The organism is Variovorax sp. E3 (assembly GCF_016082275.1).
Lineage (GTDB): Bacteria > Pseudomonadota > Gammaproteobacteria > Burkholderiales > Burkholderiaceae_C > Variovorax.
Genome location: NZ_MOWM01000002.1, coordinates 1 through 55,164 on the forward strand (window position 1 = coordinate 1; position 55,164 = coordinate 55,164).

Annotated in this window: 53 protein-coding genes and 5 pseudogenes (1 of these 58 only partly in view); 28 read left to right on the top strand and 30 right to left on the bottom strand. The window is 68.5% G+C overall.

All coding sequences use genetic code 11. The features are described from left to right. Positions 1-1,333 (bottom strand): annotated as a pseudogene (locus BMG07_RS00740) (rhodanese-like domain-containing protein); the annotation flags it as partial. 89 nt (positions 1,334-1,422) lie between these two features. After that, on the bottom strand, positions 1,423-2,013 hold the full coding sequence (locus BMG07_RS00745; protein ID WP_198082747.1) for a cysteine dioxygenase family protein: 591 nt from the start codon (positions 2,011-2,013) through the stop codon (positions 1,423-1,425). 106 nt (positions 2,014-2,119) lie between these two features. Here BMG07_RS00745 and BMG07_RS00750 point away from each other — a divergent pair, with 106 nt between their 5' ends. Continuing rightward, positions 2,120-3,034 (top strand): LysR substrate-binding domain-containing protein, encoded by a 915-nt coding sequence (locus BMG07_RS00750; protein ID WP_198082748.1) that lies wholly within the window; start codon positions 2,120-2,122, stop codon positions 3,032-3,034. On the opposite strand, the gene BMG07_RS00755 is transcribed toward BMG07_RS00750, so the two are convergent. From BMG07_RS00755 to BMG07_RS00795, 9 genes and pseudogenes are all read right to left on the bottom strand, one after another. After that, positions 2,989-4,611 (bottom strand): GGDEF domain-containing protein, encoded by a 1,623-nt coding sequence (locus BMG07_RS00755; RefSeq protein WP_307866817.1) that lies wholly within the window; start codon positions 4,609-4,611, stop codon positions 2,989-2,991. The genes BMG07_RS00750 and BMG07_RS00755 overlap by 46 nt on opposite strands. Positions 4,612-4,765: 154 nt before the next feature. Continuing rightward, complete coding sequence (lplT, locus tag BMG07_RS00760) at positions 4,766-5,971, bottom strand: lysophospholipid transporter LplT (RefSeq protein WP_307866818.1); 1,206 nt, start codon at positions 5,969-5,971, stop codon at positions 4,766-4,768. After that, positions 5,968-6,792, bottom strand: a complete 825-nt coding sequence (locus BMG07_RS00765; protein WP_198082846.1) for a GNAT family N-acetyltransferase — start codon at positions 6,790-6,792, stop codon at positions 5,968-5,970. Before BMG07_RS00765 ends, lplT begins: the two co-directional genes overlap by 4 nt. 14 nt (positions 6,793-6,806) lie before the next feature. Further along, entirely contained in the window at positions 6,807-7,913 is a 1,107-nt protein-coding gene (locus tag BMG07_RS00770) for a hypothetical protein (RefSeq protein WP_198082749.1), read from the bottom strand. Continuing rightward, positions 7,913-8,866: a class I SAM-dependent methyltransferase gene (locus BMG07_RS00775; RefSeq protein ID WP_198082750.1), complete on the bottom strand. Its 954-nt coding sequence runs from the start codon at positions 8,864-8,866 to the stop codon at positions 7,913-7,915. The genes BMG07_RS00770 and BMG07_RS00775 overlap by 1 nt, the downstream gene beginning before the upstream one ends. Continuing rightward, on the bottom strand, positions 8,860-9,753 hold the full coding sequence (locus BMG07_RS00780; RefSeq protein ID WP_198082751.1) for an iron-containing redox enzyme family protein: 894 nt from the start codon (positions 9,751-9,753) through the stop codon (positions 8,860-8,862). The genes BMG07_RS00775 and BMG07_RS00780 overlap by 7 nt, the downstream gene beginning before the upstream one ends. A 104-nt stretch (positions 9,754-9,857) precedes the next feature. After that, positions 9,858-10,688, bottom strand: coding sequence for an urease accessory protein UreD (locus BMG07_RS00785; RefSeq protein ID WP_198082752.1), 831 nt, complete (start codon positions 10,686-10,688; stop codon positions 9,858-9,860). 31 nt (positions 10,689-10,719) lie between these two features. Then, positions 10,720-11,256, bottom strand: coding sequence for a nucleoside deaminase (locus BMG07_RS00790; RefSeq protein WP_198082847.1), 537 nt, complete (start codon positions 11,254-11,256; stop codon positions 10,720-10,722). Between the two features lie 25 nt (positions 11,257-11,281). Next, positions 11,282-12,291: pseudogene (locus BMG07_RS00795) on the bottom strand (ABC transporter substrate-binding protein); the annotation flags it as partial. Between the two features lie 342 nt (positions 12,292-12,633). Between BMG07_RS00795 and BMG07_RS00800 the strand changes: the two are divergent. Further along, positions 12,634-13,716 (top strand): aromatic ring-hydroxylating dioxygenase subunit alpha, encoded by a 1,083-nt coding sequence (locus BMG07_RS00800; protein ID WP_198082753.1) that lies wholly within the window; start codon positions 12,634-12,636, stop codon positions 13,714-13,716. Between the two features lie 27 nt (positions 13,717-13,743). Here the strand turns inward: BMG07_RS00800 and BMG07_RS00805 are convergent, their stop codons facing one another. From BMG07_RS00805 to BMG07_RS00830, 6 genes and pseudogenes are all read right to left on the bottom strand, one after another. Continuing rightward, positions 13,744-15,132: an FAD-dependent oxidoreductase gene (locus tag BMG07_RS00805; protein WP_198082754.1), complete on the bottom strand. Its 1,389-nt coding sequence runs from the start codon at positions 15,130-15,132 to the stop codon at positions 13,744-13,746. A 136-nt stretch (positions 15,133-15,268) separates the two neighbouring features. Further along, a pseudogene (locus BMG07_RS44585) lies at positions 15,269-15,709 on the bottom strand (GNAT family N-acetyltransferase); the annotation flags it as partial. Next, positions 15,622-16,200: a phosphonate degradation HD-domain oxygenase gene (locus BMG07_RS00815; protein ID WP_198082755.1), complete on the bottom strand. Its 579-nt coding sequence runs from the start codon at positions 16,198-16,200 to the stop codon at positions 15,622-15,624. The gene BMG07_RS00815 and the pseudogene BMG07_RS44585, both read right to left, overlap by 88 nt. After that, the gene (gene phnY, locus BMG07_RS00820) at positions 16,194-17,642 is read right to left on the bottom strand and encodes a phosphonoacetaldehyde dehydrogenase (protein WP_198082756.1); all 1,449 of its coding nucleotides are present in this window, start codon (positions 17,640-17,642) and stop codon (positions 16,194-16,196) included. Before phnY ends, BMG07_RS00815 begins: the two co-directional genes overlap by 7 nt. Positions 17,643-17,657: 15 nt before the next feature. Then, positions 17,658-18,884, bottom strand: a complete 1,227-nt coding sequence (gene phnA / locus BMG07_RS00825; protein WP_198082757.1) for a phosphonoacetate hydrolase — start codon at positions 18,882-18,884, stop codon at positions 17,658-17,660. 1 nt (position 18,885) lies between these two features. Next, positions 18,886-19,617, bottom strand: coding sequence for a phosphonate utilization associated transcriptional regulator (locus BMG07_RS00830; protein ID WP_198082758.1), 732 nt, complete (start codon positions 19,615-19,617; stop codon positions 18,886-18,888). Positions 19,618-19,836: 219 nt separating this feature from the next. On the opposite strand from BMG07_RS00830, the gene BMG07_RS00835 reads away from it, so the two are divergent. The 4 genes from BMG07_RS00835 (at position 19,837) to BMG07_RS00850 (ending at position 25,001) form a co-directional block, all read left to right on the top strand. Continuing rightward, positions 19,837-20,826 carry a putative 2-aminoethylphosphonate ABC transporter substrate-binding protein gene (locus BMG07_RS00835; RefSeq protein WP_269758519.1) on the top strand — a complete coding sequence of 330 codons (990 nt, stop codon included), beginning with the start codon at positions 19,837-19,839 and terminating at the stop codon, positions 20,824-20,826. Positions 20,827-20,965: 139 nt separating this feature from the next. After that, positions 20,966-22,096 (top strand): putative 2-aminoethylphosphonate ABC transporter ATP-binding protein, encoded by a 1,131-nt coding sequence (locus tag BMG07_RS00840; RefSeq protein ID WP_198082760.1) that lies wholly within the window; start codon positions 20,966-20,968, stop codon positions 22,094-22,096. After that, the gene (locus BMG07_RS00845; RefSeq protein ID WP_198082761.1) at positions 22,093-23,829 is read left to right on the top strand and encodes a putative 2-aminoethylphosphonate ABC transporter permease subunit; all 1,737 of its coding nucleotides are present in this window, start codon (positions 22,093-22,095) and stop codon (positions 23,827-23,829) included. The genes BMG07_RS00840 and BMG07_RS00845 overlap by 4 nt, the downstream gene beginning before the upstream one ends. Before the next feature lie 41 nt (positions 23,830-23,870). Then, positions 23,871-25,001, top strand: coding sequence for a 2-aminoethylphosphonate--pyruvate transaminase (locus BMG07_RS00850; protein WP_198082762.1), 1,131 nt, complete (start codon positions 23,871-23,873; stop codon positions 24,999-25,001). 57 nt (positions 25,002-25,058) lie between these two features. On the opposite strand, the gene alr is transcribed toward BMG07_RS00850, so the two are convergent. Further along, the gene (gene alr / locus BMG07_RS00855; RefSeq protein WP_198082763.1) at positions 25,059-26,138 is read right to left on the bottom strand and encodes an alanine racemase; all 1,080 of its coding nucleotides are present in this window, start codon (positions 26,136-26,138) and stop codon (positions 25,059-25,061) included. After that, positions 26,135-27,439: a D-amino acid dehydrogenase gene (locus BMG07_RS00860; RefSeq protein WP_198082764.1), complete on the bottom strand. Its 1,305-nt coding sequence runs from the start codon at positions 27,437-27,439 to the stop codon at positions 26,135-26,137. Before BMG07_RS00860 ends, alr begins: the two co-directional genes overlap by 4 nt. Positions 27,440-27,567: 128 nt before the next feature. On the opposite strand from BMG07_RS00860, the gene BMG07_RS00865 reads away from it, so the two are divergent. Both BMG07_RS00865 and BMG07_RS00870 read left to right on the top strand, forming a co-directional pair. Beyond that, complete coding sequence (locus BMG07_RS00865) at positions 27,568-28,035, top strand: winged helix-turn-helix transcriptional regulator (protein WP_198082765.1); 468 nt, start codon at positions 27,568-27,570, stop codon at positions 28,033-28,035. Positions 28,036-28,269: 234 nt separating this feature from the next. Further along, positions 28,270-28,671 carry an OsmC family protein gene (locus BMG07_RS00870; protein ID WP_198082766.1) on the top strand — a complete coding sequence of 134 codons (402 nt, stop codon included), beginning with the start codon at positions 28,270-28,272 and terminating at the stop codon, positions 28,669-28,671. Positions 28,672-28,695: 24 nt separating this feature from the next. Here BMG07_RS00870 and BMG07_RS00875 read toward each other — a convergent pair whose 3' ends face one another. Genes BMG07_RS00875 through BMG07_RS00885 form a run of 3 tightly spaced genes read right to left on the bottom strand, consistent with a single transcriptional unit; the run spans position 28,696 to position 30,265 of the window. Next, positions 28,696-28,941, bottom strand: a complete 246-nt coding sequence (locus BMG07_RS00875) for a serine hydrolase (RefSeq protein WP_198082767.1) — start codon at positions 28,939-28,941, stop codon at positions 28,696-28,698. Beyond that, positions 28,860-29,879 (bottom strand): serine hydrolase, encoded by a 1,020-nt coding sequence (locus tag BMG07_RS00880; RefSeq protein WP_198082768.1) that lies wholly within the window; start codon positions 29,877-29,879, stop codon positions 28,860-28,862. Before BMG07_RS00880 ends, BMG07_RS00875 begins: the two co-directional genes overlap by 82 nt. Before the next feature lie 32 nt (positions 29,880-29,911). Continuing rightward, entirely contained in the window at positions 29,912-30,265 is a 354-nt protein-coding gene (locus tag BMG07_RS00885) for a helix-turn-helix domain-containing protein (RefSeq protein WP_198082769.1), read from the bottom strand. Between the two features lie 128 nt (positions 30,266-30,393). Between BMG07_RS00885 and BMG07_RS00890 the strand changes: the two are divergent. Next, positions 30,394-31,281, top strand: a pseudogene (locus tag BMG07_RS00890) (NAD(P)-dependent oxidoreductase); the annotation flags it as partial. Positions 31,282-31,298: 17 nt separating this feature from the next. Here the strand turns inward: BMG07_RS00890 and BMG07_RS00895 are convergent. Next, positions 31,299-32,438: an alpha/beta fold hydrolase gene (locus tag BMG07_RS00895; protein ID WP_198082771.1), complete on the bottom strand. Its 1,140-nt coding sequence runs from the start codon at positions 32,436-32,438 to the stop codon at positions 31,299-31,301. A 157-nt stretch (positions 32,439-32,595) separates the two neighbouring features. Between BMG07_RS00895 and BMG07_RS00900 the strand changes: the two genes are divergently transcribed. From BMG07_RS00900 to lpxO, 3 genes and pseudogenes are all read left to right on the top strand, one after another. Beyond that, on the top strand, positions 32,596-33,279 hold the full coding sequence (locus BMG07_RS00900; RefSeq protein ID WP_198082772.1) for a response regulator: 684 nt from the start codon (positions 32,596-32,598) through the stop codon (positions 33,277-33,279). After that, positions 33,276-34,703 carry a HAMP domain-containing sensor histidine kinase gene (locus BMG07_RS00905; RefSeq protein WP_198082773.1) on the top strand — a complete coding sequence of 476 codons (1,428 nt, stop codon included), beginning with the start codon at positions 33,276-33,278 and terminating at the stop codon, positions 34,701-34,703. Before BMG07_RS00900 ends, BMG07_RS00905 begins: the two co-directional genes overlap by 4 nt. Positions 34,704-34,815: 112 nt before the next feature. Beyond that, positions 34,816-35,711, top strand: a pseudogene (gene lpxO, locus BMG07_RS00910) (lipid A hydroxylase LpxO). 1 nt (position 35,712) lies between these two features. Here lpxO and BMG07_RS00915 read toward each other — a convergent pair. Further along, positions 35,713-36,600: a LysR family transcriptional regulator gene (locus BMG07_RS00915; protein ID WP_198082774.1), complete on the bottom strand. Its 888-nt coding sequence runs from the start codon at positions 36,598-36,600 to the stop codon at positions 35,713-35,715. A 122-nt stretch (positions 36,601-36,722) separates the two neighbouring features. On the opposite strand from BMG07_RS00915, the gene BMG07_RS00920 reads away from it, so the two are divergent. Genes BMG07_RS00920 through BMG07_RS00925 form a run of 3 tightly spaced genes read left to right on the top strand, consistent with a single transcriptional unit; the run spans position 36,723 to position 38,766 of the window. Further along, positions 36,723-37,547: a tripartite tricarboxylate transporter substrate-binding protein gene (locus BMG07_RS00920; RefSeq protein ID WP_374221212.1), complete on the top strand. Its 825-nt coding sequence runs from the start codon at positions 36,723-36,725 to the stop codon at positions 37,545-37,547. Beyond that, positions 37,535-37,714 carry a hypothetical protein gene (locus tag BMG07_RS44590; protein ID WP_374221213.1) on the top strand — a complete coding sequence of 60 codons (180 nt, stop codon included), beginning with the start codon at positions 37,535-37,537 and terminating at the stop codon, positions 37,712-37,714. The genes BMG07_RS00920 and BMG07_RS44590 overlap by 13 nt, the downstream gene beginning before the upstream one ends. Continuing rightward, a complete protein-coding gene (locus tag BMG07_RS00925; RefSeq protein ID WP_198082775.1) occupies positions 37,711-38,766 on the top strand; it encodes a low specificity L-threonine aldolase in 1,056 nt (351 codons plus the stop codon). The genes BMG07_RS44590 and BMG07_RS00925 overlap by 4 nt, the downstream gene beginning before the upstream one ends. A gap of 3 nt (positions 38,767-38,769) precedes the next feature. Here BMG07_RS00925 and BMG07_RS00930 read toward each other — a convergent pair whose 3' ends face one another. Beyond that, entirely contained in the window at positions 38,770-39,465 is a 696-nt protein-coding gene (locus tag BMG07_RS00930) for a phosphatase PAP2 family protein (RefSeq protein WP_307866819.1), read from the bottom strand. A gap of 154 nt (positions 39,466-39,619) precedes the next feature. Here BMG07_RS00930 and BMG07_RS00935 point away from each other — a divergent pair, with 154 nt between their 5' ends. Both BMG07_RS00935 and BMG07_RS00940 read left to right on the top strand, forming a co-directional pair. Continuing rightward, entirely contained in the window at positions 39,620-40,306 is a 687-nt protein-coding gene (locus BMG07_RS00935) for a response regulator transcription factor (protein WP_198082776.1), read from the top strand. Beyond that, positions 40,303-41,652, top strand: a complete 1,350-nt coding sequence (locus BMG07_RS00940; protein WP_269758502.1) for a HAMP domain-containing sensor histidine kinase — start codon at positions 40,303-40,305, stop codon at positions 41,650-41,652. The genes BMG07_RS00935 and BMG07_RS00940 overlap by 4 nt, the downstream gene beginning before the upstream one ends. Here BMG07_RS00940 and BMG07_RS00945 read toward each other — a convergent pair. Continuing rightward, positions 41,588-42,778: an acyltransferase gene (locus BMG07_RS00945; protein ID WP_269758503.1), complete on the bottom strand. Its 1,191-nt coding sequence runs from the start codon at positions 42,776-42,778 to the stop codon at positions 41,588-41,590. The two genes, BMG07_RS00940 and BMG07_RS00945, sit on opposite strands and share 65 nt — an antisense overlap. A 75-nt stretch (positions 42,779-42,853) precedes the next feature. Here BMG07_RS00945 and BMG07_RS00950 point away from each other — a divergent pair, with 75 nt between their 5' ends. Both BMG07_RS00950 and BMG07_RS00955 read left to right on the top strand, forming a co-directional pair. Next, on the top strand, positions 42,854-43,078 hold the full coding sequence (locus BMG07_RS00950) for an oxidoreductase-like domain-containing protein (RefSeq protein ID WP_198082777.1): 225 nt from the start codon (positions 42,854-42,856) through the stop codon (positions 43,076-43,078). 22 nt (positions 43,079-43,100) lie between these two features. Further along, positions 43,101-43,493, top strand: coding sequence for a hypothetical protein (locus BMG07_RS00955; protein WP_198082778.1), 393 nt, complete (start codon positions 43,101-43,103; stop codon positions 43,491-43,493). Between the two features lie 14 nt (positions 43,494-43,507). Here the strand turns inward: BMG07_RS00955 and BMG07_RS00960 are convergent, their stop codons facing one another. Further along, entirely contained in the window at positions 43,508-44,482 is a 975-nt protein-coding gene (locus BMG07_RS00960) for an AraC family transcriptional regulator (RefSeq protein ID WP_269758504.1), read from the bottom strand. Positions 44,483-44,606: 124 nt separating this feature from the next. Between BMG07_RS00960 and BMG07_RS00965 the strand changes: the two genes are divergently transcribed. The 9 genes from BMG07_RS00965 (at position 44,607) to BMG07_RS01000 (ending at position 52,734) form a co-directional block, all read left to right on the top strand. Then, a complete protein-coding gene (locus tag BMG07_RS00965) occupies positions 44,607-45,443 on the top strand; it encodes an oxidoreductase (protein ID WP_198082779.1) in 837 nt (278 codons plus the stop codon). 320 nt (positions 45,444-45,763) lie between these two features. Further along, positions 45,764-46,858 carry a PhzF family phenazine biosynthesis protein gene (locus BMG07_RS00970; RefSeq protein WP_269758505.1) on the top strand — a complete coding sequence of 365 codons (1,095 nt, stop codon included), beginning with the start codon at positions 45,764-45,766 and terminating at the stop codon, positions 46,856-46,858. After that, positions 46,752-47,435: a transporter substrate-binding domain-containing protein gene (locus tag BMG07_RS00975; protein ID WP_269758506.1), complete on the top strand. Its 684-nt coding sequence runs from the start codon at positions 46,752-46,754 to the stop codon at positions 47,433-47,435. The genes BMG07_RS00970 and BMG07_RS00975 overlap by 107 nt, the downstream gene beginning before the upstream one ends. A 54-nt stretch (positions 47,436-47,489) precedes the next feature. Next, the gene (gene glnP, locus BMG07_RS00980) at positions 47,490-48,146 is read left to right on the top strand and encodes a glutamine ABC transporter permease GlnP (RefSeq protein WP_198082781.1); all 657 of its coding nucleotides are present in this window, start codon (positions 47,490-47,492) and stop codon (positions 48,144-48,146) included. Further along, on the top strand, positions 48,143-48,871 hold the full coding sequence (gene glnQ / locus BMG07_RS00985) for a glutamine ABC transporter ATP-binding protein GlnQ (protein WP_269758507.1): 729 nt from the start codon (positions 48,143-48,145) through the stop codon (positions 48,869-48,871). Before glnP ends, glnQ begins: the two co-directional genes overlap by 4 nt. Before the next feature lie 132 nt (positions 48,872-49,003). Continuing rightward, positions 49,004-50,185: a serine hydrolase gene (locus BMG07_RS00990; RefSeq protein WP_198082782.1), complete on the top strand. Its 1,182-nt coding sequence runs from the start codon at positions 49,004-49,006 to the stop codon at positions 50,183-50,185. Between the two features lie 67 nt (positions 50,186-50,252). Beyond that, a complete protein-coding gene (locus tag BMG07_RS41220; RefSeq protein ID WP_269758508.1) occupies positions 50,253-50,447 on the top strand; it encodes a hypothetical protein in 195 nt (64 codons plus the stop codon). Next, positions 50,417-51,937, top strand: a complete 1,521-nt coding sequence (locus BMG07_RS00995; RefSeq protein ID WP_269758509.1) for an NAD(P)/FAD-dependent oxidoreductase — start codon at positions 50,417-50,419, stop codon at positions 51,935-51,937. Before BMG07_RS41220 ends, BMG07_RS00995 begins: the two co-directional genes overlap by 31 nt. Beyond that, the gene (locus tag BMG07_RS01000) at positions 51,934-52,734 is read left to right on the top strand and encodes a carbon-nitrogen hydrolase family protein (RefSeq protein ID WP_198082783.1); all 801 of its coding nucleotides are present in this window, start codon (positions 51,934-51,936) and stop codon (positions 52,732-52,734) included. The genes BMG07_RS00995 and BMG07_RS01000 overlap by 4 nt, the downstream gene beginning before the upstream one ends. Positions 52,735-52,742: 8 nt before the next feature. On the opposite strand, the gene BMG07_RS01005 is transcribed toward BMG07_RS01000, so the two are convergent. The 3 genes from BMG07_RS01005 to gabT all read right to left on the bottom strand — a co-directional run. Next, complete coding sequence (locus BMG07_RS01005) at positions 52,743-53,711, bottom strand: AraC family transcriptional regulator (RefSeq protein ID WP_198082784.1); 969 nt, start codon at positions 53,709-53,711, stop codon at positions 52,743-52,745. Positions 53,712-53,852: 141 nt separating this feature from the next. Beyond that, a complete protein-coding gene (locus BMG07_RS01010; RefSeq protein ID WP_198082785.1) occupies positions 53,853-54,782 on the bottom strand; it encodes a glyoxylate/hydroxypyruvate reductase A in 930 nt (309 codons plus the stop codon). A 4-nt stretch (positions 54,783-54,786) separates the two neighbouring features. Beyond that, positions 54,787-55,164, bottom strand: the final stretch of a protein-coding gene (gabT, locus tag BMG07_RS01015) for a 4-aminobutyrate--2-oxoglutarate transaminase (protein ID WP_198082786.1). 903 nt of this gene lie beyond the right edge of the window; 378 of the gene's 1,281 nt are visible here — the last part of the coding sequence; the start codon falls outside the window, past its right edge — the gene reads right to left on this strand; it ends in the stop codon at positions 54,787-54,789.

The window sequence follows — 55,164 nt, forward strand, 5'->3', positions numbered from 1 at the left end:
GCGGGCGGCCCGCGAGTTCGGACGCGGCGGCCCACGCGGCGAGCGCGGCGTCGTCGGCCACCAGCACGAGCTGGCGGGTTTCGTTCTTCAGGTCGTCGGCCAGGCGTGGGCGAATCGACCAGCGCGCCTGTGGGATGTGGCTGGCGCGGAATTGCATGCTGCCGCGCAGGTCGACCAGCGTGACATCGTTCTTCTCGAGCCGTGCGGCGAGCGTCTGCGCGTCGATGGTGGCGAGCGAAGGCGCGGTCGGTGCGGCGGCGGGGGCCAGCGACAGGCCGCTTGCCAGCCCGCCTTCGAGCACGCTCGCGTCGTGCCCCATCTGGCGCAGCCAGCTTGCGACGGTGGGCGCGCGCACGCGTCGTTGTCGAACAGCACCAGCCGCGCACCGCGCACGCCGAAGTACTGGTCGCCGGCCTGCATCAGCTGGCCGCCGGGCGTGTGCTGCGCGCCGGGCAGGCTGCCGGCCGCGAACTCTTCGGGCGTGCGCACGTCGCACAGGAACAGGCTGCTGCCCGCGTCGGCGGCCCATTGCTGCACGGCCTGCGCGCTGACGGTGGGCACGTCGAAGCGCGCGGCCAGTGCCTTGGCGGCGGGGCGCAGGTCGGTGTTGCCGCTGTCGGCGGCATAGCGGCGCGTGCCGCCGTGCTCCAGCGTGTGGTCGCCCAGGTACCAGCTGCGTGCCGTTCTCCAGCGCATAGACGGGGTTGGGCAGGCCGAGGTTGATGAGCGTCTGCGCGCCGATGATGCTGCGCGTGCGGCCCGCGCAGTTGATGACGATGGGCGTGGTGGTGTCGGGCACCAACTGGCGCACGCGGAAGGCCAGTTCGCCGTTGGGGCAGCAGGTGGCGCTGGGGATGTTCATCTTGTGGAACTCGCTGACCGGGCGGCCGTCGAGCACCACCACCTTGTCGTCTCGGGCGAGCATCTCGGCCAGCTGGTCGGCGCTGACGCGGGGCGTGTGATAGACCTCCTCGGCCAGTTCGCCGAAGGTCTTCGAGGGCAGGTTGACGCCCGCGAAGAGCACGTAGCCCGCGGCCTTCCATGCGGGCGCGCCGCCCTGCAGCACGTGCACGTCGGTGTAGCCCAGCAAGGCCAGTTGCGCGGCGGCGCGTTCGGCCACGTCGGCATTGCCTTCGTCGTAGACCACCACGCGCACGGCGCGGCGCGGTACGAGGCGCGGGGCGTCGACCTCGAGCCGGCTGAAGGGCAGGGGAATGCCGTAGAACAGGTGCGCCTCGCCGTACTGGCCGTGCTCGCGCACGTCGAGCAGCGCGATTTCGGCGCCGTCGTGCAGCCAGGTCTTGAGGGTCTTCGGGTCGATGAAAGAGGTCATGGGTGCGGGTCGTTGGAACGAACGAAGTCCTGCGAGGCCGCCGGAGCGGCCCGCATGTGTTGTCGAAGCGAAGGGGAAAGAGGGGGCGCTTAGCGGCGCGTCTGCACGCCGATGCCCATGGTCTGGTAGGTGCCGGCCGCCAGGTCGTAGGCGGTGCGCTGGTTCAGCGTTTCCAGCGCGCGGCCGTACATGTGCAGGTGGCGAATGACCTGCTCGCCCTGGATCTCGACCGAGTGGATGTCCTCGGGCATCAGCGCGATGCCCGTGCCCGGCGCCACGACGACCAGCGCCGTCTGCTCGAGCTTGCCCACGCCGGGCACGCTGGCGTCGTCGGTGCGCGCGTACACGCGGTTGTGCTCGGTGCCTTCCACGGCCGCGATGCAGGCCCAGGTGGTGTGGTTGTGCGGCACGATCTTCTTGCCGGGACGCATGACGTTCAGGTACAGCGCGTAGCTCTGGTCCGCGTCTTCGGCGATGAGGTAGCGGGCCTGGTGCTCGCCGGCCTCGGGCGCCGGAAAGTCGGCCGCGCCCCAGTACTCGGTGTGGGCGGCCAGGTCTTGCAGCGCGCCGAGCACGGTGTCCAGGTTGTCCCGGGTTGCTTCAGCGCCGCCGATGGCTTTCTTCATGGCGTCGATGGACGCGGTGACGGCTTGCTGGCGTTGCTCGGACGGGGTGCTCATGCGGTTTCTCCAGTGGGGTTGCCTGTTTGATGTGCATTCACTGTAGTGACGGCGGCGTGACGCCACAATCCAAGCGCCGCACGAAATACATTAATAAAATTGATGTATGCCCACGCTCGACCTTGAACTCCTGCGCTCCTTTGCCGCTGTCGTCAGCCACCACAGCTTTGCGGCGGCCGCCGTTCACCTGGGGCGCACGCAGTCGGCCGTGACGCAGCAGATGCAGCGGCTCGAAGAGCAGATCGGCCACCCGCTGTTCGTGAAGCAGGGCCGCCAGAAGCGCCTGACCGAGCACGGCGAACGGCTGCTCACCTACGCGCACCACATGCTCGCGCTGAACGACGAGGCGCTGCGCAGCCTGCGGCAGGGCCAGCTCGAGGGCAACCTGCGCATCGGCGCGCCGCACGACGTGGCCGAGACCATGCTGCCGCTGCTGCTGGCCGAGGTGGCGCGCACGTCGCCGCTGCTGCAGCTGGACATCCACATCGGCCGCAGCCCCTACCTGATGACGTCGCTCAAGAGCGGGGAGGTCGACATGATCATCTCCAACCGCGCCGACGCGCAGTTCGAGGGCGTGGTGCTGCGCAACTCACCCACCGTGTGGCTGTGCGCCGCAGGCTACGTGCACGACCCGACCAAGCCGGTGCCGCTGATCATGGCCGACGGGCCGAGCATCTTCCGGCGCATCGGCCACGAGGCGCTCGACGCGGCGGGCGTGGCCTGGACGCCGCGCTACACCTCGTCGAGCCTGATCGGCATCAAGGCCGCGTTGCGCGCGGGGCTGGGCGTGACGGCGCGCGGCGTGGAGCAGCTGGACGCGGGCCTGCGCGTGCTGGGCGCGGGCGACGGCATGCCGCGCCTGCCCGACCTGGCCTACCACCTCTACATCCGCAGCCACGTGGTCAACCCGGTCACGCGGCAGGTGTTCGAGACGCTGAAGAAGCAATTGCGCCTGCCGCGCACCGACACGCCGGCTCAGGGACTGGCCGGCGCTGGGTCCGGCACGGGCGTCACCGCGTAGCTCCCGCGCCCGTTCTGCTTGGCGCGGTACATGGCGGTGTCGGCCGCGGCGAGCAGGTCGCGAGGCGTTTCGTCGCCGTTGCCCAGGGCAATGCCGATCGACACGCCGATGACCGCGCCGCAATGCCCCGCCTCGGGCGGCCTGTCCAGCTGCAGCGGCCTGGAGATGGCGTCGATGCAGCGCTGTGCCAGCGTGGCCGCGCCCTGTGCGGCGGTGCCTTCGAAGTCGGCGGCCAGCAGCACGAACTCGTCGCCGCCGATGCGCGCCACGGTGTCGGTCTGCCGCACCAGCGCCTGCAACCGGTGCGCGATTTCCAGCAGCGCCTTGTCGCCCGCCTCGTGGCCGAGCGTGTCGTTGAGCTGCTTGAAGCCGTCCAGGTCGAGGTAGAGCACGGCCACCTGGCGTGAATGGCGCTTGGCGCGCACCAGCGCCTGCTGCAGCCGTTCGTCGAGCAGCTTGCGGTTGGGCAGGCCGGTCAGGCTGTCGTGGTGGGCCAGCCGCGCCAGCGCCTGCTGGTTGTCGAGCAGCTTGGCCAGCAGTCGGTTGAAGGCCTGCGTGAGGTGGCCGATCTCGTCGTCGCGCACCACCCGCAGCGGCGCCAGCGGGAGTTCGCCGCGCGTCATGCGGTCGGCCTGGGCGGCCGCGCGCAGCAGCGGCCGCAGCAGCCACGCCATGATCAGCCCGATGACGACGAGCACCATGGCCACGGCGGGCGCGCGCTGCTGCAGGATGAAGGTCTGCATGCGCGCCACCGGGGCCAGCGCTTGCGAGACGGGCAGCCGCGCCACCACGAACCAGCCGCTGCTGGGCACCGAGGCGATGGCGGAGATTTCGTCGATGCCCCGGGCGTTGCGCGTCGTGCCGCTGCCGCGAAAGCCGGCCATGGCCCGGTCGTGCAGCAGGTTCACGCCGTCGGGCGGGGTGGGCGTGAGCGTCATCGAGGCGTCCGTCGAGGCCACGAAGATGCGGTCGCGCGGCGACACCACCAGGATGCCGCCGGCCTGGCCCACGCGCCCGCGTTGCAGGTGGTCGAGCAGGCCGTCGGCCGACAGGTCGGCCGTGCCCAGCAGCACGGCGGCCACCCGGCCGTTGCCGTCGCGCACGGGCACGGCCATGGGCAGCACCGAATGCCGCGCGGCCGTGGCCTGTGGACGGCCCAGCGCGGGCTTTCCGGCGAGCGCCGAGGTGAATTCCAGAGCGTCCGTAACGAGTTGCCCCGCGCCGTCCAGCCGCCGGCCCGAGGCGTCGGCGACCGTCAGGCCGAGCGGGAAGACGGGGCTCAGGGCACCGCGCTCGGCCAGCCATGCGTGCAGCGGCGCGGGTTGCGCCAGCAGGGCTGGCGGCAGGGTGGCCGCCAGGCGCTCCAGGAACGACAGCCGGTCGCCCAGGTAGTTGTCGACGTCCCGGGCCACGTAGGCGGCCAGCGCGCTTTGCTGGGCGGCCACCGAGTGGGTCAGGTCTTCGCGCAGGAAGCGGGTGAGCTGGATGTAGCTGGCGGCGGTCCCGATGATCGCCATCACCAGGCCCATCACGAGCAGACGAACGACCAGGCTGTTGGCAGATTTTCTGAAGTTCACTCTGGCGGCTGGTCGTGAAGCAGTAGGTGCGGGACTGTATACGAAGTGCCTCACCCTTTGCCTGTTTTCAGGCCGTCTTCAGCCACATTTCAGCCCTGCCAGGGCGGTTCAGGGGCCATTTCCGGACTGCTCCCGGGCGGCGTGCCCCTGCGCGTCAGCCGTTCTGCGCGGCCAGCGCGTCGCGCCGGGCCCGTTGGCGGCGCGACCAGAGCAGGATCGCCCCCATCGCCAGCAGCAGGAAGCCGCCCAGGCCCGCCAGCGTGGGCAGCAGCGGCGCATCGAGGTAGATCAGCGCGCCGTACACGCCGAGCATGGCCAGCGAGGCCGTGCTCTCGTTGGCGTTCTGCACCGCGATCGACTGGCCCGGGTGCATGCGCTGCAAGCCGCGGCTTTGCAGCAGCGCGTTCATCGGCACCAGCAGCAGCCCGGCCAGCACCCCGATCGCCACCAGCATCGGCACCGCCACGGCGGGCCGGGTGACCAGCGTCATGGCCATGACCACCGCGCCCAGCAGCATGCCCAGCGGCAGCGCGCGCCGGGCGCGCTCCAGCGGAAACCAGCGCGCCGCCCCCACGGCCCCCGCCGCCATGCCGACGGCCACGGCGATCTGCAGCAGCGCGCCCTGCGACAGCGCCAGGCCCAGCCGCTCGGCGGCCCAGCGCAGCACCAGGAACTGCAGGGTGGCCGACGCGGCCCAGAACAGGCTGGTGACGGCCAGCGAAATGCGGGCGTCGGCATCGCGCCACAGCAGCATCAGCGAGTGCCCGAAGTCGCGCAGCAACCGGCCCGGGTGGGCCAGCGCCGCGCGGTCGCGCGCCGGGCTGTGCGGGATCGCGAGCGTGAAGGCGGCGGCCAGCAGGTACACCCCGCCGATGGCGGGCAGCGCCAGCCCCCGGTCGACCAGCGTGCTGCCCAGCGCCACCCCGAACAGGATCGACAGCACCGTGGCCGCCTCGACCCAGCCGTTGGCGGCCACCAGCTCGTCCTGCGGCAGCAGCTCGGGCAGCAGGCCGTACTTGGCCGGCGAGTACGCCGCCGCGCCCAGCCCCACCAGCGCATATGCCACCAGCGGCTGCACCTGCCACATCAGCAGCGCGCAGCCGCCGAGCTTGAGCAGGTTGGTGGCCATCAGCACGCGGCCCTTGGGCGCGGCGTCGGCCACGGCGCCCGCGAAGGCGGCGAGCAGCACGTACGACAGGTAGAAGAACAGCCGCAACGCGGGCGTCATCCAGCCCGGCGCGTGGCGCTGCATGAGCAGGCCGATGGCCACGATCAGCAGCGCGTTGTCGGCCAGCGAACTGAGGAACTGGGCCGCCACCAGCGGAATCAGCGCGCGCCGCGACCGCGCCCGGAACCTCACGCGGACACGCCGAAGAAGTGCTGGCGGTAGCGCGGGGCGACGTCGTCCACGCGCAGCATCATCGGCAGGTCGGCGGTGTTGAAGGCCAGGTCGAGCGCGGGCGGCCCGAGCAGGCGCGCGCCGCAGCGCAGGTAGCCCTTGATGAGCGGGGGCGCGGCGGGCGGGGCGGCGTCGCTGTCGGCATCGGCGTCGGCCTCCGCGCCGGTGTCCAGCGGCAGCGCCACGCGCGGCTCGACGCGCCAGCGCTGCTCCACCAGGTGCGTGCGGCACAGCCGGTGCCACAGCCGCGCGGCCGCAAGGCCGTGGTCTTCCATGCCGATGCTGGCGCAGCCGATCATGGTGTCGAGCCGGTGGTCGACCATGTACTGGCCGAGCGCGGTCCACAGCGCCATGATGACGCTGCCCGAGCGCCACTGCGCGTCGACGCACGAGCGGCCCAGCTCCAGCGCCCGCGCGCGCAGCGGCGTGAGCGGGGACAGGTCGAACTCGGTGTCGGTGTAGAAACCGCCCGCGCGCCGCGCCGCCTCGGGCGTCAGCACGCGGTAGGTGCCGATGAGCGGGCCGGGGCCGTGCACCGGGTCGACGGCGCGCACCAGCAGGTGGTCGCAGAAGGGGTCGAAGCGGTCGGCGTCCAGGCCGGGCGGCGTGCCGGCGGGCGGTGTCAGGCGCGCGCCCATTTCCTGCGCGAACACCCGAAAGCGCAGGCGTTGGGCGTCGCGCACGTCCTCCTCGTCGGTGGCCCAGCGGGTTTCCAGCGTGTGCGGCCCCGGCTGCGGCGCGGGTGTCGGGAAGGCGTGCGTGGCGAGGGTTTCCGTCTGCATGGGCATGCGATGGCTCAGTTGGAGGGCGGATAGCGGTCGACCAACCGGTTCTGCCGCCGGTTGAGCCGTGCGAGTGCGAGCAGGCCGATGGGCCGCACGCCTTTCTTGCGTTGCGCGGCGCCGATGGCAAAGAGCAGCCGCTGCTTGGCGAAGACCATGCGAAAGCCTTGCACCACGCCGATGTCGGGGTCCCAGGCCTCGATGGCCTCGGAGCCCGCGCCGTTGACTTCCATGATGGTGAAGCCGCGCCCGGCGCGCAGCTCGCGCAGGCTGTCGTAGCGCACGTCGAAGCGCCCGAAATGAAACTCGGGCATGTCGCGCGCGATGGCGTCGACCGCCTGCACCAGCTCCGGCGTGACGAGCGCCGCGCCGTCGCGGTACAGGCCGCCCACGCGCGTCGAGCCGATGGTGGCCAGCCGCACCTGCTGGCCGGCCGCCGGCACGCTGTCGGGCGGCACGCTGCACTGGTGGCGCGGCGTGCGCGCGATGCGGCGCGCGCGCACGTCGGCGGCCACGAGTTGGGCCACGGTGCTGCGGCCGTCGCCCGTCACGCGCGGAAAGTAGCGCAGCGCCAAGCCGATGATTCGGCCCTGGCCCGTGACCGGGTCGCGTGCATAGAAGAGGCCGGCTTCGCCTTCTTGCGGCAGGTAGCGCTGCAGCACCACCGTCTCGCCCAGCGGAAAGGCCGCCAGGTACGCGCGCAGCGCCGCCATGTCGGACAGCTGGCGCACGCCGTAGCCGCACAGGCCGAGGTCGGGCTTGGCGACCACGGGAAACGCGAGGCCGCTGCCGGCCATGGCCGCGCGCAGGGCGTAGTCGGTGGCCTTGCCGTCGTTGAGCACCGCGCAGTAGTCGGCCGTGAGCGAGCGCGCCAGCGGGCCCATGCCGCGGAAGTATTCGAGCTTGCCGTCGCCCACCAGTCCGCCGGTGGTGAGCTGCGGGTTGGCCGCGGCCGGCACCGTGGCGCCGCCGTGGCGCAGCGACAGCCACAGCCACTGCGCCACCAGCGGCACGCAGATGAGCCACTTGGGCATGCGCTCCAGCACGCTGCACTCGCGCACCACCGCGAGCCGGGCGGTGTCGGGGCCGAGGTCGATGTCCAGGTCGAGCTCGGCGGCCATCACGCGGCCTCCGGTGCGCGGGTGGCGACGAGGCCGACGGCGGCGATGCGGTCGATGTGCGCATACACCGGCCGCTCCAGCTCCTCGCCGAACACGTCGGGGTCGATCTCGGTGTACGACCAGTCGAAGCCCGGCGCGGCCAGCAGCGGCTGCAGCTCGGCAAGGAAGGGGTCTTCGCCGTCGACCATCGCCACGCCGGTGTACAGCAGCAACTGCCCGCCCGGTGCCAGCCGCTTGAGCGCCTCGGCCGCGATGCGCACGCTGAGCGCCCGCCCGAGCCGCGCGCCGCCGTGGCGGTAGGCGCGCTGCGCGGCGTCGTCCAGGTAGGGCGGATTCGACACGACGAGGTCGAACGCGCCTTCGACCGCCGAGAGCGCGTCGCCCTGCGCGAGCGTCACCGGCACGCCGGCCGCTTCGGCGTTGACGGCCGCGTAGCGCAGCGCAAGCGGGTTGATGTCGTTCATGACCACCGTCGCCGCCGCGCCCATGGCGGCCAGCGCGCGCGCCACCGCGATGCCGCCCGCGCCGCTGCCGCAGCCCACGTCCAGCACGCGCAGCGGCTGCCCGGGCGATGTCTTGCGCCGCCGTGCCAGCGCATCGCGGATGAAGCGCGCGAAGCGGTGCGTGTCGGGTCCGAAGAACACGGCGTTCTCCTCGACCGTGGGGTAGGCCGAATGAAAGAACAGGTCGTCGCCCAGGCTGGCGATGCGCACCGTGCTGAGCAGCAGCGAGCCCGTGCGTTGCACCAGGCCCGCCTGTTCCATGGCGGCCAGCAGCGCCGGCGGCAGCGCACGCGCCTCGAACGGCAGGTTCCAGCCGAACACGTCGCGCAGCGTGGCGCCCGGCTCGCGCCCGCGCCGCGCCAGCACGCGCTGGTGCGTGAGCGGCGTCACGGTGGTGAAGCGGTAGCCGGTGGCCGCCACCTGGCGCAGCACGCCGGCCGCGTTCAGCATGCGAGGGCCTCCTCGGCGTGCCGCAGCTCGGCGGTGTAGCGCGCGAAGCAGCGCTCGCCGCAGACCAGGCGCATCAGCGCGCCTTCGGCGATGAACTGGCCGCAGGCCGGGTCGGCGTCGACCAGCGGGCGGATCACCTCGCGGATCCACGCGCGCGAGTGCGAGATGTCCAGCGCCGCGTGCAGGTCGAAGTAGGCGCGCGCCCGGCCGCCCAGCCCCAGCCGGCGCATGCCCGCGGCCACCTGCTTCACGCGGCCCGGCGCCGTGAGCTCGATGACGCCCAGCGCGCCGATGGCGTGGTAGCCGTAGCGGCGCGTGGTCGCCAGGCCGACCATGGTGTTGGCCAGCGCCAGCGACTCCCATACCGTGGTCTCGATGGCGGGGCGCAGGTCGAGCTCGCGCACCATGTGCTCGAGCATCTGGCCGTGCATGGCGCTTTGCTTGCCGTGGCCCATCTCGTCCCAGAAGTTGCGCGCGCATTCGAGCTTGGGCTGCGGCGGCAGCTTGACCTGGGTGTAGGCCAGCAGGTCTTCGAAGCCGGCTTCGCCCGCAGCTTCCTGCGTGAGGAACCAGCGCATCTGCGCCAGCGTGGCTTCGCGGGCCAGCCAGTCGAACAGCGGGTGGTGCTGGCCGGGGCCGATGTCCGCCAGCGACTCGAACCAGGAAGCGAAATGCGCCGCGTTGCCCGCCGAGGCCGAGGCCTCGACCTGCACCGTGGCGCGCAGGGCTTCGAGGTATTTGCCTTCGAGCAGGCGGCAGTCGTGCTCGCGGGCCAGCTCGTCCTGCCACCGGGGCGAGGGGATGCCGAGCTTCAGCCGGTCGGCGTTGAAGCGTGCGAGATGCCGGTGAAGCCGCGTTCTTGCGTCCGGGGTGTCGTCGATGGACATGGCCGATCCTCGTTCCGCTGGGCAAAAGAGCCAGCGTGCGCCTTTGTAAAGCGGCTGTCCGTCAGACAGTGCCTACAAATGCGGCTTCGAGGTCCGGCCGGGGCTCAGGTCGACCAGATGCGCGGCGTGGCCGGGGGCAGCTGCCACAGCTCGGCGCGCCATGCCTGCCACACCTGGCGCAGCAGCTGCATCGCGGGCTCGACCACGGGGGCCAGCACGCGCAGCACCACCACCTCGGCATGCGGGCTGGTGGCGCCGGCGCTGTCGAACAGCGGGCTGGCTTCGAGCAGCGTGCGCGCATGCGCGAGCAGCGCGTCGCGCCGCGCGCGCGCCACCGGAGAGCCCGCCACGAAGAACAGCGAGGCCATGCAGCGGTGCCCGCCCAGGCCGATGGGGCTTTGCAGCAGCCGCTGGTCGGCCGCGTCGATGCGCCCGCGCTCCAGCCACACACCGGGCGCCTCGATGTGCTGCAGGTAGGTGCCGCGCTCGAAGGGCTGGTTGGCGTTGGGCAGGCCGAGCGCGGTGACGTCCCAGCCGATCAGCTCGGCGCCGGGCGCCACCTCGAGGCTCAGGCGGTTCTCGGCCTGGCAGCCGCTGTAGCAGATGGCTTCGAGCGGCAGCCATTCGAGCCGCGCGCCGGCCGCCAGGCGGATGCGCGTGCGCTGCAGCGCCAGTTCGCCCTCGGAGCGGTAGAAGCGCGAGGCCCCCGGCGTGGTGATCAGGCCGTGGCTGCCGTCGGCGGCCTCGATGTCGATGTCCAGCGTGTCGCCGCCCACCAGGCCGCCCGGCGGGTGCACGAGCACGTTGTGGCAGACGGCGTCGCCTTCGGGGTAGAGGCTCTGCAGGATGCGCAGCGGGCCGTCATGGCGAAAGCGGGCGACGGTGCGGGCGGCTTCTTGTTTGTAGTCGAGGTGGAGACGGGCGTGCCAGGGCATGCGGGGAGTCTAGTGCGGGCCGGGGCGGCGCTCAGCTCTTCCACGCGCCGTCATGCGCGGCACTCGCCTCGTCGATCAACGCAGGCCCGATGCATTCGATCGCATGCGGCGACGCGCGAAACACATCGCGGCACGACAGCTCCGCGTCGCGCTGGTCCTGCCGTTCGCCGCGGAACACGCGCAGGCGCTCGGCGTCGATGCCGAACACCACGCGGCCGATGTTCGACCAGAAGATGGCGCCCGCGCACATCACGCAGGGCTCGCCCGACGCATAGAGCGTGGCGCCCGCGAGTTCTTCGCGCGTGAGCTTGCGCCCGGCCAGCGCGCGCAGCGCGTTGATTTCGGCGTGGGCGGTGCAGTCGCCGGTTTCGGCGTTGCTGTTGCCGGCCTCGGCGAGTATTTCACCGGCGGCCGAGACGATGACCGAGCCGAAGGGGCGGTTGCCCCGGCGCCGCGCCGCGTGCGACCACACGATGGCCTTGCGCAGGTAGCGGCCGTCGCGCTCGTCGAGCGTGGTTTCCGTAGGGTAGGACGTGATGTTGTTGTTGCTGCTGCTGGAGTTGTTCATGCCTTGGAGGGGAGGAGGGTGCGTTGCTGCGCGATGGGAGCATGGATGTGTTGAAGATGGCGTCGGACGCGCCTTGATCTTGAGGCCGAACACGTCGGCCACTTCGTCGACCTGCTGTTCGAGCGTGAGCTTGCGGATGTCGCCCAGGCCGTGGCCGCGGGTGTCGGCCGCGCCCACGTACTGCGCGGTGATGCCCCAGCGCTCGAGTTCGATCTTCTCGTCGAGGATGGGTTCCCGCTGGCGCATGGCCGCGATGCTCGGCCCCGGGTTGGCAAAGGTCTCGACGATGGCGCGGTTGCTCGCGCGCAGAAAAGCGGCCACCACCTTCGGATTCTGCGCGACGAGGTTGCTGCTCGCGAGGATGGCGTTGCCGTACAGGTCGACGCCCGCGTCCGCGTACTTGAGCACCGACAGCGTGTCGGGCTTCATGCGCGCGAACAGCGACACGGCGGAGTCGTGAAAGTAGGTGGCGGCATCGACGTCGCCGCGCACCATCACGTTGTCGCGCGCGCTGAAGTCGGTGGTCTGCCACTGGAAGGCGTCGCCGCGCATGCCCTGCTTGCGCGCCACCATCGGCCAGGTGCGGCGGGTCGACTCGACGGCGGCGGCCGCCACCTTCTTGCCCGCGAGGCTCCTGAAGTCGCCGGTCACGCCACGGTCCTTGCGGCCGATGATCACGAACGGTGCACGGTTGTAGTACTGGTACACGGCCTGCACCATCGGCGTGCCGGGGTTCTGCGCGTTGAACTCGACCAGCGAGCTGATGTCGCCCAGCCCCAATTGGTACACGCCGCTGGCGATGCGCGTGATGGACGCGACCGAGCCGGCGCCGGTGTCGATGCTCACGTCGAGACCCTCGTCCCTGTAGTAGCCCTTGGCCAGCGCGAGGAAGAACGGCGCGGTCTGCCCGTTGATGCGGAAGTCGAGCGTGAACTTGAGCGGGGTGAGCTTGCCACCGCTTTGTGCGAACACGGAAGGCGCGGCGATGGGCGCAAGGGCGGCCGTGCTGGCCGCGAGAAAGAATCGACGTTGCATGTGGGGCTGGCCTCGGAATCTTCGGGTCTTGAATCCCCTCCGCAAAAAGCGGAAGGCGCTTCAAGAGCAATTTCCGGGCGGGCGCACGTGGTTGGTGCGTGCGCTGCTGAACGCTTCTACTCTTGCACTCGTTCATGCACGAGGCATGCCAAGGGGTTTTGCTCGGGCATTGCCAAAGAAAACGTGCATCGGCGAACAAGCCGCGCCACAATCCGGGCGCGCAATTTGCATGGCAGCTTGCGCAGAGTAGAAGCGTTCAGCCGCGCGACGGGCCCCTCGTCGTCGACGGCAGGAAATTGCTCTTTCAGTTCGTCCCCACACGACCACAGAAGGAGTCCGCGCATGCTCGTTACCCAACAACCCGTCTTTCGCAAGTTCTGGCATGCCGTCATGCCGCTCACCGAACTGGCCCACGGCCCCAGGCCCTTCAGGCTGCTGGGCGAAGACATCGTTCTCTTCATCGACGCCGACGGCCAGCCCGCCGCGCTGCGCGACCGCTGCTGCCACCGCACCGCGAAACTGTCGAAGGGCTGGTGCGTGGACAGCGAAGGCCAGGCCTGCGGCACCGGCGCCATCCAGTGCGGCTACCACGGCTGGACCTATGACCGCAGCGGCCAGGTGGTGCGCATTCCCCAGTACGAGCCCGACCGCAAGATCTCGCCCGAGTACCGCACCACGGCCTACCACTGCACCGCGCGTTACGGCTATGCGTGGGTGGCGCTGGAAGACCCGATCGCCGACATTCCCGCCATTCCGGAGTTCGACGACGCGGGCTACCGCACCATCTTCCAGTTCTACGAAGAGTGGCAGACCAGCCCGATGCGCGCGCTCGAAAACTCCTTCGACAACTCGCACTTCAGCTTCGTGCACCGCGCCACCTTCGGCGTGGCCGCGAGCCCGAAGCCGAGCAAGTACGAGCTGGTGGAAAACGAATCGGGCTTCTACGCCGAGACGGTCATCGAGGCCACCAACCCGGTGAAGTTCCACGCGATCAGCGGCGTGACCGACCCCATCACCACGCGCCACATGCGCAACGCCTACTTCCTGCCGTTCTCGCGCCGGCTCGACATCGAGTACCCGAGCGGCGTGCGCCACATCATCATCAACTGCTTCACGCCCATCGACGACGGCCGCATGCAGCTGTGCCAATGGCTGTTCCGCAACGACACCGAGGCCGACTGCGCGGCGCAGATGCTGATCGACTTCGACGAGGCGGTGACGCGCGAGGACAAGGATATCCTCGAATCGACCGACCCCGACGCATTGGTCGACACGCGCCGGCGCGGCGTGGAGTATTCGATGGAGTCCGACCGGCCCGGCATGCTGATCCGCAAGCACCTGATGCAGCTGCTGGCCAGGCACGGCGAGGCGGAGGTTCATCGCGGCATGGCCAGCGCCGTGATTCCGATTGCAAGAGCCGCCTGAAGAGCGAGAAAAGCAACCCGCCGGCGCTCAGGCCTTGTCCGCCTTGCCCGCCGCGTTCGCGAGCTTGCTGAGCAGACGGTCGACCATCCACGGCCGGCTGTCGCGGTCTTCGGCCGCTTCCTTGCGGCGGATGGCATCGCGCACGACGATGGAGCCGATGTAGCGAAGGGGCTCGGGCGGAAACTGCCCCAGCGGCCCCTGCACGATCGGGCTGCGCGTCCACGCGTTGTCCTCGTCCAGCAGCAGCGAGGACAGGATCTGCCCGCCCATGTAGGTGGGCCCGACGCCGTTGCCCGAGTAGCCGAAGCCGTAGCTGATGTGCGGCGAGCCCTCGAGCGTTCCGAAGAACGGGAAACCCGTCACCGAACGGTCGGACGGTCCGTTCCAGCTGGCGGTCACCGGCACGTCGCGCAGCGAGGGAAAGAAGCTGTGCAGCGCGCGCTGAAGGTCGGCCTCGTAAGGCGAGCGCTGGTCGAACACCGGCGCGATGCGCCCGCCCCGGGCGAAGGTGTTGCCGCCCTTGCCCAGCATGAGGCGGCCGTCGGCGGTGGTGCGGTAGTAGTACACGAAGGTCCGCGAGTCGAGCACCGAGACACCGTCGACCAGGCCCGTGGCGTGCAGCAGTTCGGGGCACTTCTCGGTGATGACCATGTCGCTGGAGACGATGGCGATGCTGCGCTCGAAGCGGGGCAGGGCGCTGGCCATCCATGCATTCATCGCGAGCACCAGCTTCGGCGCCTCGATGCTGCCGGCGGGCGTGCGCACCGTGACCGGGTGGCCCTGCGTGAAGTCGATCATCGGGCTGCGCTCGTAGATGCGGATGCCCATGCGCAGCGCCACGCGCCGCAGCCCGCGCACCAGCTTGCCCGGGTGCACGGTCGCCGCAATGGGCGAGAACACGCCGGCCAGGTTGCGCGCGGAGCCCGAGCGCCGCGCCACTTCCTCGGGCGGCAGGTGGTGGTAGGAATGAATGCCGCAGTCTTCCAGCCCCTTCATCACCGGGTCGAGCACGCCGACCTGGGCCTGCGAGGTGGCGGTGTAGAGCGTGCCGTCCTGCCGCAGTTCGGCGTCGATGCCCTGCGCGCGGCAGAAGTCGGCGATGTGCTGCACCGCGGCTTCCGATGCCCTGACCAGGCGGATCGCCTCGGCCTCGCCGAACAGCCGGCGCAACGTGAAGAACTTGGCCGACCACGTGAGCAGGCAGCCGCCGTTGCGGCCGCTGGCGCCCGAGCCGCAGAGGTCGCTCTCGACGATGGCGATGTCCAGCGCGGGGTTGCGCTGTTTCGCCTGGATGGCGGTCCACAGGCCGGTGAAGCCGCCGCCGACAATGCAGACGTCGGCCCGCTGCGCGCCCTGCAGCGCGGGGGCCAGATCGCCGTCGTTGAACAGGGCCTGTTCGATCCAGAAGGGGCGCATGTCGGTCTCGCGGGTTGCGTGGGGTTGGTGGGTTTTGCGGGTCGTCAGGCTTGCGCCGCATCTCGAAGGAAAACTCGGTCTCGCGCTCGACCACGAATCCGAAGCGCTGGTAGAGCGACTTCGCCGGATTCGCCCGCAGCACGCTGAGCGTGAGGTCGACGCCCGCGTTCGCCGCTTCGTCGACCACCTCGGCCAGCAGGCCGGTGCCGATGCCCCCGCCCTGGTAGCCGGGCGCCAGCTGGATCTGGATGACGACCCACTCGTGCGCGTCGCGCGACACCTTGAGCAGGCCGACCGGCGCGCCCTCGTGCAACAGCAGCTCGGCGCATTCGAAGCGGTGCATCAGCCGCGCCATGTGATGGGCGTCGCTGACTTCGGCGCCCGAGGCCACGACGTGGCCGTTCATGGTGCGCTGCCGCAGGTCGAGCAGAAAGGGAATGTCCTGCGGCGTGGCGCGCCGGCGCGTCAGCCTGGTCGGTGGCGCGAGGCTCACGCTTGCTCCGCGGCGGCCTGCTTCGTCGCGAGCGCCATGTGCCGTGCGTAGTGCATCAGGTCGGGCGTCTTCGCGCCGGCGCATTTGGCGCTGTCGTCCCAGCGGCGCAGGCGCACGGCGTCGAGCGCGTGCGGCAGGGCCTCGAAGTAGCGGGCCTGCGCGTCGTCGAACACGCCGCCCTGCAGCACGAGGCTGCGCTGCGAATCGGCCGACAGCGCTTCCAGGTAGCCCGTTTCGCGCGCGCACAGGTAGCGCTTGGCGTCCACGTGCAGCCGGATCGGGTCGAGCGTGGCCGGGCCGAAGAGGTGCTTCAGGAAGGCGCGGCTGCGGTACTGGTGCAGGTCGTCCGTGCCTTGCTGCGTGGGCGTGCCGTCCATGTCGTGCAGCAGGTGCCCCAGGTCGTGCAGCAGGCAGGCCGTGACCAGCGCACTGGACGCGCCGGCCTGCTCGGCCAGGTGCGCCGACTGCAGCGCGTGCTCCAGTTGCGTGACGGGCTCGCCGTCGTACTGCGCATGGCCCTTGGCCTCGAACAGCGCCACGATGCCCGCGATGTCCAGGGGAGCGGCAACTACCATGGCAGCGAATAGGTCTTGGTGTTGGTGAAGCTCTTGATCGCCTCGAGCACGCCTTCCTTGTAGCCCAGGCCCGAGTCCTTGATGCCGCCGAAGGGCGTGAGCTCCAGGCGGTAGCCCGGCACCTCGCGCACGTTGACGCTGCCCACGTTGAGTTCGCGGATGAAGCGCGTGATGTCGTCCAGCCGGTTGGTGCAGATCGACGACGACAGGCCGTAGGCCGTGCCGTTGGAGATGCGGATCGCGTCCGCGATGGTCCTGAAGCGGATCACCGGCGACACGGGGCCGAAGGTCTCTTGCCTGGCCACCGTCATCTCGGGATCGACGTGGTCCAGCACCGTGGGCGAATACGACGCGCCGCTGCGCACATTGCCGTGCAAGAGCCGCGCGCCGGCCGCGACGGCTTCGTTGACTACCGACTCGAAGTGCTTCGCGGCCGCTTCGTCGATCACGGTGCCGACGTCCGTGGCCGGGTCCATCGGGTCGCCGTGCTTCAGCGCGCGGGTCTTCTCGACCAGCAGTTCCACGAAGCGGTCGGCCACCGACTCCTGCACCAGCATGCGCTTGATGGCGGTGCAGCGCTGGCCCGAGTTCTTGTAGGAGCCGCTGGCCGCGAGCGTGGCCGCTTCTTCGATGTCGGCGTCGTCCATCACGATGATCGGGTCGTTGCCGCCCAGCTCCAGGATCTGGCGCTTGTACACGGCCTTGCCCGCGATGTACTTGCCGATGGCCACGCCGCCGGTGAAGGTCACGAGGTCGACGTCGGCGCTGGTGAGCATCTCGTCGGCGATCTCGCGCGGGTCGCCCGTGAGGACCGACAGCATCGGCGGCGGCAGGCCCGCCTCGTACAGGATGTCCGCCAGGATGAAGGCCGTGAGCGGCGTCTTCTCGCTGGGCTTGAGCACCATGCGGTTGTTGGTGGCAATGGAGGGCGCCACCTTGTGGATCACCTGGTTCAGCGGGTGGTTGAACGGCGTGATGGCGGTGATCGCGCCCTGCAGCGGCTCGCGCAGCGTGTAGACCTTGCGGCTCTTGCCGTGGTGCGTGAGGTCGCAAGAGAACACCTGGCCGTCGTCCACCAGCGCCTGGTTGGCCGCGAACAGCAGCACATCCGAAGCGCGCCCCACCTCGTACAGCGAGTCCTTGCGGCACAGGCCCGATTCGAGCGTGATGACACGCGAGATCTCGTCCAGGCGCGAAGCGATGATCTCGCCCGCGCGCATCAGGATCTTGTAGCGCTCGTAGCGCGTGAGGGTCGACTTGTAGTCGCGCGCGATCTTGTAGGCGACGCGCACGTCTTCCAGCGTGGCCTTGGGCACGGTGGCGATCACCTCGCCGGTGTAGGGGTAGGTCACCTCGATCGTGCGATCGCGATAGACCTTTTCTCCGGCGATGCGCAGCGCTTCCTTGTGGACGGTGCCTGGCTTCAACATGGCTTGGCTCATGACGTTCTCCGGGGATTACTGGGCGTGGTTCAGGGCGAGGTCGAGGGCGTCGAAGTTGCGCAGCCGGCGGCCGGCCGCGATGCCCGTGACGGGCCGGTTGCAGATCAGCGGCACGCGCTGCTCCGACACGCCGCCGTGGGAGCGCAGCGGCACTTCGAGCGCCGACAGGTCGTGGCGGCTGGCGCCGGTGCCGATGACGGTGCTTTGCTCGCTGACCACCACGATGTCGCCGATGCGGTCGGGCGGCAGCTCGAAGCGCGCGGCTGCGTCCTTGCGCGAAAGCACCAGTTCCATGCCGGGGATGCCGCGGATGCGCTCGATCCAGGCCACCGCGCTGGCCTCGTCGGGCGCATACACCGTGGCAAAGGAGCCGAGCGCGCCGTGGTGCACCACGTAGGGGTCGGTGATGGGCAGGATCACGCGCGCCTTGTCCTTGCCGTACCAGGCGTCCAGCACGTCCTGCAGGTAGATGACCTTGGGCGCGCCGCTGTCGTCGTGCTTGTCGTTCATGCCGTGGTCGGCCGTGAGCACGATGGTGGCGCCGAGCGCGTCCAGCTGCGCGAGGTAGCCGTCCATCATGGCGTAGAAGGCGTTGGCGGCGGGGCTGCCGGGGGCGGCCTTGTGCTGCACGTAGTCGGTGGTCGACAGGTACATCAGGTCGGGGCGGCGCGATTCCATGAGCTTCACGCCGGCCGCGAACACGAACTCCGAGAGCTCGGCGCTGTACACCGACGGCACCGGCATGCCCACCATCTGGACCACGCCGTCGATGCCGTTTTCTTCCACCGTGGCCTGGTCGGCCTTCTCGGAGGAAAAGCAGATGCCGGTCATGCGGTGGCCCAGCAGCTTGCGCAGCTTGTCCTTGGCCGTCACCACCGCCAGCTTGGCGCCGGCGTCGGCGAAGGCCGCCAGCACGGTGCCCGCGCGCAGGTACTTGGGGTCGTTCATCATGACTTCCTGGCCGAGCTCGCGGTCGAAGAAGTAATTGCCGCAGATGCCGTGCACCGCGGGGGGCGCGCCGGTGACGATCGACAGGTTGTTCGGGTTGGTGAAAGACGGCACCACGCAGTCGGCCAGCAGGTCGGCACCGCCGTTGCGCATGCGCTCGATATACGGCGCCACGCCGGCCGCGATGGCCGCGTCCAGGTAGGCCGGCTCGCAGCCGTCGACGCACACGACCACGACGGGTCGGCTCATCCAGCGGTAACTGCGGGCATTCACTTCAAGCGTCTTCAAGGTCATCTCAGGTCTCCTTGCGGGTCAGGTTGTTCTGCGGGGTGGAAGTGGCGGCGCCGTCGGGGCGTCCGAGCGCCTTGTGCATGCGTGCGCGGCTGTCGGCGACGTGCTGGCGCAAGACCTTGCCGGCCGCCTCGGGGTTGCCGCTCGCGATGGCTTCGACGATTTCGCGGTGCTCGTCGGCCGACACGCGCAGGCCGCCGCCAGTGTCGAGCGCGCGCATGCGAAAGAGGTGCAGCTCCTTCACGAGCCGCTTGTAGGTCTCGGTGAGCTTGCGGCTGCCGGCCGTGTCGAGCAGGATTTCGTGGAACTGCAGGTTGAGCTGCGCGTACTGCTCCACGTCCTGGGCCTGGGCCGCCGAGCGCATTGCGTCGAGCATGGCCCGCAGGCGCTCGATCGCGTCGGGCTTGATGGCGAGCGCCACGCGGCGGCCGATGATTTCTTCGAGCGCTTCGCGCAGCTCATAGATCTCGTCGGCCTCCTCGAACGAGATCTCGCGCACGAACACGCCGCGGTTCTTCTCGTTGCGCACCAGCCCTGCTTCTTCCAGTGCGCGCAAGGCCTCGCGGATCGGGCCGCGGCTGGTGTTGAAGCGCTGGGACAACTCGCTCTCGTTGATGCGGCTGCCCACGGGGAGCTCGCCGGTCATGATCAAACGCTCGATTTCTTCCTGCATCAGCATCGGCAGCGAGCTGGACTGGAGAAAGGCGAGGGCGGAGGAGTGGTTGCTGGTGGCCATGGAGCGTATTTTCCCTGGGAATTGAAAACTGTCAACAATCTTTTATTGACAGTCTGCATTCGCCAATCTACATTGCCTTCACCCCGACGCTGCATCACTGCTTTTCGGGAGCCCGCCAACCCGACCCCGCCCAGGGGTCGACAGCCAGCTGAACAGGAGTTGAAGATGACGATGATTCGAAGCGCCCGCCACATGGCGACAGGCCTCTGTATCGCAGCCATGGGCCTTGCCGCCAGTGGCCTCGCATCGGCCCAGCAGCGCACGCCGCTGCTGGTCTATACGGCGCTGGAGACCGACGCCATGAAGCTCTACAAGGACACCTTCGAGAAGGCCAACCCCGACATCGAGGTGAAGTGGGTCCGCGACTCGACGGGCATCGTCACCGCCAAGCTGCTGGCCGAAAAAGCCAACCCGCAGGCCGACGTGGTGGCCGGCCTGGCCGCCAGCAGCCTGGCGCTGCTGGAGCAGGAGGGCATGCTCCAGGCCTACGAGCCCAAGGGCTTCAAGGAGCTCAACCCCGCCTATTCCGACGCCGCCCGGCCGCCGAGCTGGGTCGGCATGGACGTGTGGGCCGCCACCATCTGCTTCAACCGCGTGGAGGCCAAGAAGCTCGGCCTGCCCAAGCCCGAAAGCTGGGCCGACCTGGCCAAGCCTATTTACAAGGGAACGATCACCATGCCGCACCCGGCCTCCAGCGGCACCGGCTACCTGGACGTGTCCTCGTGGCTGCAGAACATGGGCGACGCCAACGGCTGGAAATACATGGACGCGCTGCACCAGAACGTGGCGCAGTACGTGCACTCGGGCTCCAAGCCTTGCAAGCAGGCGGGCGCGGGGGAGTTCCCCATCGGCATCTCGTTCGAGTTTCGCGCGCACCAGGTCAAGAAGTCGGGCGCGCCCGTCGACCTGATCTTCCCGAAGGAAGGCCTGGGCTGGGACATCGAGGCCACCAGCATCATGAAGACGACGAAGAAGATGGAGCAGGCCAAGCGCTTCGCCGACTGGATGGCCAGCAAGGAGGCCAACACGGTCACCTCGAACTGGTGGGCCGTGGTCGCGTACCCCGGCGTGGCATCCAGGCTCGAAGGCATTCCCGACAACTTCGAGAAGCTGCTCGCCAAGAACGATTTCCAGTGGGCCGCCAAGAACCGCGAGCGCATCCTGGCCGAGTGGAGCAAGCGCTACGAAGGCAAGGCTGAACCGAAATAGAGCGCACCCCCAGTCTTCGCGCACTTCGTGTCGCTTCGCCAACCCCCTGCCCGGGGGCAACACCGGCGGCCCGGCAAAGCCGGTTCCGCGGTGTTTCCGGACTGAACCCTTTGATGGTCGCCAACGCAGAGTACGAACCATGGATATGACCGCTGCCAAGTACATCGCCGAGCAGGTGAACGCTGCCATTCCGGCCCTGGAGATCACGGGCATCCGCAAGGACTTCGAGACCTTCAGCGCATTGCGCGACATCCACCTGCGCGTGAACGCGGGCGAGATGCTGTGCTTTCTCGGTCCCTCGGGCTGCGGCAAGACGACGCTGCTGCGGATCATCGCGGGGCTGGAAACGCAGACCTCCGGCCAGATCCTGCAGAACGGCAAGGACGTCTCGTGGCTTCCGCCCGACCGGCGGGACTACGGCATCGTGTTCCAGTCGTATGCGCTGTTTCCCAACCTCTCGATCGCCGACAACGTCGGCTACGGCCTGGTCAACTCGCGCGCGCGCCGCGCCGAGATCAAGGCGCGCGTCGAAGAGCTGCTGAAACTGGTCGGCCTGCCGACCTCGGGCCACAAGTATCCGAGCCAGCTCTCCGGCGGCCAGCAGCAGCGCGTGGCCCTGGCCCGCGCGCTGGCCACGCGGCCCGGCCTGCTGCTGCTGGACGAGCCGCTCTCCGCGCTCGATGCGCTCGAACGCATCCGGCTGCGCGGCGAGATCCGCCGGCTGCAGAAGCAGGTGGGCATCACCACCATCATGGTCACGCACGACCAGGAAGAGGCGCTGTCCATGGCCGACCGCATCGTGGTCATGAACCACGGCGTGATCGAGCAGGTCGGCACGCCGATGGAAATCTACGAGCAGCCGGCCACCCCCTTCGTGGCCGACTTCGTGGGCAAGGTCAACGTGCTGCGCGCCGTGGCGCTGGGCCACCAGCGCTTCCAGGTCGGCGACCTCGAACTGCAGTGCGACGCCTGCGACGGTGCGTTCGCGCCGGGCGACGCGGTCAACCTCTACCTGCGCCCCGAAGACCGCATGGCCGAGAACCTGCGCGAAGACACCGCCAACCGCATGAACGTGCTCGTGAGCAAGGTCGAGTTCCTCGGCGGCCTGTGCATTGCCGAGGTGACCGCCGAAGCGCTGCGCGGCCAGACGCTCGGGTTGCACTTCTCGCTGAACCAATTGCACGACCTCGACATCCGCGAGGGCAACACGATCGAGATCGCCCTGCGTGCCAACCGCATCCGCGCCTTCGCAGCGCGCACGCCCGCATGAACGCGCTCGCCCATCCTTCGGCCATGGCACCCCGTTCCATCGCCCGCCGCGCCGGCATGCGCTGGAGCCGCGACGAGATCATCGCGCGCGTGGTGCTGCTCGCGGTGCTGGCGATGCTGTTTGTGTTCCTGCTGGCCCCGCTGGCCACGATCCTGGCGCAGGCGGTGCAGGACAAGGACGGCCGCTTCGTCGGCCTGGCGCACTTCATCACCTACTTCCAGACGCCGAGCCTGCTGCGCGCGGTGTGGAACTCGGTGTGGGTCGCGGCGGCGGTGGTCGCCATTTCGGTGCCCACGGCCTTCGTGTTCGCCTACGCGCTCACGCGCAGCTGCATGCCGACCTGGCTCAAGGCCGTGTTCCGGCTGATCGCGCTCATCCCGCTGCTGGCGCCTTCGCTGCTGTCGGCCATTTCTTTCGTGCAGTGGTTCGGCAACCAGGGGGCGCTCAAGTTCCTGCTGGGCGGCGTGTCGATCTACGGCGCGCCCGGCATCATCCTGTCCGAGGTCTACAACACCTTTCCGCACGCGCTGATGATCCTCGTCACCGCCATGTCGCTGACCGACGGCCGGCTGTACGAGGCCGCCACCGCGCTGCGCACCCGGCCGATGCGCCAGTTCATGACCATCACGCTGCCGTCCTGCAAGTACGGCCTGATCAGCGCGTCGACGGTGGTCTTCACCTACGTGGTGAGCGACTTCGGCGCGCCCAAGGTGATCGGCGGCAACTTCAACGTGCTGTCGGTCGACGTGTTCAAGCAGGTGGTGGGCCAGCACAACTTCTCGATCGGCGCGGTGGTCGGCATGCTGCTGCTGGTGCCGTCGGTCGTTTCCTTCGTGATCGACTACGTGGTGCGCCGCAAGCTCAAGGCGCAGCTCACGGCCCGCTCGGTGCCCTACAGCCCCAAGCCGCGCAAGCTGGCCGATGCGTTGCTGCTGCTGTTCTGCGCGGTGGTGTGCACGCTGCTGCTGGCCACCATCGGCATGGCGATCTACACCTCGCTGATCACGCTGTGGCCCTACGACCTGTCGCTCACGCTGAAGCACTATCACTTCGTGCTGCTCGAAAGCGACATGGCGGCGGCCTACACCAACAGCCTGACCGTCGCGGCGGTCACGGCCGTGGCCGGCTCCTTCATCGTTTTCGTGGGGGCCTACCTGATCGAGAAGACGCGCAACCTGGGAATGATGCGGCCCACGATGCACATGATGGCGGTGCTGTCGATGGCCGTGCCGGGCCTGGTGCTGGGCCTGGGCTACGTGATGTTCTTCAACCATCCGGCCAACCCGCTGGGCTTTCTCTACCAGACGATGACGATCCTGGTCGTCTCGATGATCGTGCACTACTACACCTCGAGCCACCTCACGGCCGTGACCGCGCTCAAGCAGATCGACAACGAGTTCGAGGCCGTCTCGGCCTCGCTGAAGGTGCCGTTCATCAAGACCTTCTTTCGCGTGACGGTGCCGGTGTGCCTGCCCGCGATCCTGGACATCGGGCGCTACTTCTTCGTGGTGTCGATGGCCAGCCTGTCGTGCGCCATCTTCCTGTACACGCCCGACACCATCCTGGCCTCGGTCGCGATCATGCACATGGACGACGCGGGCGACATCGGCCCGGCGGCGGCCCTGGCCAGCCTGATCGTCGTCACCTCGGTCGTCGTGTGCATCGTCTATTCGCTGCTCACGCGCGTGCTGCTGTCGCGCACCCAGGCCTGGCGGCACCTCGGCCGCGCCTGAAGCCCTTCGCCCACCATTCCACCTGTTCCGGAGACAACACCATGAGTTCCAACCGCAGCCCCATCCTCCTCACGCCCGGCCCGCTCACGACCTCGGATCGCACCCGCAACGCGATGCTGCGCGACTGGGGATCGTGGGACGGCGACTTCAACAAGATCACCGCGCGCATCCGCGAACGCGTGCTGGACATCGTGCACGGCAAGGGCACGCACGAATGCGTTCCGATGCAGGGCAGCGGCACCTTCTCGGTCGAGGCGGCCATCGGCACGCTCGTGCCGCGCGACGGCCATGTGCTGGTGCCGAGCAACGGCGCCTACTGCCAGCGCCTGGCCAGGATCTGCCGCGTGCTCGGCCGCAAGGTCACGACCATCGACTACACCGAAGACCGGCAGGTGCAGCCCGCCGACGTGGAGCGCGCCCTGGCCGCCGACCCCGGCATCACGCACGTGGCGGTGGTGCACTGCGAAACCGGCGCCGGCGTGCTCAACCCGCTGCACGAGATCGCGCTCGTGGCGGCCCGGCACGGACGCGGCCTGATCATCGACGCCATGAGCTCGTTCGGCGCGATCGAGATCGATGCGCGCAAGACCCCCTTCGACGCAGTGATCGCGGCCTCCGGCAAGTGCCTGGAAGGGGTGCCGGGCATGGGCTTCGTGGTGGCCAGGCGCAGCACGCTGGAGAAGTGCGAAGGCAACTGCCACTCGCTCGCCATGGACCTGTACGACCAGTGGGTGTACATGGAGAAGACCACGCAGTGGCGCTTCACGCCGCCCACGCACGTGGTCGCGGCGCTCGACGAGGCGATCACGCAGTACATCGAGGAGGGCGGCCTCGCGGCTCGCGGCGGGCGCTATGCGCGCAACTGCGACACGCTGATCGAAGGCCTGGCCGCGCTGGGGCTGCGCAGCTTTCTGGAGCCGTCGATCCAGGCGCCGATCATCATCACGTTCCACGCGCCCGACGACGCGAACTACGACTTCAAGACCTTCTACCAGGAGGTGAAGAAGCGCGGCTACATCCTCTACCCCGGCAAGCTCACGCAGGTCGAGACCTTCCGCGTCGGCTGCATGGGGCACTTCGGGGAGGCCGGCATTCCGGGCGCCGTGGCCGCCATCGGCGAGACGCTCAAGGCCATGGGGATCCGGCACGTCGGCGCGCCGATGCCGGCCTGATCGAAGCGCGGGGCCGGGCGCCGAAAAGGTGCCCGGCCCCGCGCCGCGACCGCCGGTTCAGGCCGCGGCGTCGTCGGAATAGACCAGCGGCACGCGCTTGACGTTGCAGAGCAGTTCGTACGAGATCATTCCCGCGTGCGTCGCCACTTCATTGACCGGCACCTGCGCGCCCCACAGCTCGACCGGGCTGCCGACGCCCTCGCCGGGCAGGTCGCTGAGGTCGACGGTCATCATGTCCATCGACACACGTCCCACGGTGCGCGTGATCCGTCCACCCACGGCCACGGGCGTGCCCGTCTGGGCGCGGCGCGGGTAGCCGTCGGCATAGCCGATGGCGACAAGGCCGATGCGCGTGCGCCTGTCGGCCGTGAAGGTGGCGCCGTAGCCCAGCGTGTCGCCGGCTTCGAGCACGCGCTCGGCGAAGACTTCGCTCTGCAGGTGCATGACGGGGCGCAGCGCCTCCTGGTTGCCGGGCACGGGGTTGGCGCCGTACAGCAGGATCCCGGGGCGGGCCCAGTTCCTGTTGGCGCCCGGCCAGGCCAGCACGCCCGCCGAATTGCTGATGCTGCGTTCGCCGGGCAAGCCCTTGGTCGCGGCATCGAAGACGGCCAGTTGTTCGTGCGTGAGCCTGGCGTCGGGCTCGTCGGCGCAGGCGAAATGGCTCATCAGCGTGATGCGCGAGACCTTGTCGCTCGCCACCAGCCGCGCATGGGCGTCGCGCACGGCTTGCGGCGCCAGGCCCGCGCGGTGCATGCCCGAATCGATCTTGAGCCACACATGCAGGCCCCTCACCGCGGCGGGCGCCTGCTCGATCATGCGCACCTGGTCTTCGTGGTGCACCACCGTCCACAAGCCGCGAGCGCTCACCGCTTCGAGCTCGCGCTCCGAGAAGGCGCCTTCGAGCACCAGCAGCGGCGCCTGCAGCCCGGCTTCGCGCAGCACGGGCGCCTCGTCCAGGAAGGCGACCGCAAAGCCGTCGGCGCTGTCGGCCAGCGCCTGTGCGCATCGCACCGCGCCGTGCCCATAGGCATTGGCCTTGAGGACGGCGAGCACGCGCTCGCCATGGCGCTGGCGCGCCAGCGCGTAGTTGTGGCGCAGCGCGGCAAGATCGATCAGCGCGCGCGCGGGGCGCGTCATGCCGAGGCCCCGTGCGGCGCGCCGCCCAGTGCCCGGGGGGAGGCGGACGGGCTGTAGCGGTCCATCGCCAGGCCGTCGGTGCGGACCTCCGGGCGCTGGCCCGTCACCATGTCGGAGATGAGCTTGCCCGAGCCGCAGGCCATGGTCCAGCCCAGCGTGCCGTGGCCGGTGTTGAGGAACAGGTTGGCGTAGCGCGTGCCGCCGACGATGGGCGTGCTGTCGGGCGTCATCGGGCGCAGGCCGGTCCAGAAGGTGGCGCGCGGCACGTCGCCGCCCGGGAACAGGTCGGTCACCACCTTTTCGAGCGTGGCGCGGCGCGCCGGGTTCAGGCGCAGGTCGAAGCCGCCGAGTTCGGCCATGCCGCCCACGCGGATGCGGTTGTCGAAGCGCGTCACGGCGACCTTGTAGGTCTCGTCGAGCACGGTCGATTGCGGCGCCAGCGATTCGTCGACGAGCGGCACGGTCAGCGAGTAGCCCTTGACCGGGTACACCGGAATGTCCAGGCCCAGCGAGGCCACGGCGGCGCGCGAGTAGCTGCCGAAGGCCATCACGTAGCGGTCGGCCTTGAGCACCTTGCCGGTGGTGGTGCGCACGCCGGTGATGCGGTCGCCGTCGGTCTCGAGCCCGTCGATGGTCTGGCCGAAGCGGAAGTCCACGCCCAGGCCGCGCGCGATTTCGGCAAGGCCGCGCGTGAACAGGTGGCAGTCGCCGGTTTCGTCGTTGGGCAGGCGCAGGCCGCCCGTGAGGCGGTCGCGCGCGCCGGCCAGCGCGGGCTCGACGCTGGCGAGTGCGTCGCGGTCGAGCAGCTGGTAGGGCACGCCGCACTCCTCGAGCACCGCGATGTCGCGCTGCACCGCATCGAGCTGCGCCTGCGTGCGGAACAGCTGCAGGGTGCCGCCGGTGCGCTGCTCGTACTGCAGGCCGGTGTCGGCGCGCAGCTGCTGCAGGCAACCGCGGCTGTACTCGGCCACGCGCATCATGCGTTCCTTGTTCACGGCGTATGCCTCGGGCGAGCAGTTGCGCAGCATGGCGGCCATCCAGCGCAGCTGGAACAGCGTGCCGTCGGGGCGGATCGACAACGGCGCGTGCTTCTTGAACATCCACTTGATCGCCTTCAGCGGAATGCCCGGCGCGGCCCACGGCGTGGAGTAGCCCGGCGACACCTGGCCGGCGTTGCCGAAGCTGGTTTCTTCCGCGGGGCCGTCCTGCCGGTCGAGCAGGGTGACCTCGGCGCCGGAGCGCGCGAGGTAGTAAGCCGTGGTGGTGCCGATCACGCCGCCGCCGAGAACGATGACTTTCATGGTGTATTCGCTGATTCAGATGGAATGAGTGGAATCTAAAGTGCACAATCCAGTGGATTCCATTGTTTTTAGAGCTTCGGCAGCGGAATACACTGCCGAAAATCGCCCAACGCCGCGTGCGAAGTGAAATGCCCGAACTCGACCGAATCGACCGCCGGATCCTCGACGTCCTGCAGCGGCAAGGCCGCATGTCCATGACCGAATTGGCCGAGCACATCGGCCTGTCGGCCTCGCCCTGCGCCGAGCGCGTGAAGCGCATGGAGCGCGACGGCGTCATCACCGGCTACCACGCGCGGGTGTCGCCCGAGGCGCTGGGCAAGACGCTGCTGGTGTTCGTCGAAATCAAGCTGTCGGCCAAGTCGGGCGACGTGTTCGACAAGGTCAAGCAGGAGCTGCTGCACATGCCCGAGGTGCTCGAATGCCACCTGGTGTCGGGCAGCTTCGACTACCTGGTGAAGGCGCGCCTGAGCGGCATGAGCGAGTACCGCCACTTGCTGGGCGACATCCTCAAGAAGCTGCCGGTGGCGGCCGAGTCGCACAGCTACGTGGTGATGGAAGAAATCAAGGAAACGCTCACGCTGGCGGTGGACCGATGAGCACCAACCACGACGTCCCGACATCACCGTCCGGCCCTGGCGGCTGGACGACTTCGATGCCGTCAAGGCCATCCTCGAGGACACCTTCGCCGGCACCTGGCTGCCGCAGCTCACGCCCGAGGCCGCGGCCAGCTACCGCGAGAGCGGCGAACCTGCGGCTACATCGACGACCATCCTCTACGTGAAGACGCTGTCTTCCACCCGACCCACCTCCACGCCCACCAAGGACACGGCATGACCATCTCGATCCGCCGCGACGGCACCACCGGCACGCGCCACATCCTCAAGATCCGCAACCACGAGATTCCGGTCGATGCCTCGCCGGCCGGCGGCGGCAGCGACGGCGGCGCCGAGCCGCACGACCTGTACGACGCATCGCTCGCGGCGTGCAAGGCGCTCACGGTGCTGATCTACGCGCGCCGCAAGGGCATTCCGGTGGAAGACATCGAGGTGGTGGTCGACCGCGACGACAGCGAGGAGCGCAAGGGCGTGTACCGCCTGAAGTCGGGCCTGCGCCTGACCGGCGAGCTGACCGACGCGCAGCGCGACGAGCTGCTGCGCGTGGCCGGCAAGTGCCCGGTGCACAAGCTCATGACCGAGGTGAAGACCGAGATCGAGACCGGCTGGGCCGACTGAGCCGACCGGGCCGACTGAGCCCGCTCAGCGCAGCACGCGGTACGCGCGCACCGCGCGCAGCAACGCCCACAGGCCCGCTTCGGCCGCCACGTTGCGTTCATTGAACGACACGGCGATGTACACGTCGTCGGCCGGCACGTAGGCCACCACGCTGGTGAAGCCCTCGATGCCGCCGCTGTGGCCCAGCATCAGGCCGGGGCCGTCGGGCACGTCGTAGAGCTGCACGCCCATGCCGTAGAAGGCATTGCTGCCCGCATAGGGGCCGAGCATGGGCGGCATGGCGGTGAACATGCGGTGCACGGTCGCCTCGGGCAGCACCTGCCCGGCCAGCAGCGCATGCCAGAAGCGCACGAGGTCGCCGGCGTCGATGCCAGCGCGCCGGCCGCGTAGGGCGTGGCGTACTGGTCCGGCGCATCGACCGGGCGACCGGCCACATGCCCCGTGGCCACGGGCAGCGCAACGTCCGGCTGGCGCATGACCGTGTGCGTGAGCGACAGGGGCTTGACGAGCCGCTTCGCGAGCACGTCCGCGAGTGGCGCGCCCTCGATCTTTTCGACGATCACGCCCAGCATCGCGTAGCCGGTGTTGGTGTAGCTCCAGTTCGTGCCGGGGCAGAACTGCGGCTTTTGCGCGGTGCCGATCGCGATGATCTCGGCCGGTGTCCTGTAGGCGGTGCCGAAGGTGGGCAGCGCATTGAAGCTCACGAGGCCGCTGGTGTGGCGCAGCAGCTGCTCCACGGTCGTGACGCCGGCGTTGGGTGCATCGGGGAACCACCGGTCGATGGTGTCGCCGAGGCGGAGCTTGCCTTCTTCCACGAGCTGCAGAACCACGGCGGCCGTGAGCGTCTTGGCGGTGCTCGCCACCTGGAAAGGCTGCTCGGGCGCCACGGCTTGCGGCGGCTCCTTGCGCGCCAGCCCGCGCGTGGCGGTCCAGGTGCCTTCGCCCGGAATGGCGACCGCCACGCTGGCGGCGGGCACGTGCTGCAGCATCTTGTCGAGCGCCGCGCCGAGCGTGGCTTGCAGCTCGGCGGGCAGCTCGCCGTCGATGGGGCGCTTGAAGTCCTTGCGCCACACGGTGTCGGGCGCCGAGCGCATCGGCGGCCCGGTGTAGACTGGCGAGGGCACGCACACCGGCTGCGCCTGTGCCAGGCCCCACGAGACCGCGGTGGCGAGCAGCACGGCCGACGAAATCTTGCGCAATGAAGGCATACGATGTTCCGGTTGACGCACCCGCTGCTTCGCTACTTCGCCGCTTCGGCTTTGGCGCGCGCTGTGGCCACGCGCTTGGCGTTGCGGTCGCCCCAGTCCGCCAGCGGCCCGAGCGCCGCGTTGAGCGTGACGCCCAGCTTGGTGGCCGAGTACTCCACGCGCGGCGGCACTTCGTGGAACACCTCGCGGTGGACGATGCCGTCGGCCTCGAGCTCGCGCAATTGCTGGATCAGCATCTTCTCGCTGATGTCGGGCAATTGCCGCTTGAGCTCGCCGAAGCGGAAAGCCTGCGCGTTCAGCTCCCAGAGGATGACGGCTTTCCATTTGCCGCCGATGACGTCGAACGCCGGGCCGATACCGCAGTTGTAGGGTTTTTTCGATTTCATGTGTGATCCTGATCCAAGCCTTGTGAAAACCCAATACATACGTTTTGGTAAGTACCTCACTTAATTGTAGGTACTTGACCATGGGAGAGTGAAATTTCTACGATGCAGGCACCTTCACAACCTGCAATCGAATCGTCATGAGCAACAACAGCAAAAAACAAGTGTCCGTCCTGGGCCTGGGCTCGATGGGCCTGGCCATCGCGCGTCTCTATCTGGAAAAAGGCTACGAGGTCACGGTGTGGAACCGCACGCCCGGCAAGGCCGACGCGCTGGTCGCGAAGGGCGCCGTGCTGGCGCGCAGCGCGGGCGAGGCGCTGCGCGCGAGCCGTGTGGCCGTGATGTGCGTGTACGACTACCGCGCGGCCGACGCCATCTTCGCCACCGAAGGCGCGGCCGCCGCGATGGACGGGCGCCTGCTGGTGCAGCTCACCACCGGCAGCCCGCAGGACGCGCGCGACGCCGAGGCTTGGGCGCACCGCCACGGCGCCGCGTACCTCGAAGGCGCGATCCAGGCCGCGCCCGACCAGATGGGGCTGGCCGACACGCCGCTGCTGGTGTCGGGCGCGCAGGCCGTGTTCGACGAGGCGAAGCCGTGGCTCCAGGTGCTGGCCGGCGGCATCGTGCATCTCGGCGAGAAGGCCAGCGCGGCGGCGACCATGGACCTGGCCACGCTGTCCAGCATCTACGGCACCATGCTCGGCTTTCTGCACGGCGCGCGCATCGCCGAGCACGAGGGCTTCGACGTGGCCGAGTACGGCCGCATCGTCGCGGGCATCATGCCGACCTTCGCGGGCTTTCTGCAGCACGAGGGCGCGGTCATCCAGTCGGGCGACTTCGCGATCTCGCAAAGCCCGATGCGCATCTCGGTCGAGGCGACGCAGCGCATCCTGCAGACGGCACAGGCCTCGGGCATCAACACCGAGTTCCCGGCCTTCGCCGCCGGCCTGTTCCGGCGGGCCGACGCGGCGGGGCTCGGCGGGGAAGAACTGGCGGCGCTGATCAAGCTGCTGCGCTAGCAACGAGGGGCCACGGCTCATGCCCATGTCATGAACTGGATCGCGCGCAGCACCTCGGCCTCGCGTTCCATCAGGAAGTCGGTGTGGCAGCAGTTGTCCAGCGTCAGGCGGTTGGGCGTGTGCAGCGCCTCCACCAGCCGGTTGGAATCGGTGATGCGGGCGCGGCGGAAGATGCGCAGGTAATCGGCCGCGTCCTTCTCGGTCTTCGCGTCGAGCGGCAGCTCGAGCCAGGGAAACAGGTCGCGGTTGTCGGCGGGCAGCGTGGTCACCACCAGCGAAGGCGCGCGCACCGCCTTGTAGTCGGGCGAGTAGCCGTGGGCGGCGGTGTCCACGGCGGTCTCCACGTCGTCGGGCGTGTTCATGCGCACGCTGCCGTCGGTGCGCACCTCGACCGCGTCGCGCAGGTTGGCCTCGAGCGCGGGCCACCAGTTCTTGGTCTTGCGCCGGCTGAAGGCAATGGCGGCCTGCAGCGAGCGGCTGTCGGCGGCGCCGGCCTTGGGCTCGTCGAGCAGGCGGTTCATCGGCAGTTCCTCGCCGCCGCGGTCACCGTCCTTCGTGTAGTCGAAGCTGGTGTCCAGGTAGATGAGCCCGCGCACGCGCTCGGGGTGGTGGCCCGCGAAGTGCGTGAGTTCGTTGCCGGCGATGGAGTGGCCGCCGAGCACCACGCGCAGCAGGCCCAGTTCGTCGAGCACGGCCTTCAGGTCGGAGCTGAGCGTTTCCACTTCGTAGTACCTGGTGGCGGTCTTGACCGGGCGCGGCTTGTCCGACAGGCCGTAGCCGCGCCGGCTGATCGCCACCACGCGCGAGCGGGCCGCCAGCGCGGGCGCGAGGCTGTCGAAGCAGCGCGCGTTGCCGCCCAACCCGGCCAGCAGCACAATGGTGGGGCCGGTGTTGCCGGGGCGCTGCCAGTCGCGCACCTGCAGCGACACCTCGGGCGTGCCGGACACTTTCACGCGGCGGTCGGTGACGAAGACCTGCCCCATGCCGGCAGCCGCGCTCAATCCAGGGGGCGCACCCGCGTTGCCACGGCTGTTGCCGCCGCAGGCCGCCAGCCCGGCGGCACCGGTCAGGGCCAGGGCGCGCAGGATGTCCCTGCGCTGGGGCTGGAAGCGGTTCGGTCGCAGGGGCCGGCTCGGCAATACAGGGGGTCGATTCACGGCGATGCTCCGGATGTGAGGGATCGCTGCAGTGTCGTTTTCATACCTGAAGGGTCGCTTCGGCATTCATGAAGATTTCCTGAAGTGTGCCCAGAGCGGTTGGCTGATACTTCGCCCCTGTTCCCGTAATCGGGTGGGTTCGTTTGCGTGGAGTCCCATGAATCTTTTGCTTGTTGAGGACGACCTTGATCTTGGCAACGGCGTGCGTATCGCGCTGGCCAACCAGGGCATGGATGTGGTGTGGGTCCGCCGCCTGGACGACGCCTTGCGCACCCTCGACGGCGGCACCTTCGACATGGTGCTGCTCGACCTCGGCCTGCCCGACGGCGACGGGCTCGACCTGCTGTTCCGCCTGCGCCGCGACCGCCAGATATTGCCGGTGCTGGTGCTGAGCGCGCGCGACGCGCTGAACGACCGGCTGCGCAGCCTGGACGACGGTGCCGACGACTACCTGGTCAAGCCCTTCGCGCTGGCCGAGCTGCTGTCCCGGGTGCGCGCGCTCGCGCGCCGCAGCTACGGCTTCAACGACGAGACCATCCGCATGCGCGGCCTGGCGCTGCACGAGCCCACGCGCGGCGTGATCGTCGATGGCGAGCCGGTCGAGCTGTCGCGCTGCGAGTTCGACCTGCTGGCGCTCTTGCTCAAGCGCACCGGCCGCGTGGTCACGCGCCGCGTGATGGAAGAACAGGTGCTGCCCGGCGGCCAGGCCAACGGCAGCAATTCGCTCGAAGTGCATATCTCCAACCTGCGCCGCAAGATCGGCCAGGGCTACATCCGCACGGTGCGCGGCATCGGCTACGTGATCGACGTGCAATCGCTGGTGCGGAGCACGACCAAATGATGCAGGCGCTGGCGCAGCGCTGGAAGCACTGGAAACAACCTTCCCTGATGCGCCGCCTGCTGCTGGCGCAGATGGGCGTGGTCGCCCTGCTGTGGACCATGGCCATCGCGCTGCTGCTGTACGACTCGTACGAAGACCCCGAGCTGCTGAAGTACGACAAGATCTACCAGACGATCATGTCGATCACGCAGAACATGGTCGACCACCCCGACAAGCAGCAGGAAACGCTGGCCTCCTTCGACGCCGCGCTGCTGGAGACCGTGGGCGACGGCGACGCCGCCTCGGAGACCTCGCCGGTCATGCAGGTGTGGCAGGGCGACAAGCTCATCTACCGCTCCACCGCGGCCGTGCCGGTGATCCTCAATTCGGCGCCCAACCTCATCGAGACCGTGAAGGCCGGCAACCGCGAGTGGCGCGCGCGCACGTTGGCCTCGCCGACGTCGAACGTGCGCGTGATGCTGGCCGAGCCCAGCGTGTGGCGGCTGACGGTCACGGTGATCAACCGGGGCTACTACCTGCTGCCGCTGGTGATCAGCCTGCCGTTCCTGATCTTTCCCGCGTGGCTGTCGGTGCGGCTGGCGCTGCGGCCCTGGCGCCAGGTGAGCAAGGAAACCGCCGAGCGCGGGCCGGCCGACCTGACGCCGCTGTCGTACACGCCGCCGCACAAGGAACTGAAGCCGCTGGTGCAGAGCATCAACAGCCTGTTGCAGCGGGTGCGCGACAGCACCTCGCGCGAGCGCAGCCTGATCGCCGATGCCGCGCACGAGTTGCGAACCCCGTTGGCCGCCATGCGCGTGAACGTCGAGGCGCTGAAGGAGCAGAGCACCGACGAAGACCAGCGCGAGCTCATGGGCAACCTGCTGCGCAGCAACGACCGCGCGGCGCGGCTGGTGGGGCAGCTGCTGCAGCTGATGCGCAGCGACGCGGTGTCCGACACCACGCTGCCCGTGATGCTGTCGTTCGACGCGCTGGTGCAGGACCGCCTCGCGATGATCGAGGGCCTGGCCAGCGCCCGCGACATCGAGCTGGAGCTGGTGAGCGAAGACCGCGTGCCGGTGCTGGGCGAGCGCGAGAGCCTGGTCTCGATGATCGACAACCTCATCAACAACGCCATCAAGTACAGCCCCGCGGGCGGCACGGTGGTGGTGCACGTGGGGCACGAAGGGCAGCAGGCGCTGCTGACCGTGACCGACCAGGGCCCGGGCATTCCGGCCGCGCTGCGCGAGCGCGTGTTCGACCGCTTCTTTCGCAACCCCGACCAGAGCCAGAGCGGCAGCGGGCTGGGGCTGGCCATCGTGAAGTCGGTGGTCGACCGGCACGGCGGCGATGTGACGCTGGGCGCCACCCCGGACGGCGGCCTGCTGGTGACGGTGCGGCTGCCGCTGGCGATGGCCGAGACGCCGCAGCCCATGCTCTGCAGCTGAACCCTGCTCGCGGCAGGGTCAAGGGGGCAAAAAGGGCAATAGGCCCCCGGTCAGGTTCGCCGCGGGGCAACGATTTACACTACCGGGCGCCGTTTACAGGACACTTTCAACAATGAAGTGGGTCATTCTTGCCATCTTCGCGCTCAGCGCGCTCTACGTTCATTTTCGCGGCCAGGTCCGGCACAAGTTCTTCAGACAGCTCTCTGATCACTCGACCTTCCTCGCCCCGCTGAACGTCTTCATGTACCTTTTCTCGAAGGTGCCGGGTACGCCGTACCTGTCGCCCGCGCAGTTCCCCGAGATGCGCATCCTCGAGGAGAACTGGGAAGTCATCCGCGAGGAAGCGCTGGCCATGCGCAACGGCGGCAGCATCAAGGCCTCGAGCCAGTTCAACGACGTGGGCTTCAACTCGTTCTTCAAGAGCGGCTGGAAGCGCTTCTACCTGAGTGGTACGACGAGGCGCACCCCTCGGCCGCCGTGCTGTGCCCGCGCACCACCGAACTGCTCAAGGGCATCGGCACCATCAAGGCCGCCATGTTCGCCGAGCTGCCCCCGGGCAGCCGCCTGGTGCGCCACCGCGACCCGTTCGCGGGCTCGCTGCGCTACCACCTGGGCCTGTGGACGCCGGGCGTGGAAGGCTGCTACATCGACGTGGACGGCCAGCGCTACCACTGGCGCGACGGCGAGGCCGTGGTGTTCGACGAGACCTTCATCCACTACGCCGAGAACACCACCGACCACGACCGCGTGATCCTGTTCTGCGACATCGAGCGTCCGCTGAAATACCGCTGGGCCAGCGCGGTGAACCGCTGGTTCGCCAAGAACCTGCTGGCCGCGGCCAGCTCGCCCAACGACGCGGGCGACAAGACCGGCGGCATCAACCGCGCGTTCAAGTACATCTACCAGATCCGCGTGATCGGCAAGCGCCTGAAGGCCTGGGACAAGCGCGCGTACTACCTCGTGAAGTGGGCCATCTTCGGCGGCCTCGCGCTCTGGATCTTCTGGTAAGTCAGGTGGCCTTTGGCGCGGCGCCGAAAGCCGCGCCGAAGGCCTCGGCCACCGCTTCGACATTGCGGTTGCCGTCGTCGGAGTTCTTCCACACGAGCGACAGTTTGCGGTGCGGCGCGCGGCTCCCCAGGTCGACCTCGCGCACCGCATAGGCCTCGACCAGCGCGCGCCGGGGCTGCGGAAGCACCGACACCCCCAGGCCCTGCGCGACCATGGCCACGATCGCGTCCATCGAGCGCAGCTCGATCACGCAGCGCGCGTCCGGCTTCAGGCCGCGCACGTAGCGCGCGGCAACGCGGCCCCCGTTCAGCGACATGTCGTACCCCACCCAGTCGTAGGCCTGCAGCAACTGCAGCGGCGTCTTGCCCGCGGCCCGGGGCGGCGCCAGCAGCACATAGGGCTGGCGGTGCAGCTCGCGCCAGACCAGCCGCCGTGAGCCGCCCGCGTCGGGCCGCACCAGCAGGGCCACGTCGAGTCGCGCCGCCTTCAGCTCCGACACCAGCTCGTCGCTGTCGTTCAGCGGCGGCACCACCACGTCGAGCAGCGGGTGTCGCTGGCGCAGCGCGTGCAGCGCCTGCGGCAGCGCGTCGCTCTGCATGCTGGTGATCACGCCGACCCGGATGCGGCCCGCCACCGCCACGGCGGGGCGCGAGCGCAGCACCTGCAGCCGGTGCGAGAAGTCGCCCACCGCGCCCACCACCTCGCGCGCAAAAGCCGTGGGCACCACCACCCGCGTCGAGCGGTCGAACAGCGGCTTTCCGAAGTACTGCTCCAGCTGCTTGACCTGCAGGCTGACGGCGCTCGGACTGCAGCCGACGACGCCGGCCGCGGCGGTGAAGCTGCCCTGCTCGAGGATGGTGCGCAGCGTCACCAGCATGCCGAGATTCATGAGAAATCCTCACAGTTGGTGTTTGGATATATCGCTTTACTCATTCTAGGGCGTGCCTAGGATCGCCTGATTCCTCGGTTTCATCCCGATCTTTTTTCACCCGCCCGACCGGAACCTCCTGCATGAACGACATCCGACGCCACGCTTTCTCGCACGCCAGAAGACTCGCTTGCCTGCTGGGGCTCGCGCTCGCCGCATGGCAGGCGCAGGCGGGCGCCGCGTGGGTGCCCGAGCGGCCCATTCACCTCATCGCGCCGAGCCCGCCGGGCGGCGGCACCGACGCCGTGTCGCGCCTGCTCGCGGCCAAGCTCGGCGACCAGGCCAAGTGGCAGGTCGTGGTCGACACCAAGCCCGGCGCGGGCAACAACATCGGCCTGGAGTTCGGCGCCAAGTCGGCGCCCGACGGCTACACGGCCGTGCTGGGCGAAACCAGCAACCTCACGGTGAACCAGTTCCTCTACAAGAAGCTCAACTTCGACCCCGTCAAAGACCTGGCGCCGGTCGCGCTGGTCGGCACGGGCGTGTCGGTGCTGGTGGTGAATGCCAACAGCCCCTACGACAGCCTCGCCGCGTTGCTGGAGGGCGCCAGGAAGAAGCAGTTGGCCTATGCGTCGTCCGGCAACGGCACCGTCGGCCATCTGGTGGCCGAGAACCTGCGCGTGACGACGGGGGCGCAGTTGCTGCACGTGCCCTACAAGGGCGGCGGCCCGGCCATGACCGACATGCTCGGCGGGCAGGTCGATTTCTACATCTCCTCGCTGGTCTCCGCGCTGCCGCTCATCAAGGACCGCAAGCTGCGCGCGCTCGCGGTGACCTCGGGCGCCAGAGACCCGTCGCTGCCCGACGTGCCGACCTTCATCGAGAGCGGCTTCAAGGGCTTCGAGTACTACACGCTCTACGGTGTCGTGGTGCCCGCCAAACGCCGGAGAACATCGTGCGCACGATGAACACCGAGATCAATCGCGTGCTCGACGCGCCCGATGTGCGGGCCAACCTGGCGGCGCGCGGCATCTATGTGCGCACCGGAACGCCCGAAGCCTTCAACACCTTCCTGAACAGCGAGCGCAAGAAATGGGCGCAGGTCGTGAAAGCGTCCGGCGCGACCGCCGAATGACGGCCGCCCCGACCGACCACGCGCCCGTGGACCTTCGCAGCGACACGGTGACGCGGCCCACGCCGCAGATGTACGAGCGCATCGCATCGGCACCGCTCGGCGACGACGGGCTCGACGGCGACCCGACCGCGCAGGCGCTGGAAGCCACCGCCGCGCAACTGCTGGGCAAGGAGAAGGCGCTGTACGTGCCGAGCGCCACGATGGCCAACCTGCTGGCCATCCTTGCGCAAGCGCAGCGCCAGGAGATCGTGCTGGCCGAAGCGGCTTCGCACATCTACGTGACCGAGCGCGGCGCGGCCACGCTCACGGGCACTTTCTACGAAGGCATTGCCGGCGTCGACGGCGCCATGGACCTGGGCCTGCTCGAAGAGGCCCTGGCGCCGGGGCGCAACAAGCTGCGCACGGGCGTGGTGTGCCTGGAAAGCTCCCACAACAACGCCGGCGGCGCGGTGCTGCCGCTGGCCCACATGCAGGCGGCGTTCGAGGCGAGCAAGGGCGTGGGCGCATCGGTCCACCTCGACGGCGCGCGGCTGATGAACGCGGCGGTGGCCCTGGGCGTGCCGGTCTCGCGCATCACCGCATTCACCGACACCGTGTCGCTGTGCCTGTCGAAGGGCCTGAGCGCGCCGATGGGGGCAGTGCTTGCCGGGCCCGCGGCCGCGATCCAGCGCGCGCGCGGGCTACGCAAGCTGCTGGGCGGCAGCCAGCGCCAGGTGGGCATTGCCGCAGCCGCCGGGCTGGTGGCCGTCACCACCATGGTGGATCGGCTCGCGGACGACCACGCGGCCGCGCGACGGCTCGCGCACGGCATCAACCGGATCCAGGGGCTTTCCGCCAACGCGCCGCAGACCAACATCGTGCAGGTGAACGTGGCTTCGTCGGGGCTCGATGCGGACCGATGGGAAGCGGCGCTTCGTGGGCTGGGCATTCTCGTGCGCCCCTGGGGCAAGCAGCTGCTGCGCTGCGTGACGCACCGCCATGCAGGCGAGCGCGAGGTCGACCTGGCCCTGGACGCGTTCAGGTCGGTGGCCGGGCACGCGGACGCCGACTGAGGTTCAGGCCCCCGTCAACACCAACCTGCGGTCGCGCGCGGTGCCGACCCAACTGACCACGGCCGCGAGCAGCGTGCCGCCCAGCACGTCGAGCAGCACGTGCTGGCGCGTGGCCAGTGTCGAGTAGACGATGCCGAAGGCCCACAGCGCGTTCAGCCACAGTGTCCAGCGCGGCGCGCGCACCTCGCGCAACTGCCGCGCCAGCAGCACCGCGGTGAGCACCGCGAACGCGACGTGCAGCGACGGGAACGCGTTGCCGCCCACGTCGGTGGACTTCAGGAATTGCAGCGCCGGGTACTGCGACCAATCGACCGCGAACGCCGGCACCGTGGTCGGGAACACCCAGAACACCACCAGGCCGATGGCCGCCATCACGGCCGCGTCGCGCGCGCAGGCCCACAGCTCGACCTTGTCCTTGGCCAGCGCCGGTGCCAGCGAGATGTAGAACCACAGCGAGCCGTAGAGCAGCATCGCGTCGTCGCTCACGCCCACCCAATGATCGAGCAGCGTGAGCGGCATCACCGTCGGTTCCGACGGCGGGTTGTGCATCACCCAGAAGTACACAAAGAAGAAGCCCGAGATGCCCAGCGTGGTGCCGATCATCTTGAGCACCCAGAGCGTGGCGATCCGCCGGCCCAGCGCGGCGTACCACGTGCTGGCGCGAGGCTGGGAGGAGGGGATGGCCGAACGTGCTGTCACCGATGCTGCTCTCGGGAGGATGGAGCGGTCCAGCTTATGGCCTTGCATTGCGCGAACATTGCGCCTTCGCCGAATGCCCGCCCGAAGTTCGCCAGACGCCCCTACTTAGAATGGCGCGCTTCCTTCTTCGCGTGTACGCCCCGAATCGCCACCCATGAGAATCCTGCTTGTCGAAGACGAGGTCGACCTGGCGCAAGCCCTGGCTTCGGCGCTGCGTCATAACCAGGCGGTGGTCGATGTGGCGGGCTCGCTGCGCGAGGCCGAAGAAGCGGTGCTGGCCGCGCCGCACGACGTGATCGTGCTCGACCGCGGCCTGCCCGACGGCGACGGCCTCTCGCTCATCGCCTTCCTGCGGCAGAACCAGATCGCCACCGCCGTGCTGGTGCTCACGGCCATGACCGATGTGGCCGAGCGCGTGCTGAGCCTGGACGGCGGCGCCGACGACTACCTGGCCAAGCCCTTCTCGATGGACGAGCTGATGGCCCGCGTGCGCGCGCTGGCGCGGCGGCCCGCCGTGCGCGCCAACTTCACCATGACGCTGGGGCAGTTGTGCTTCGACCACCACATGCGGCAGGCCCAGGTCGGCGACGTGAACCTCACGCTGCCGCGCCGCGAGCTGCTGGTGCTGGAGACTTTGCTCGAACACCGCGGCCGCACCGTGCTGCGCGAAGCCATGCAGGACCGCGTGTACGGCGACAGGGACGAGATCCAGTCGAACGCGCTCGACACGCACGTGTCGCGGCTGCGCTCCAAGCTCGACAAGGCCGGCGCGCAGGTCGAGATCCATGCGATCCGCGGCGTGGGCTACCTGATCTGCGCGGCCACGCCGTCCGGCGCATGAGCCTGAGCCTGCTCTCGCTGCGCTGGCGGCTGATCTGGAGCCTGATCCTGCTGCAGGTGGTGGTGGGCTCGCTGGTGCTCGGCGGCTTCCTCGGGCTGGCGTGGGTGCAGGGCCGCGTGGTCGACGAGACCGGGCAGGAGACCGTCGCCGTGATCCAGCGGGCGTTGACCCACGGCGCCGACGGCCGGCTGGCCATCGCGCCGACCGCCGAGTTCCAGCGTCTGGCCCAGACCGACCCGTCCTTCTGGTTCATCGCGCGCGACACCAGGGGCTCCGAAGTGCGCCACGGCGAGGTACCGCCGAGGTACGTGGAGTTGGTGAACACGCTCGACGGCATGGCGCGCTCGGCCATCGAGCCGGCCAAGGACAACACCCAGCCCAAGGCCCGCTTCGAGCGCGTGGACACCGACAAGGGCCCCGTCAACGTGCTGGTGCAGACCGGCGCGCCGCTCACGGTCAAGAACACGCTCAAGGGCACGGGCATCGTGTTCCTGTTCCTGGTGGCGCCGATGGCGCTGGTGACCTGCCTGGGCGTGATCCTGGCCACGCCCTTCGTGGTGAAGCGCGGGCTCAAGGGCGTGGTGGCCACCGCCGAGCATGCGGAAAGCATCGACGTGCACGAGCGCACCACGCGGCTGCCGCTGGCCAACGTGGCCAGCGAGATCCGCCCGCTGGTCAACGCCGTGAACCGCGCCTTCGACCGGCTCAACGAGGGCTACGACCGGCAGGAGCGCTTCCTGGCCGACGCCGCGCACGAACTGCGCACGCCCATCACCACGCTGCAGATCCACCTGGAGCAGCTGCCCTACGACCCGCTGAAGGTGAAGCTCAAGCAGGCCTCGGCGCGGCTGGCCACGCTGGCCGAACAGCTGCTCGACCTGCAGCGGCTGGACCGCATCGCCTCGCACGATGCGCAGGTCGACCTGAAGCCGCTGTGCGAGCGCGTGGCGGCCGACATCGCGCCGCTGGCCATCATGAACCGCTGCACGCTGTCGGTCGACGCGCCCCGTCCGCTGCTGGTGCGCGGCGACGCGCCCTCGCTCGAGCGCGCGCTCACCAACCTGATCCAGAACGCCATCGAGCATGGCGGGCAGGGCTGCGACATCCAGGTGCGGCTGTGGGAGCCCTCGGGCTTCGAGGTGCTCGACTCGGGGCCGGGCATTCCGGAGGCCGACCGCGAGCGCGTGGTGGCGCCGTTCCACCGGCTGGTGCCGCGCGGGCGCGGCGCGGGGCTCGGCCTGCACCTGGTGGCCGAAGTGGCGCGCCTGCACGGCGGGCAGCTCACGATCGGGTCGAGCGAATCGGGCGGGGCGAGGATGCGGCTGGAACTGAACCTCGACGCCTGAGCGCGCGGTTGCAGGGCTCCGAGAAGCCTTGCGCGAGCCACTGGCCGAGCAGCCCCGAGGCCGCGACCACCAGCACGAACCAGAGCGGAATCCACGCGGGCGATGCGCCCGTTTGCTGGAACAGCCATGCGCCGGGAATCACCACGAGCATGTGCGTGAGATAGACCTCGTAGCTGTGGCGCCCGAACCAGCGCAGCGGCGCGGCAGCCGGGCCGGCGCACCAGGCCCACGGGCGCCAATGCGTGGCCACCAGCAGCAGCGCCACGCCAAGTTCCAGCAGCGAGACCTGCAGCCCGAAGCGCGTGAGCCCCCACTGGAACACCTCCTTGCGAAAACCGAAGACCAGCACGGCGAGCGCGAGCCCGGCCAGCAGCACGAGCCGCTGCGTCGACCGCGACGGCATGCGCGGCACGCGGTGTGCGATCAGCGCCGCCAGGCAGCCGAACGCGATGCCGTCCATGCCCGAGAGGTACGAGTGGTCCTGCCACAGCTCGTTGCCGCTGAACACGCCGCCGCGCGCGAGCGGCCCCAGCATGATCGGCGCAACCAGCAGCCAGGCCAGCCGCCGCTCGCTGCCGGCCAGCACGCACAGCAGTGGAAAGAAAAGGTAGAAGGCCTCTTCCACCGACAGCGACCACAGCACGCCCCACGGCCCCGGCAGATAGCCGACCTGTGCCTCCAGCCAGTTGAGATGCAGCCCCAGTGCCGCGAGCAGCGCGCGCCAGAGCGGCACCTTCGATGTGTCCAGCGCGAACCACGCGCTGCCCGCCAGGTGCAGGGCGGCCAGCACCGCCAGCAGCAACAGCAGGCTCGGCAGGATGCGCGCCGCGCGAAGGCGATAGAAGGCCAGGGGCCGCACTCGCGACAGGTCGCCCCAGCGCCGTATCGACGCACTCGTGATCAGGTAGCCCGAGACCACGAAGAACACGATCACCGCGTAGTAGCCGCTGCGAAACAGGATGCCGCCGAGCCGGGGCCCCAGCATGTCCGCCAGCGCCGGTGGCCCGAATGGAATGCGCAGGTTCGCGTGCAGCAGCACGACGAACACGACGAGCACGCCGCGCAGCAGGTCGACATGCGCCATGCGCGGCAGGGGCTGCTCGGAGGTCGCTGCAGAAGGGGCCATCGCGACGATTCTGCGAGCGGCGCCGGCCTGGCGCCTGAAGGGCTGCTGAAGCAGGGACAATCGAGGCTGACCGCCATGCCTCTCGCCGACCAAGACCTCTTTCCGCCGACCGACCTTGCCAGCGCCCAGGCGCTGATCGCCCGCGTGCAGGCCGAAGCCGCCGTGCAAGGCATCGCGCTTCGCGTGCCGCCGCCCGAGCCGACGACCTGCTGCGGTCGCGGCTGCAATGGCTGCGTGTGGGAAGGGTGGCTGGGGGCGGTGGCTTACTGGCGGGATGAGGCTTCGTTGCTGCTTGGTTGAGCGGTAGTGCCCCGGCCCGAAGGTGCGCGGGTTCTCCCCGCTCGATGCAGGTGACAACGCCGAACCTGTGTTCGCCGGCCATACTCCAGGCCTCGGTTTTTCAAGGCCCGAGGCCATCGAAACCTTTCATGACCAAGCAAGCGCATCAGACAGCGAGGAATTCCGCATGACGGATCAGACCCCCAGAGACAGCGAGCCACTGCAACTTCTTCCGATGGGCTACTGGCTTCGTCTTTTCGTCATGCTGGTCCTGGTTGTGGGAGGCGCGGTCTGTGCTGTCTTCTACAACGAACTGGTCGGCGGCGTGATGGCGGCTTGCGCCCCCTTGTTCAGCAAGTTCAGCGGCTTCCAGCAGATGCACAAGAAGCACAAGGCGGAGCTCGCCGCGTACAAGGCCGCGAACCCTCGCGGCTGACCGGGCCGCGTCGGTCAGTGCGACGTCACCCATCCTTGAGGGTCCGGCACGGGCGGCATCGCGAAGCTCGACTTCAGGCGCGCAACCTCGTCGCCCGGCGCAAGCCCGAAGAAGCGCTTGAACTCGCGGCTGAACTGCGACGCGCTTTCGTACCCCACTTCGATGCTCGCCGCGGACGCCGTCTTTCCGTTTCGCAGCATCAGCAGGCGCGCCTGATGCAGCCGTACCGACTTGAGGTACTGCATCGGCGAGCTCTGGGTGACGGCGCGAAAGTGCGTGTGAAACGTGGGAATGCTCATGCCCGCCTCGCGGGCCAGGCGCTCGACGGTCAGGCGTTCGCCGAACGTGCCGTGGATGCGCCGCACCGCCTTCGCGATCTTTCCGAACTGCCCCTGGCTGGCGAGCGCCGCGCGCATCGATGCGCCCTGTTCTCCGCTGAGCACGCGGAAGTAGATCTCGCGCACGATCGCCGGCCCGAGCAGCACCGCCTCCACGGGCGAACGCATGGCTTCCAGAAACCGCAGGACGCTCTGTGCCAGCGCGTCGTCCATCGGTGTCGAGAACATGCCGACCGGCGCGCCCCTTGCGCTCTCGGTGAGTTCGTCGAGCTGCAGCGCCAGGGCGGCCAGCACGGTGAAGTCGAGGCTGATGTAGATCGCGAGCAGAGGCTCGTCGGCGCTCGCGTCGGTCTCCATGGTGAACGGCACCGGCACGGACACCGCGAGGTAGTGCTGGGCGTCGTAGAGGTAGACCTGATCGGCCCAGAGGCCGCGCTTGCGTCCCTGGCAGACGATGACGATGCCGGGTTCGTAGAGCACGGGGGTCGAGGCCAGTGGCCGATCGGAGCGCAGGAAGCGCACGCCCGCAAGTGGCGTCGGCGTGTAGCCCTCGCTCGGTGCCAGTTGTTTCAGGAGCGCCACCATGCGGGCCTGGCGTTCTTCGCGGGCACTGCGGGTGTCGTCGCCGGTCGATGCGCGCGGTTTTCTCATCCAGCGCAATGTGCATCAATTCGAGCAATAAATGGCCCGAAGGCTGCCTTCATTCATAGGAATAGGCAAACCATTCATAGGTTCCGGAATGGCTTCCGGACGCCCTCGATTCCAGAATCGAGGCATGAAAAACACCAAGACATTCCTCATCACAGGCGTCAGCAGCGGCTTCGGCCGAGCCATCGCGAATGCCGCACTGCAGGCCGGCCACCGCGTCGTCGGAACGGTTCGCACAGGGCACGCGGCCGCCGAGTTCGAAAGACAACTCGTCGGCAAGGCGCACGCGAAACTGCTCGACGTGACGCAGTTCGATGCCGCCGTGCCACTCGCCGCCGCCGTCGAGGCGGAGGTCGGCCCGGTCGACGTGTTGATCAACAACGCCGGCTATGGCCACGAGGGCATCCTGGAGGAATCGCCGCTCGATGCAATGCGCCGCCAGTTCGACGTCAACGTGTTCGGCCCGGTCGCGCTCATCAAGGCGTTCCTGCCTTTCATGCGCGAGCGGCGGCGCGGCCACATCATCAACATCACCTCGATGGGCGGCTACATCACCATGCCCGGAATCGCTTATTACTGCGGCAGCAAGTTCGCTCTCGAAGGCATCTCCGAGACCTTGGCCAAAGAGGTCAAGGGCTTTGGCATTGCGGTCACGGCCGTGGCCCCGGGATCCTTCAGGACGGACTGGGCCGGGCGCTCGATGGTGCGCAGCGCGCGCTCCATCGGCGACTACGACGGCCTGTTCGATCCGATCAGGCAAGCGCGCGTTGACAAGAGCGGCCAGCAGCTGGGCGATCCAGACAAGGCCGCGGCGGCGATCCTCACGCTGGTGGACATGCCGCAGCCGCCGGCGCACTTGCTGATCGGCAGCGATGCGCTGGGGCTGGTGCGCGCCAAGCTCGACGCGATGCAGGCGAGCCTGACGGGCAATGAAGGGTTGACCCGCTCGACGGATATCGCCTGACAGGCGCTCGCCTGGGTGCGGGTGGGCCGTGGCTCCCCGCCCGACATGACATCAGCAAGCAGGCGGCCCGCCCGATCAACATCTAGGGCCCGTTCGAACACGTTCCGCAAATTCGGCAGCCATAGACTCACCGCAGCCAATCCGGCGTGAGAAATTTGTACATCGGAATGGATGATTCGAACCGCACCGGGTTTCGAAAAACCATCGCTCTTGTTAATGAGTTTCTAGAAATTGGATGGCTGGATCAGATGACAGGTTGCTCTCTGCTGATGAAACCGGCGATACGGTAGCAGACGAACAATGCAGAACGTGTGACAGGAATGATTGAAGTTATGGATCATCGAGTTCAAGTTGTCAGCGTGTTCTCATCAGGGCCGGATGGCGGGAATCCGGCGCCAATCATCGTTGATGCGGCCGGAATGACCGATGCCGACATGCAGCAAGTTGCCCGTTCCCATGGCCTTGAAAGCGGGTTCGTGTTTGCGGCGCCGGCGGGCTCGGACTGCGACTTCGAGTTTCGCTTCTGGGTACCCAATCACGAGATGTCGATGTGTGGGCATGCCACGGTCGGCGCGCTCTGGTTGATGGAGCGCATGGGCAGGCTTACCGGCGACAGCTTCACGGTTCTGACCCGCAGTGGGCGCGTCGAGGCCCGGATCGGCGAACGCACGCCGCATGGCGCACGGATCGAGATTTCGCAGCCCGCCGGCATTGTCGAACCGCTTCCCGATGCCGACAGGAGCCGTGCCGACATCGTGGAGGTGCTCGGCATCCACGCCGACGACCTCGCGCCGTTGCCGATCCAGAACGCCGCCACCAGCCGGGTCAAGACGCTCGTGCCGCTGAAGCGTGTGTCGGTACTCGACCGCCTGAGTCCCGATTTCTCCCGGATCGAAGCGCTGTGCGTGCGCATCGGCTCCACCGGGCTTTATCCGTACGCCGTGTCCGATCACGGTGCCCAGGTCGTCGATGCCCGGCAGTTTCCGAGCTCTTCGGGGTATCCCGAGGATGCCGCCACCGGCATTGCCGCTTCCGCGCTGGCCTTCGGCCTGTTGTCGGGCGGGATCGTGGAGCCGTCGGAGCGCCGGATCACCATCGCCAGGGGCGGGCCATGCGGCGCCCGTCCGAAATCTCGGTCCGCTTCCGGCTCGACGGCGGGCGTCCTGCGGGCTGCTGGCTTGGCGGCGCCGTCCGGATGGCCGATGACAGCCCGTCCACTTAATCAACGAGGAGATAAAGATGCAACGCAGAGAGCTTCTTCAATTCGGCCTGATCGCGGCCCCCGCGATCATGCTTTCCAATTCGGCGATGGCCCAGGAGGGCGAGCTCGTCGTCGGCTCGGCCGCCACCAATCCGCCTTTCGGTTTCAGGGACGGCGATCGCTATGCGGGCTTCGACTTCGAGGTCTTCAATGAAGTCGCCAAGGGTCTCAATCGAAAGTGGCGATTGCAATCCATGGAGTTCGGCGCGCTCATTCCGGCGCTGCAGACCGGCAATATCGATGCGATCGTGTCCCAGCTGTTCATCCGGCCGGCACGTCAGAAGGTGATCGACTTTTCCGATCCCTACTACAAGAGCGGATTGATCGCGGTGACTCGCGTCGACAACACGACCATCCGCACGGCGGACGACCTCGCCGGAAAAACGATCGGCACCGAGACCGGCACGCTGGCCGTCGACTTCATCAAGGAGCACGTCAAGGGCGCGACCATTGCCCAGCTGTCGAGCATCAACAACGCCCTGCTGGCGCTCGAGGCCGGACGCACGGATGCGGTGGTCTACGACAAGCCGGTGCTGATGTACTACGGCGCCAATGCCGGCAAGGGAAAGATCCGCATCGTCCAGCCGGCGCTCGAGGGCCTCGACGTCGGCGTCGGTTTCAAGAAGGGCAGCCCGCTCGTTGCGCCGACCAATGCGGTGCTGGCGGCCATGCGAGCCGACGGCCGCCTGAAGGCGATCCGGGAAAAGTGGTTTGGCGTGGGTGCGGATTGAGCGCGACGAACGAGCAACGAAACCTCCAACCTCGCACTTGATCGGAATTCTGTAGTGAACTTTGATTGGACTGCCATCGTCGAGGCCTTGCCCGAACTGATGCAAGGCCTTCAGCTGACCCTCTGGATCGCGCTCGTCGGCCTGGCCGGTGGCATCGTGCTGGGTGTGCTGACCGGTGTGACGCTGACCTATGGCAGCTGGCGGGCGCAGGCGCCGGCGCAGCTCTACGTCGCGTTGATCCGGGGCACGCCCATCACCGTGCAGGTGATGTTCGTCTATTTCGCGCTGCCCATCCTGCTGAATATCCGCATCAGCGCGACGAGCGCCGGCATATTGACGCTCATCGTCAACTCCGGGGCGTACAACGCCGAGATCGTGCGTGGCGCCCTTAACAGCGTGCCCCACGGCCTGCGGGAGGCGGGGCTTGCCATGGGGCTGGGTTTTCGCAAGGTGCTGACCCATGTCATCGCGCCCATTGCGGTGCGGCGCGCGCTCCCCGCGATGGGCAACCAGTTTGTCGCGGTGGTCAAGGACACGTCGATCTTTCTCGTCATCGGCGTCGGCGAGCTGACGCGGCGCGGACAGGAAATCATGGCCGCCAACTTCAAGGCCGTCGAGATCTGGGCCGCCGTGGCGCTGATCTACCTGGCTGTCATCAGCATTCTTGCTTTCAGTCTCCGATTCATCGAACGGGCGGTACGGTTGCCATGAGCATGGTCGAATTCAAGAAAGTCACCAAGCGATTCGGGTCGCATCTGGTGCTCAACCCGATCGACCTGGCGGTCGACCAGGGCGAGGTCGCGGTGGTGATCGGGCCGTCGGGGTCGGGCAAGTCGACCATGTTGCGTTGCGTCAACGTGCTGGAGACCATCAGCGAGGGCGATCTCCTGGTCGACGGTGTCAGCGTGCGCGGCAATGCACACGATGTGCGGCGCATACGGCTCGAAGCCGGCATGGTCTTCCAGCAGTTCAACCTGTTTCCGCATCTCACCGCCTTGCAGAACGTGATGTTCGGGCCGGTCCGCGCGCGCGGAAAGAGCAAGGCCGAGGCGCGCGACATCGCTTCCGCCCTGCTGCAGAAAGTCGGCTTGGCCGAGCGCATGAACCACTATCCGTCGCAACTGTCGGGCGGGCAGCAGCAACGCGTTGCCATTGCGCGCGCGCTTGCCGTCGGACCGAAGCTGATGCTCTTCGACGAGCCGACGTCGGCGCTCGACCCGGAGTTGCGCCAGGAGGTGCTCAAGGTCATGCAGACGCTGGCGGCCGAGGGCATGACGATGATCGTCGTGACCCACGAGATGGCCTTTGCCAAGCGTGTCGGCTCGCGCCTTCTGTTCATGGATGGCGGCCAGCTCGTCCATGACGGCAAGCCGACCGAACTGCTGGCGGATCCGCCGAGCGAGCGCTTTCGCGATTTCCTGCTGCACGTGCACTGACGCAGACCACCGGATGCGCCTGCCCGAGCCGATGGCCCGGGCGCGCGCCTCAACCCTTCCATGCATGGCCCCGGCGGCACGCGTTGCCGTTGCCGGGTGCCCCCTATTTGTTCGATGGAGCTTTCAGCCGTGATGAATGCGTCAGCCTTCAAGGCCACCCATGGTTTCGACCGCGACGAGGTCGGGCTCGGCAACTGGCGCGACGCGCCTTGGAATGTCTGGGCATTCCGCAATGTTTCGGAGTTCATTCCGACAGCCCGTATCGCCGCCACGCCGGGCTTGAAAGAGGAGCCGGCGGTCGGTGCCGACGGCCTGCTGCGTGAGCCGTTCACGCTGGGCGGCGAAAAGATCACGGTGGCCGATGTGCTTCGAACGACCTCGGCCGACGCCATGGTGGTCATGAAGGCCGGCCGCATCGTCGCCGACTTTCATGCGCCCGGCTTCGACCTGCAAAGCCGACACATCCTGTTTTCGGCGAGCAAGTCGGTGACCTCGGTGGTCGCCGGGATCCTGCACGGCGACGGGCTCCTCGATGTCGATGCGCTGGTGCCGCACTACGTGCCGCAGCTCAAGTCGTCGGCCTATGGCGATGCGCGGGTGCGCGACGTTCTCGACATGCGCGTGAGCCTGGATTTCGAGGAGGTCTATCACGACCCCGACGGCCCCTATGCCCGCTATCGCCGCGCCGGCCTGCTCGACCCCTCGCGTCCTGGCGAAACCGAAACGGTGCTCGGGTTCATCGCCGGCTTGAAGAAAGGCAAGGGCGACCATGGCGGCCCCTATCACTATGCTTCGCCCAACTCGGACGTGCTGGGGCTGGTGATCCAGGGCGCTTCGGGGCGGCGCTTTCCCGACCTGGCGTCGGAGCGACTGTTCCAGCCGCTCGGCGCGAGGCAGGACGCCTATGTGACGGTCGACCGGGCCGGCACGCCGCGCACGGGCGGCGGTATCAACATGACACCGCGCGACCTCGCCCGCATCGGCGAGATGCTGCGCCAAGGCGGCACCGCCAACGGCCGGCGCATCGTCTCGCAAGCCTGGGTGGAGGACACCGTCACCGGCGGATCGGCCAAGGCCTGGGCCGACAGCGAGTCGGTGTCGTGGCTGCCGCAGGGCCGCTACCGCAACAAGTGGTACCAGACCGGCACGGGCAACGGCGCCTTCTTCGCGCTCGGCATTCACGGCCAGTGGCTCTATGTCGATCCGCGTGCCGAGATGGTCATCGCCAAGTTCTCGTCGCAGCCCCACGCCATCGTCGATGAGGCCAAGAACCTCAATCTGGCGCTGTTCGACGCGATTGCAAAGATGGCTTGACCATCGCAGGCGCGAAGCCCGCGCCCCGCAACCCACCCGTTCTTTTTAAGCACAGCCCCAACCAAGCATGCCACTCACCCCCTCGATCACGGACGCCTCGGGCAAGCCGCCAGTGACTGTCTTCGGTCCTGACTTTCCCTTTCCGTTCGACGACTGGATCCGCCACCCCGCCGGCCTGGGGGTGCTGCCTTCGGCGCATCACGGCGCCGAAGTGGCCATCGTCGGCGCGGCATGGCCGGCATGGTGGCCGCCTACGAGCTGATGAAGCTGGGATTGAAGCCGGTCATCTACGAGGCGTCGAAGATGGGCGGGCGCCTTCGTTCGCAAGCCTTCGAAGGAGGGCAGGGCGTTGTGGCCGAGCTGGGCGGCATGCGCTTTCCGGTCTCGGGGACGGCGTTCTATCACTACGTCGACCAGTTGGGCCTGGAAACCCGGCCTTTCCCGAACCCGCTCACGCCGGCATCCGCCAGCACCGTGGTGGACCTCGAGGGGGCGACGCACTACGCCGAAAAACTGGCCGACCTGCCGCCGATGTTCCGGCAAGTCGCCGATGCCTGGCGCGAGGCGCTGGAAGACGGGGCGACATTCACTGCGATCCAGGACGCGATCCGCGCGCGGGACGTGCCGACCCTGAAGGCACTCTGGAACCGGCTGGTTCCGTTGTGGGACGACCGCACCTTCTATGACTTCGTCGCCACCTCCAAGGCTTTCTCCAGCCTGTCGTATCAGCACCGCGAGGTGTTCGGCCAGGTCGGGTTCGGCACCGGCGGATGGGATTCCGACTTTCCCAACTCGATGCTGGAGATTCTTCGCGTCGTGATGACCAACTGCGACGACGAGCAACGGCTGATCGTCGGAGGCGTGGAGCAGGTGCCCCTGGGACTGTGGCGGCACGCACCGCAGAAGCTCGTGCATTGGCCGGCCGGCACCACGCTGGCCAGCTTGCATGCCGGCGCGCCCCGCGCGGGCGTGGAAGCCATCCGCCGGCAACCGGACGGTCGCCTGGCCGTGATCGATCGCTGGGGTGGCCGCCAGGCCTATGCGGCCGTGCTGACGACCTGCCAGAGCTGGCTGCTCACCACGCAGATCGAATGCGACGAGTCCCTGTTCTCGCACAAGATGTGGATGGCGCTGGACCGCACGCGCTACATGCAGTCGAGCAAGACCTTCGTGATGGTCGACAGGCCTTTCTGGAAGGACAAGGATCCCGAGACGGGCCGCGACGTCATGAGCATGACGCTGACGGACCGCCTCACGCGCGGCACCTATCTTTTCGACAACGGCCCCGGCAAGCCCGGCGTGATGTGCCTGTCGTATGCGTGGATGGGCGATGCGTTGAAGATGTTGCCGCAGTCTCCCGAAAAACGCGTCAAGCTCGCGCTCGGCGCCCTGAAGAAGATCTATCCGAAGGTGGACATCGCAAGCCACATCATCGGCGACCCGATCACGATCTCGTGGGAGGCGGATCCGCATTTCCTCGGCGCGTTCAAGGGAGCCCTGCCCGGACACTACCGCTACAACCAGCGCATGTTCGCGCACTTCATGCAGGACGGGCTGCCGGCGGCGGAGCGCGGCATCTTCATCGCGGGCGACGACGTGTCGTGGACACCGGCGTGGGTCGAGGGCGCCGTGCAGACATCGCTGAACGCGGTGTGGGGCATCCTGCGGCACTTCGGCGGACACACCCACGCCGACAACCCCGGGCCCGGGGACGTGTTCGAAGCCATCGGTCCGATGGCGCTGCCCGAATGAGCGACTTGCGCCTGGCATTGCTGCAATGCGAATCGCGGCCAGGCGATGTCGCGGTCAACATGCAGCGGCTCGACGACGCCTGCCGGGAAGCCGCGGCCGCGGGCGCGCACCTGCTCGTCACGCCCGAGATGTTCCTGACGGGCTACAACATCGGGGGAGCGGCCGCCGCCGCGCTGGCTGAAGATACGCATGGCGTGCGCGTGAAAGCTGTCGCAGCCGTTGCACGCCGGCACGGCATCGCGATCGTCTTCGGCCACCCCGAGCGGGATCGACGCGGCGCGGTCACCAACGCGGCCGTGTGCGTGGACGCGGGCGGTCAGCTCCTGGGGGGCTATCGCAAGACGCACCTGTTCGGCGATCTGGACCGCGGCATGTTCAGTGCGGGGGCGGCGGACGAAACGCCGTTCGATTTCCGTGGCTGGAAGATCGGCATGCTGATCTGCTACGACGTGGAGTTTCCGGAGAATGCGCGCCGCCTTGCTTTGCTGGGCGCCGACCTGATCGTCGTGCCCACCGCAAACATGGCGGGGTTCGACTTCGTTGCGCGGCAGCTGGTCCCGACCCGGGCCTATGAGAATCAGGTCTTCGTTGCCTACGCCAATTTCTGCGGGCAAGAGGCGGGCCTTGCGTACGGAGGGCTCAGCTGTGTGGCCGCTCCCGACGGTGCCGTGCTGGCGCGTGGCGATCGCCATTCGTCCCTGCTGCTGGCGGATCTGAAAAAAGATGCACTGTCGCAGGCACGAAAGCGACTCGGCCACCTCGACGCTTGCCGGGCGGGGCGAGAGCCGGAGCCTTGAACCTTGCGTCAGCCCATGGCGGCTGAATTCGCGGTGCGCGCTCGGGTGGCCCTCGGGTGCTGGAGGGGCGGGGATGCGCTTTTGCGGATGTCGGACGGCGAGCGGCCGTCCGAGCGGCGCATGGCGTGGGCGAGTGCGGCGCCGCTGTCGAACCCGACCCGGAAGGCGATCTCTCCGATCGGCAGGTCGGTTCCGCTCAAGAGCTCGCGCGCTGTCTGCAGGCGGACGTGCTGCTGAAACTCGCCCACGGAAAAACCGGTGCCGTCGCGAAACAGGCGCGTGATGTGGCGCCTGGAAACGCCGAAACGTTCACCCAAGGCATCGAGCGGAATGTCTTCGTCGGCGTGCAGCGTCAGGTATTCCTTCAGGTCCGCCACCAGGGCCATGCCGTGCTCGCGCTTGGACACGTTCGGCATCATGTCGCCGGCAATGACCTCGGCGATGCATTGGACGAGCAGCGCCGTCGAAAGCGACCGCTTGACCCCGGCATGGCCGTAGGTTCCGTCGTCGCTCCTGAGCGAAAGCTCCTGCAGGGCACGTATCGTCGACGTGCGGCGCACCAGCACGGCGGCGCGGGTGCGGCGATGGAACTCGCTCAACGAGCCGATCTCGTTGTCGAGCCGGTGCAGCATGGCGCCGGTGGCGTAAAGGGCGACATGGCTGTTGGCCCCGATGCCTGCCCGTGTCTTGTGCGCCCGGTTCGATGGCACCACGGCAAAGCGGTCGTGCGACAGCCACGTGCCTTCGCGGCGGTCTTCGTGCTTGAGCTCGATCGCGCCGCGGCTGGGCAGGATGAACATCACGCAATCGTGCCAATGCCAGGGCTTGGCGTAGGCGCCGCTGTTGGCCAGGCTGGCATGCCCGTCGTCGGCCGCGATCAGCAGGTTCTCGGTGGCCGTGTGGCAGAGTTGTTCAAATGACCGCAACATAGGTGGCCGGCCTTTATCGAAAGTCAGGTTGGCAGCGTCGACGGGCATGGCGCACTCGAAGTTCGCGATGACTGATCTGACTTCGGTTGAAACGAACCCGTCTGGAAACGCCGCATGTTGGCATAGCAAGATTGACGCCGGGGGCCGATTTTGCGCCCTGTGTCCTGCCGGCCGGGCGGGGCGTTGCTTTCAGTAACCCGCCGACCGTTCGACCACCCGCAGCAAGGGCGCGTTGCTCAACAGCCGCTCGCAGTTCTCGGCGATCTGGTTCACGACGTCCGGAATGGGCATCACCGCGGCCATGTGCGGCGTGACCAGGACCTTCGGGTGCGCCCAGAGTTCGTGCGCCGCCGGCAGCGGCTCCTGGTTGAAGACATCGACGACGGCGCCCCCCAACTGCCCGGAGTCCAGGGCCGCCACGAGATCTTTCTCGTCGAGCTGCGGGCCCCTGCCGCACTGGATGAGCCTGGCGCCGGGCTTGAGCCGCGCAAACAGCTTGCGGCCGAGGATGCCCGTGGTCTCGTTCGTGAGTGGCAGCATGCACACCAGGATTTCGAGTTCGCTCAGGAACGCGCCGAAGCCTGCGTCGCCGCCATGGACACGCACCCCGTCGATCGGCTTGCCCGAACGCGACCAGCCACGCACGTCGTAGCCCGCATCGCGCAGCGTCGTGGCAAGGTGCGCGCCGATCTGGCCCATGCCCATCACGCCGACGGTCACTTCGCCCGCGAGCCTGTTCGCCGGACGCCGCCAGATCTTTTCCCGCTGGTTTCGGGCTGCAATGTCGAAGCCCCGGTGGTAGTACAGCGTGCACCACAGAACGTACTCGGCCATTCTTCGGGCCAGGTTGTCATCGATGACCCTGCACACCGGCACGTCGGGCAGCGTTGGATCGTCCAGCAGGTGATCGACCCCGGCGCCGATCGAATGCGCCATGCGCACCGCGCGCAGGTGCTCCCAGGTTCCCGGGGGCTGGTTCCAGCAGACGGCCACTTCCGCCCGGCTCGCCGCCGGGTCGGTCGAATTGACGACGGACCAGTCCGGCAGCCGCTTTTCCAGCTGCTGCGCGAACGACGTGTTGCTGTGCAGGAAGGCCCCCGCGACGGCCAGGACGGGCATGGCGTCAGGCCTCCAGCAAGGCTTCGGCAAGCAGCGCAAGCCCTTCTTCGAACACCTCGTGCTCGATGGTCAGGGGAAACAGGAAGCGGATCACGTTGCCGTGCACGCCGCAGGTGAGCAGCAGCAATCCCTTGGCAAGGGCCAGGTCCTGCACGCGTTTGACGAACTGGGGCAGCGGCGTGCCGGCCTCGTCCCGGAACTCGATGCCGACCATGGCGCCCAGCCTGCGCACTTGCGTGATCGACGCCACGCGTTCCCTGAGCTCGTCGAGCTTCTCGACGAGGCGCTCGCCCAGCACGTCGGCGCGGTTCGGCAAGGCTTCGCGGTCCATGACGTCCAGAACGGCCAGCGCCGCGGCAACGGCGAGCGGATGGCCCGCATA

Bases quoted from the DNA above. Each gene is read 5' to 3' on its own strand.
- BMG07_RS00870 (WP_198082766.1), top strand. From the start codon at position 28,270: ATGACCATCTCGATCCGCCGCGACGGCACCACCGGCACGCGCCACATC.
- BMG07_RS00750 (WP_198082748.1), top strand. From the start codon at position 2,120: ATGCCCACGCTCGACCTTGAACTCCTGCGCTCCTTTGCCGCTGTCGTC.
- BMG07_RS00935 (WP_198082776.1), top strand. From the start codon at position 39,620: ATGAGAATCCTGCTTGTCGAAGACGAGGTCGACCTGGCGCAAGCCCTG.
- BMG07_RS00745 (WP_198082747.1), bottom strand. From the start codon at position 2,013: ATGAGCACCCCGTCCGAGCAACGCCAGCAAGCCGTCACCGCGTCCATC.
- BMG07_RS00945 (WP_269758503.1), bottom strand. From the start codon at position 42,778: ATGGCCCCTTCTGCAGCGACCTCCGAGCAGCCCCTGCCGCGCATGGCG.
- glnQ (WP_269758507.1), top strand. From the start codon at position 48,143: ATGAGCATGGTCGAATTCAAGAAAGTCACCAAGCGATTCGGGTCGCAT.
- BMG07_RS00775 (WP_198082750.1), bottom strand. From the start codon at position 8,866: ATGCTGAACGCGGCCGGCGTGCTGCGCCAGGTGGCGGCCACCGGCTAC.
- BMG07_RS00865 (WP_198082765.1), top strand. From the start codon at position 27,568: ATGCCCGAACTCGACCGAATCGACCGCCGGATCCTCGACGTCCTGCAG.
- BMG07_RS00815 (WP_198082755.1), bottom strand. From the start codon at position 16,200: ATGGTAGTTGCCGCTCCCCTGGACATCGCGGGCATCGTGGCGCTGTTC.
- alr (WP_198082763.1), bottom strand. From the start codon at position 26,138: ATGACGCGCCCCGCGCGCGCGCTGATCGATCTTGCCGCGCTGCGCCAC.
- phnY (WP_198082756.1), bottom strand. From the start codon at position 17,642: ATGAGCCAAGCCATGTTGAAGCCAGGCACCGTCCACAAGGAAGCGCTG.
- BMG07_RS00805 (WP_198082754.1), bottom strand. From the start codon at position 15,132: ATGCGCCCCTTCTGGATCGAACAGGCCCTGTTCAACGACGGCGATCTG.
- BMG07_RS00845 (WP_198082761.1), top strand. From the start codon at position 22,093: ATGAACGCGCTCGCCCATCCTTCGGCCATGGCACCCCGTTCCATCGCC.
- BMG07_RS00920 (WP_374221212.1), top strand. From the start codon at position 36,723: ATGAACGACATCCGACGCCACGCTTTCTCGCACGCCAGAAGACTCGCT.
- BMG07_RS00790 (WP_198082847.1), bottom strand. From the start codon at position 11,256: ATGAACAACTCCAGCAGCAGCAACAACAACATCACGTCCTACCCTACG.
- BMG07_RS00960 (WP_269758504.1), bottom strand. From the start codon at position 44,482: ATGAGAAAACCGCGCGCATCGACCGGCGACGACACCCGCAGTGCCCGC.
- BMG07_RS00915 (WP_198082774.1), bottom strand. From the start codon at position 36,600: ATGAATCTCGGCATGCTGGTGACGCTGCGCACCATCCTCGAGCAGGGC.
- BMG07_RS01000 (WP_198082783.1), top strand. From the start codon at position 51,934: ATGAGCGACTTGCGCCTGGCATTGCTGCAATGCGAATCGCGGCCAGGC.
- BMG07_RS01005 (WP_198082784.1), bottom strand. From the start codon at position 53,711: ATGCCCGTCGACGCTGCCAACCTGACTTTCGATAAAGGCCGGCCACCT.
- BMG07_RS00970 (WP_269758505.1), top strand. From the start codon at position 45,764: ATGATTGAAGTTATGGATCATCGAGTTCAAGTTGTCAGCGTGTTCTCA.
- BMG07_RS00835 (WP_269758519.1), top strand. From the start codon at position 19,837: ATGGGCCTTGCCGCCAGTGGCCTCGCATCGGCCCAGCAGCGCACGCCG.
- BMG07_RS00940 (WP_269758502.1), top strand. From the start codon at position 40,303: ATGAGCCTGAGCCTGCTCTCGCTGCGCTGGCGGCTGATCTGGAGCCTG.
- BMG07_RS00995 (WP_269758509.1), top strand. From the start codon at position 50,417: ATGGCCGGCATGGTGGCCGCCTACGAGCTGATGAAGCTGGGATTGAAG.
- BMG07_RS00885 (WP_198082769.1), bottom strand. From the start codon at position 30,265: ATGAAATCGAAAAAACCCTACAACTGCGGTATCGGCCCGGCGTTCGAC.
- BMG07_RS00905 (WP_198082773.1), top strand. From the start codon at position 33,276: ATGATGCAGGCGCTGGCGCAGCGCTGGAAGCACTGGAAACAACCTTCC.
- BMG07_RS00765 (WP_198082846.1), bottom strand. From the start codon at position 6,792: ATGCAGACGGAAACCCTCGCCACGCACGCCTTCCCGACACCCGCGCCG.
- BMG07_RS00850 (WP_198082762.1), top strand. From the start codon at position 23,871: ATGAGTTCCAACCGCAGCCCCATCCTCCTCACGCCCGGCCCGCTCACG.
- BMG07_RS00780 (WP_198082751.1), bottom strand. From the start codon at position 9,753: ATGTCCATCGACGACACCCCGGACGCAAGAACGCGGCTTCACCGGCAT.
- BMG07_RS00900 (WP_198082772.1), top strand. From the start codon at position 32,596: ATGAATCTTTTGCTTGTTGAGGACGACCTTGATCTTGGCAACGGCGTG.
- BMG07_RS00990 (WP_198082782.1), top strand. From the start codon at position 49,004: ATGAATGCGTCAGCCTTCAAGGCCACCCATGGTTTCGACCGCGACGAG.
- BMG07_RS00840 (WP_198082760.1), top strand. From the start codon at position 20,966: ATGGATATGACCGCTGCCAAGTACATCGCCGAGCAGGTGAACGCTGCC.
- BMG07_RS00925 (WP_198082775.1), top strand. From the start codon at position 37,711: ATGACGGCCGCCCCGACCGACCACGCGCCCGTGGACCTTCGCAGCGAC.
- BMG07_RS00860 (WP_198082764.1), bottom strand. From the start codon at position 27,439: ATGAAAGTCATCGTTCTCGGCGGCGGCGTGATCGGCACCACCACGGCT.
- BMG07_RS00800 (WP_198082753.1), top strand. From the start codon at position 12,634: ATGCTCGTTACCCAACAACCCGTCTTTCGCAAGTTCTGGCATGCCGTC.
- BMG07_RS00880 (WP_198082768.1), bottom strand. From the start codon at position 29,879: ATGCCTTCATTGCGCAAGATTTCGTCGGCCGTGCTGCTCGCCACCGCG.
- BMG07_RS00770 (WP_198082749.1), bottom strand. From the start codon at position 7,913: ATGGCCGCCGAGCTCGACCTGGACATCGACCTCGGCCCCGACACCGCC.
- phnA (WP_198082757.1), bottom strand. From the start codon at position 18,884: ATGACCTTGAAGACGCTTGAAGTGAATGCCCGCAGTTACCGCTGGATG.
- BMG07_RS00950 (WP_198082777.1), top strand. From the start codon at position 42,854: ATGCCTCTCGCCGACCAAGACCTCTTTCCGCCGACCGACCTTGCCAGC.
- BMG07_RS00975 (WP_269758506.1), top strand. From the start codon at position 46,752: ATGGCCCAGGAGGGCGAGCTCGTCGTCGGCTCGGCCGCCACCAATCCG.
- BMG07_RS00785 (WP_198082752.1), bottom strand. From the start codon at position 10,688: ATGCCCTGGCACGCCCGTCTCCACCTCGACTACAAACAAGAAGCCGCC.
- BMG07_RS01010 (WP_198082785.1), bottom strand. From the start codon at position 54,782: ATGCCCGTCCTGGCCGTCGCGGGGGCCTTCCTGCACAGCAACACGTCG.
- BMG07_RS00875 (WP_198082767.1), bottom strand. From the start codon at position 28,941: ATGCTCGGCCCCTATGCGGGCAGCAATGCCTTCTACGGCATGGGCGTG.
- BMG07_RS41220 (WP_269758508.1), top strand. From the start codon at position 50,253: ATGCCACTCACCCCCTCGATCACGGACGCCTCGGGCAAGCCGCCAGTG.
- BMG07_RS00965 (WP_198082779.1), top strand. From the start codon at position 44,607: ATGAAAAACACCAAGACATTCCTCATCACAGGCGTCAGCAGCGGCTTC.
- BMG07_RS00830 (WP_198082758.1), bottom strand. From the start codon at position 19,617: ATGGCCACCAGCAACCACTCCTCCGCCCTCGCCTTTCTCCAGTCCAGC.